Annotated in this window: 52 protein-coding genes (1 of these 52 only partly in view); 30 read left to right on the top strand and 22 right to left on the bottom strand. The window is 74.2% G+C overall.

Features of this window, described 5'->3' with window-relative positions:
* Together PSD17_RS07555 and PSD17_RS07550 are read right to left on the bottom strand one after the other, a co-directional pair.
* Positions 1 to 694 carry the 5' portion of a (2,3-dihydroxybenzoyl)adenylate synthase gene (locus PSD17_RS07555; RefSeq protein WP_339122237.1) on the bottom strand. Its footprint begins 953 nt before the window's first position, so only the first 694 of its 1,647 coding nucleotides appear in the window; its start codon is at positions 692 to 694; the stop codon falls past the left edge of the window.
* Positions 691 to 2,226, bottom strand: coding sequence for an FAD-dependent monooxygenase (locus PSD17_RS07550; protein WP_339122236.1), 1,536 nt, complete (start codon positions 2,224 to 2,226; stop codon positions 691 to 693). The genes PSD17_RS07555 and PSD17_RS07550 overlap by 4 nt, the downstream gene beginning before the upstream one ends.
* Positions 2,227 to 2,394: 168 nt before the next feature.
* Here PSD17_RS07550 and PSD17_RS07545 point away from each other — a divergent pair, with 168 nt between their 5' ends.
* The 3 genes from PSD17_RS07545 (at position 2,395) to PSD17_RS07535 (ending at position 8,029) form a co-directional block, all read left to right on the top strand.
* Positions 2,395 to 4,515, top strand: coding sequence for a hydantoinase/oxoprolinase family protein (locus PSD17_RS07545; RefSeq protein ID WP_339122235.1), 2,121 nt, complete (start codon positions 2,395 to 2,397; stop codon positions 4,513 to 4,515).
* A gap of 1 nt (position 4,516) precedes the next feature.
* A complete protein-coding gene (locus PSD17_RS07540) occupies positions 4,517 to 6,832 on the top strand; it encodes a hydantoinase B/oxoprolinase family protein (RefSeq protein WP_013678321.1) in 2,316 nt (771 codons plus the stop codon).
* A gap of 168 nt (positions 6,833 to 7,000) precedes the next feature.
* A complete protein-coding gene (locus PSD17_RS07535; protein WP_339122234.1) occupies positions 7,001 to 8,029 on the top strand; it encodes an SLAC1 family transporter in 1,029 nt (342 codons plus the stop codon).
* 32 nt (positions 8,030 to 8,061) lie between these two features.
* Here the strand turns inward: PSD17_RS07535 and PSD17_RS07530 are convergent, their stop codons facing one another.
* Both PSD17_RS07530 and PSD17_RS07525 read right to left on the bottom strand, forming a co-directional pair.
* Positions 8,062 to 8,700, bottom strand: a complete 639-nt coding sequence (locus PSD17_RS07530) for a TetR/AcrR family transcriptional regulator (protein WP_013678319.1) — start codon at positions 8,698 to 8,700, stop codon at positions 8,062 to 8,064.
* On the bottom strand, positions 8,697 to 9,596 hold the full coding sequence (locus PSD17_RS07525; protein WP_013678318.1) for a crotonase/enoyl-CoA hydratase family protein: 900 nt from the start codon (positions 9,594 to 9,596) through the stop codon (positions 8,697 to 8,699). The genes PSD17_RS07530 and PSD17_RS07525 overlap by 4 nt, the downstream gene beginning before the upstream one ends.
* A 141-nt stretch (positions 9,597 to 9,737) precedes the next feature.
* Here PSD17_RS07525 and PSD17_RS07520 point away from each other — a divergent pair, with 141 nt between their 5' ends.
* Positions 9,738 to 10,607: an LLM class F420-dependent oxidoreductase gene (locus PSD17_RS07520; protein WP_013678317.1), complete on the top strand. Its 870-nt coding sequence runs from the start codon at positions 9,738 to 9,740 to the stop codon at positions 10,605 to 10,607.
* Positions 10,608 to 11,176: 569 nt separating this feature from the next.
* Positions 11,177 to 12,472 carry an SDR family oxidoreductase gene (locus tag PSD17_RS07515; protein WP_339122233.1) on the top strand — a complete coding sequence of 432 codons (1,296 nt, stop codon included), beginning with the start codon at positions 11,177 to 11,179 and terminating at the stop codon, positions 12,470 to 12,472.
* 25 nt (positions 12,473 to 12,497) lie between these two features.
* On the opposite strand, the gene PSD17_RS07510 is transcribed toward PSD17_RS07515, so the two are convergent.
* Positions 12,498 to 14,648, bottom strand: coding sequence for a DEAD/DEAH box helicase (locus tag PSD17_RS07510; RefSeq protein ID WP_013678315.1), 2,151 nt, complete (start codon positions 14,646 to 14,648; stop codon positions 12,498 to 12,500).
* A 570-nt stretch (positions 14,649 to 15,218) separates the two neighbouring features.
* Positions 15,219 to 16,601 carry a sensor histidine kinase gene (locus tag PSD17_RS07505; protein WP_339122232.1) on the bottom strand — a complete coding sequence of 461 codons (1,383 nt, stop codon included), beginning with the start codon at positions 16,599 to 16,601 and terminating at the stop codon, positions 15,219 to 15,221.
* A 191-nt stretch (positions 16,602 to 16,792) separates the two neighbouring features.
* On the opposite strand from PSD17_RS07505, the gene PSD17_RS07500 reads away from it, so the two are divergent.
* Together PSD17_RS07500 and PSD17_RS07495 are read left to right on the top strand one after the other, a co-directional pair.
* Positions 16,793 to 17,899, top strand: coding sequence for a malate/lactate/ureidoglycolate dehydrogenase (locus PSD17_RS07500; protein WP_202946327.1), 1,107 nt, complete (start codon positions 16,793 to 16,795; stop codon positions 17,897 to 17,899).
* Between the two features lie 55 nt (positions 17,900 to 17,954).
* On the top strand, positions 17,955 to 18,854 hold the full coding sequence (locus PSD17_RS07495; RefSeq protein WP_339122231.1) for a LysR family transcriptional regulator: 900 nt from the start codon (positions 17,955 to 17,957) through the stop codon (positions 18,852 to 18,854).
* Positions 18,855 to 18,885: 31 nt separating this feature from the next.
* On the opposite strand, the gene PSD17_RS07490 is transcribed toward PSD17_RS07495, so the two are convergent.
* Positions 18,886 to 19,620 (bottom strand): SDR family oxidoreductase, encoded by a 735-nt coding sequence (locus PSD17_RS07490; protein ID WP_339122230.1) that lies wholly within the window; start codon positions 19,618 to 19,620, stop codon positions 18,886 to 18,888.
* A 71-nt stretch (positions 19,621 to 19,691) separates the two neighbouring features.
* Complete coding sequence (locus tag PSD17_RS07485; RefSeq protein WP_339122229.1) at positions 19,692 to 22,427, bottom strand: BTAD domain-containing putative transcriptional regulator; 2,736 nt, start codon at positions 22,425 to 22,427, stop codon at positions 19,692 to 19,694.
* Between the two features lie 75 nt (positions 22,428 to 22,502).
* Here PSD17_RS07485 and PSD17_RS07480 point away from each other — a divergent pair, with 75 nt between their 5' ends.
* The 3 genes from PSD17_RS07480 (at position 22,503) to PSD17_RS07470 (ending at position 24,704) form a co-directional block, all read left to right on the top strand.
* Positions 22,503 to 22,841, top strand: a complete 339-nt coding sequence (locus PSD17_RS07480; protein ID WP_041760173.1) for a hypothetical protein — start codon at positions 22,503 to 22,505, stop codon at positions 22,839 to 22,841.
* A complete protein-coding gene (locus PSD17_RS07475) occupies positions 22,838 to 23,524 on the top strand; it encodes a DUF4386 family protein (RefSeq protein ID WP_013678309.1) in 687 nt (228 codons plus the stop codon). Before PSD17_RS07480 ends, PSD17_RS07475 begins: the two co-directional genes overlap by 4 nt.
* Before the next feature lie 88 nt (positions 23,525 to 23,612).
* Positions 23,613 to 24,704 (top strand): lysylphosphatidylglycerol synthase transmembrane domain-containing protein, encoded by a 1,092-nt coding sequence (locus PSD17_RS07470; protein ID WP_339122228.1) that lies wholly within the window; start codon positions 23,613 to 23,615, stop codon positions 24,702 to 24,704.
* Between the two features lie 53 nt (positions 24,705 to 24,757).
* Here PSD17_RS07470 and msrA read toward each other — a convergent pair whose 3' ends face one another.
* The 5 genes from msrA to PSD17_RS07445 all read right to left on the bottom strand — a co-directional run bounded on the left by msrA (position 24,758) and on the right by PSD17_RS07445 (position 28,787).
* A complete protein-coding gene (gene msrA, locus PSD17_RS07465) occupies positions 24,758 to 25,276 on the bottom strand; it encodes a peptide-methionine (S)-S-oxide reductase MsrA (protein WP_013678307.1) in 519 nt (172 codons plus the stop codon).
* A 170-nt stretch (positions 25,277 to 25,446) separates the two neighbouring features.
* Complete coding sequence (locus PSD17_RS07460) at positions 25,447 to 25,875, bottom strand: VOC family protein (protein WP_013678306.1); 429 nt, start codon at positions 25,873 to 25,875, stop codon at positions 25,447 to 25,449.
* A 10-nt stretch (positions 25,876 to 25,885) separates the two neighbouring features.
* On the bottom strand, positions 25,886 to 26,350 hold the full coding sequence (locus tag PSD17_RS07455; protein ID WP_339122227.1) for a helix-turn-helix transcriptional regulator: 465 nt from the start codon (positions 26,348 to 26,350) through the stop codon (positions 25,886 to 25,888).
* An 11-nt stretch (positions 26,351 to 26,361) separates the two neighbouring features.
* The gene (locus PSD17_RS07450) at positions 26,362 to 26,799 is read right to left on the bottom strand and encodes a Rieske (2Fe-2S) protein (RefSeq protein ID WP_013678304.1); all 438 of its coding nucleotides are present in this window, start codon (positions 26,797 to 26,799) and stop codon (positions 26,362 to 26,364) included.
* On the bottom strand, positions 26,796 to 28,787 hold the full coding sequence (locus PSD17_RS07445; protein ID WP_339122226.1) for an amidohydrolase family protein: 1,992 nt from the start codon (positions 28,785 to 28,787) through the stop codon (positions 26,796 to 26,798). Before PSD17_RS07445 ends, PSD17_RS07450 begins: the two co-directional genes overlap by 4 nt.
* Positions 28,788 to 28,997: 210 nt before the next feature.
* Here PSD17_RS07445 and PSD17_RS07440 point away from each other — a divergent pair, with 210 nt between their 5' ends.
* The 6 genes from PSD17_RS07440 to PSD17_RS07415 all read left to right on the top strand — a co-directional run bounded on the left by PSD17_RS07440 (position 28,998) and on the right by PSD17_RS07415 (position 33,648).
* Positions 28,998 to 29,291, top strand: coding sequence for a hypothetical protein (locus PSD17_RS07440; protein WP_049803552.1), 294 nt, complete (start codon positions 28,998 to 29,000; stop codon positions 29,289 to 29,291).
* A gap of 67 nt (positions 29,292 to 29,358) precedes the next feature.
* Positions 29,359 to 30,426, top strand: a complete 1,068-nt coding sequence (locus PSD17_RS07435; RefSeq protein ID WP_339122225.1) for an alpha/beta fold hydrolase — start codon at positions 29,359 to 29,361, stop codon at positions 30,424 to 30,426.
* A 118-nt stretch (positions 30,427 to 30,544) separates the two neighbouring features.
* The gene (locus tag PSD17_RS07430) at positions 30,545 to 31,024 is read left to right on the top strand and encodes an OsmC family protein (protein ID WP_339122224.1); all 480 of its coding nucleotides are present in this window, start codon (positions 30,545 to 30,547) and stop codon (positions 31,022 to 31,024) included.
* A gap of 168 nt (positions 31,025 to 31,192) precedes the next feature.
* Positions 31,193 to 32,071, top strand: a complete 879-nt coding sequence (locus tag PSD17_RS07425) for a hypothetical protein (protein WP_339122223.1) — start codon at positions 31,193 to 31,195, stop codon at positions 32,069 to 32,071.
* A 45-nt stretch (positions 32,072 to 32,116) separates the two neighbouring features.
* Entirely contained in the window at positions 32,117 to 33,160 is a 1,044-nt protein-coding gene (locus PSD17_RS07420; RefSeq protein ID WP_013678298.1) for an isopenicillin N synthase family dioxygenase, read from the top strand.
* Between the two features lie 71 nt (positions 33,161 to 33,231).
* Positions 33,232 to 33,648 carry a hypothetical protein gene (locus PSD17_RS07415; RefSeq protein ID WP_339122222.1) on the top strand — a complete coding sequence of 139 codons (417 nt, stop codon included), beginning with the start codon at positions 33,232 to 33,234 and terminating at the stop codon, positions 33,646 to 33,648.
* A gap of 286 nt (positions 33,649 to 33,934) precedes the next feature.
* Here the strand turns inward: PSD17_RS07415 and PSD17_RS07410 are convergent, their stop codons facing one another.
* Positions 33,935 to 34,375 (bottom strand): SgcJ/EcaC family oxidoreductase, encoded by a 441-nt coding sequence (locus PSD17_RS07410; RefSeq protein WP_013678296.1) that lies wholly within the window; start codon positions 34,373 to 34,375, stop codon positions 33,935 to 33,937.
* Positions 34,376 to 34,515: 140 nt separating this feature from the next.
* Positions 34,516 to 35,106 (bottom strand): PadR family transcriptional regulator, encoded by a 591-nt coding sequence (locus PSD17_RS07405; protein ID WP_013678295.1) that lies wholly within the window; start codon positions 35,104 to 35,106, stop codon positions 34,516 to 34,518.
* A gap of 160 nt (positions 35,107 to 35,266) precedes the next feature.
* Between PSD17_RS07405 and PSD17_RS07400 the strand changes: the two genes are divergently transcribed.
* Positions 35,267 to 36,193: an SCO6745 family protein gene (locus tag PSD17_RS07400; protein WP_103383923.1), complete on the top strand. Its 927-nt coding sequence runs from the start codon at positions 35,267 to 35,269 to the stop codon at positions 36,191 to 36,193.
* A gap of 12 nt (positions 36,194 to 36,205) precedes the next feature.
* Here PSD17_RS07400 and PSD17_RS07395 read toward each other — a convergent pair whose 3' ends face one another.
* The 4 genes from PSD17_RS07395 to PSD17_RS07380 all read right to left on the bottom strand — a co-directional run bounded on the left by PSD17_RS07395 (position 36,206) and on the right by PSD17_RS07380 (position 39,376).
* A complete protein-coding gene (locus tag PSD17_RS07395) occupies positions 36,206 to 36,703 on the bottom strand; it encodes an SRPBCC family protein (protein WP_013678293.1) in 498 nt (165 codons plus the stop codon).
* Complete coding sequence (locus PSD17_RS07390; RefSeq protein ID WP_013678292.1) at positions 36,621 to 37,037, bottom strand: ArsR/SmtB family transcription factor; 417 nt, start codon at positions 37,035 to 37,037, stop codon at positions 36,621 to 36,623. Before PSD17_RS07390 ends, PSD17_RS07395 begins: the two co-directional genes overlap by 83 nt.
* Before the next feature lie 30 nt (positions 37,038 to 37,067).
* Positions 37,068 to 39,017 (bottom strand): serine hydrolase, encoded by a 1,950-nt coding sequence (locus PSD17_RS07385; protein WP_339122221.1) that lies wholly within the window; start codon positions 39,015 to 39,017, stop codon positions 37,068 to 37,070.
* 110 nt (positions 39,018 to 39,127) lie between these two features.
* Positions 39,128 to 39,376, bottom strand: a complete 249-nt coding sequence (locus PSD17_RS07380; protein WP_339122220.1) for an ester cyclase — start codon at positions 39,374 to 39,376, stop codon at positions 39,128 to 39,130.
* A 60-nt stretch (positions 39,377 to 39,436) separates the two neighbouring features.
* On the opposite strand from PSD17_RS07380, the gene PSD17_RS07375 reads away from it, so the two are divergent.
* Complete coding sequence (locus tag PSD17_RS07375) at positions 39,437 to 41,248, top strand: NAD(P)/FAD-dependent oxidoreductase (protein ID WP_339122219.1); 1,812 nt, start codon at positions 39,437 to 39,439, stop codon at positions 41,246 to 41,248.
* Between the two features lie 30 nt (positions 41,249 to 41,278).
* Complete coding sequence (locus PSD17_RS07370) at positions 41,279 to 41,635, top strand: DNA polymerase ligase N-terminal domain-containing protein (RefSeq protein WP_339122218.1); 357 nt, start codon at positions 41,279 to 41,281, stop codon at positions 41,633 to 41,635.
* Here PSD17_RS07370 and PSD17_RS07365 read toward each other — a convergent pair.
* On the bottom strand, positions 41,625 to 42,362 hold the full coding sequence (locus tag PSD17_RS07365; protein ID WP_013678288.1) for a mycothiol-dependent nitroreductase Rv2466c family protein: 738 nt from the start codon (positions 42,360 to 42,362) through the stop codon (positions 41,625 to 41,627). The genes PSD17_RS07370 and PSD17_RS07365 overlap by 11 nt on opposite strands.
* Before the next feature lie 304 nt (positions 42,363 to 42,666).
* Here PSD17_RS07365 and PSD17_RS07360 point away from each other — a divergent pair, with 304 nt between their 5' ends.
* Entirely contained in the window at positions 42,667 to 43,410 is a 744-nt protein-coding gene (locus PSD17_RS07360; protein ID WP_013678287.1) for a dienelactone hydrolase family protein, read from the top strand.
* Positions 43,411 to 43,438: 28 nt separating this feature from the next.
* On the opposite strand, the gene PSD17_RS07355 is transcribed toward PSD17_RS07360, so the two are convergent.
* Complete coding sequence (locus PSD17_RS07355) at positions 43,439 to 43,945, bottom strand: quercetin 2,3-dioxygenase (RefSeq protein WP_013678286.1); 507 nt, start codon at positions 43,943 to 43,945, stop codon at positions 43,439 to 43,441.
* Positions 43,946 to 44,083: 138 nt separating this feature from the next.
* On the opposite strand from PSD17_RS07355, the gene PSD17_RS07350 reads away from it, so the two are divergent.
* Positions 44,084 to 46,882 (top strand): ATP-binding protein, encoded by a 2,799-nt coding sequence (locus PSD17_RS07350; protein ID WP_013678285.1) that lies wholly within the window; start codon positions 44,084 to 44,086, stop codon positions 46,880 to 46,882.
* 6 nt (positions 46,883 to 46,888) lie between these two features.
* Here PSD17_RS07350 and PSD17_RS07345 read toward each other — a convergent pair whose 3' ends face one another.
* Positions 46,889 to 47,590 (bottom strand): SDR family oxidoreductase, encoded by a 702-nt coding sequence (locus tag PSD17_RS07345; protein WP_013678284.1) that lies wholly within the window; start codon positions 47,588 to 47,590, stop codon positions 46,889 to 46,891.
* A gap of 83 nt (positions 47,591 to 47,673) precedes the next feature.
* Between PSD17_RS07345 and PSD17_RS07340 the strand changes: the two genes are divergently transcribed.
* The 9 genes from PSD17_RS07340 (at position 47,674) to PSD17_RS07300 (ending at position 55,754) form a co-directional block, all read left to right on the top strand.
* Positions 47,674 to 48,132, top strand: coding sequence for a winged helix-turn-helix transcriptional regulator (locus PSD17_RS07340; RefSeq protein ID WP_013678283.1), 459 nt, complete (start codon positions 47,674 to 47,676; stop codon positions 48,130 to 48,132).
* A 55-nt stretch (positions 48,133 to 48,187) separates the two neighbouring features.
* Positions 48,188 to 49,291, top strand: coding sequence for a PIN domain-containing protein (locus tag PSD17_RS07335; RefSeq protein WP_339122217.1), 1,104 nt, complete (start codon positions 48,188 to 48,190; stop codon positions 49,289 to 49,291).
* Positions 49,288 to 50,013, top strand: coding sequence for a PIG-L deacetylase family protein (locus PSD17_RS07330; RefSeq protein ID WP_013678281.1), 726 nt, complete (start codon positions 49,288 to 49,290; stop codon positions 50,011 to 50,013). The genes PSD17_RS07335 and PSD17_RS07330 overlap by 4 nt, the downstream gene beginning before the upstream one ends.
* 648 nt (positions 50,014 to 50,661) lie before the next feature.
* Entirely contained in the window at positions 50,662 to 51,912 is a 1,251-nt protein-coding gene (locus tag PSD17_RS07325) for an acyl-CoA dehydrogenase family protein (protein ID WP_339122216.1), read from the top strand.
* The gene (locus PSD17_RS07320) at positions 51,909 to 52,451 is read left to right on the top strand and encodes an adenylyltransferase/cytidyltransferase family protein (RefSeq protein WP_013678279.1); all 543 of its coding nucleotides are present in this window, start codon (positions 51,909 to 51,911) and stop codon (positions 52,449 to 52,451) included. The genes PSD17_RS07325 and PSD17_RS07320 overlap by 4 nt, the downstream gene beginning before the upstream one ends.
* 47 nt (positions 52,452 to 52,498) lie before the next feature.
* Positions 52,499 to 53,806 carry an alkaline phosphatase family protein gene (locus PSD17_RS07315; RefSeq protein ID WP_339122215.1) on the top strand — a complete coding sequence of 436 codons (1,308 nt, stop codon included), beginning with the start codon at positions 52,499 to 52,501 and terminating at the stop codon, positions 53,804 to 53,806.
* Between the two features lie 61 nt (positions 53,807 to 53,867).
* Positions 53,868 to 54,620 carry a dienelactone hydrolase family protein gene (locus PSD17_RS07310; RefSeq protein WP_103384140.1) on the top strand — a complete coding sequence of 251 codons (753 nt, stop codon included), beginning with the start codon at positions 53,868 to 53,870 and terminating at the stop codon, positions 54,618 to 54,620.
* Between the two features lie 5 nt (positions 54,621 to 54,625).
* The gene (locus PSD17_RS07305; protein ID WP_103384141.1) at positions 54,626 to 54,883 is read left to right on the top strand and encodes a DUF6295 family protein; all 258 of its coding nucleotides are present in this window, start codon (positions 54,626 to 54,628) and stop codon (positions 54,881 to 54,883) included.
* A gap of 85 nt (positions 54,884 to 54,968) precedes the next feature.
* Positions 54,969 to 55,754 (top strand): phosphosulfolactate synthase, encoded by a 786-nt coding sequence (locus PSD17_RS07300; protein ID WP_013678275.1) that lies wholly within the window; start codon positions 54,969 to 54,971, stop codon positions 55,752 to 55,754.
* The last annotated feature ends 61 nt before the right edge of the window (positions 55,755 to 55,815 follow it).

The following is a 55,815-nucleotide window of genomic DNA, read 5'->3' as shown; positions in this document are numbered from 1 at the left end:
TCCGTTCGGTCCAGCCCCACGAGCGCGCGTACTCGACGGCGTTGTACCAGTACTCGGCGTGCAGCCGCGGGATGACCTTCGGGACGCCGGTGGTGCCGCCGGAGAGCTGGTGGACCGCGACGGCGTCCGGGTCGATGCCGGCCTGGATCGTCTCGACGAGCGCGCGGGCCCCACGCGGGTCGATCCCGGCGCCGAGGGAGTCGAGCCCGACGCCGCGGGGGTCGTCCCCGATCACCAGGACGTGGCGCAGGGTCGGGTGGTCGCGCTGCTGCTCCCGGGCGAACCCGACCAGGTCGAACCCGCGGAGGCCGGCCTCCACGAGGTGCGCCACCGCGCCGACCCGGCGGCTGATCCCGCCGATCTCGTGGCCGCGGTGCGCGGCGAGCGTCGCGACGGGTACCAGCCCCGCCTTGAGCACGGCGTACCAGGCGACGACGCTCTCGATCCGGTTGGTCACCTGGAAGAGCACGGGGTCACCGGGCCGGAGCCCGAGCCCGGCCAGGCCCGCGGCGACGAGGTCGGTGCGCTCGTCGAGCTCGCGGAAGGTGAGTCTCGCGGCCGTGGTGACGACCGCGTCGCGGTCCGGGTGGAGCAGTGCGATCCGGTGGAACTCGGTCGCGATCGTCGCGGTGCCCCACAGGCCGGCGTCACGGTAGCGCCGCACGTCGGACGGGGGGTGCGGAACGAGTGTCACGGGGTCTCCTCGATGAGCGCCACCAGGTCGGTGCGGCCGCTGACGAGCCCGACGGCCAGATCGTCGCGCAACGCGGCCGGTCCCTCCACCGCAGTCAGCGTGCCGGTCTCGAGCCGGACCCGTTCGGCCAGGTCCAGACGGGTGAGCAGGGCCGGGCGGGTCGCGGGCCCGGCGAGCAGGACGCCGTCGGTCGCGCGGGCCCGCGCGACGACGGCGTCGCCGTCGGGGGACCAGGGGTCGTCGAGGTCGGAGTCGATCCGGGCGAGCGTCGGGACGGTGGTCCGGTCCGCGAACCGCCTGCCGCCGTGGGTGAGCGGGCGCCCGAGGACCCAGCCGGTGAGATCGCCGCCCGCCGGGTCGACGTGGGGCCGACAACCGGCGTACTGCCGCAGGGCGGGCCCGACCACGTCGGGGCTCGACCGGGCGAAACGGTCGAGCGGGACGTTCCCCGCCCGGGACATGTAGGCGACCATCAGCTGCTCGACGGGCAGGTGCATGCGCGCCGGGAACGACTCCCACCACAGCCGGCTGCGCCTGGCCAGCTCCTGCAACCGGGCGACGGCCGGCCGGCGGATCTCCTCGTACCGGGCGAATGCGGTGGCCCGGTCCGGGGCGGTCCGCAGCTGCTCGACCAGCACGATCGCGTCCTCCATGGCCAGCTTGGTGCCGGAGCCGATCGAGAAGTGGGCGGTGTGCGCGGCGTCGCCCAGCAGGACGGTGTTGCCGTCGGACCAACGGGCGGCGTGCACCGTCCGGAACCGCAGCCAACGGGTGCGGTTGCCGATGAGCGGACGCCCGCGCAGCAGCTCGGCGAAGATCGACTCGAGGTACCGCAGCGACGTCTCGTCGGAGGCGTCGGGTGCCGGCGGCACCATCTCGAGCGCCGCCGTCGTGACGTCGAAGCCCGCGCGGCGCCAGGTGTCCTCGTCGGTCTCGACGAGGAACGTCGACCGGTCGGCCGAGTAGGGGTAGGCGTGCGTCACGAACGTGCCGTGCTCGGTCGTCACAGGTGCGAAGACCGCGTCCGGCAGCGCGAAGTCGGTGCCGCACCAGAGGTAGAGGCCCTTGCCGACGTCGATCCGGGCGCCGAAGTCACCGTTCTCGCGGGTCGCGCTGCTGACCCCGTCGGCGGCGACGACGACGTCGGCGTCGAGATCGGCGGCCGCGCACCGGGTGCCGAACCGGAGCTCGACGCCGGCCTTCTCGGCGTGTCGCTGCAGCACCGCGAGCAGCTCGGTGCGCGCGATGCCGATCAGCCGGTCGTTGACCACCCGGGCGACCGCCGGCCCGACCCGCATGGTCATGTTGTGCCGCAGGCCGGCCGCCGCGATCTCGCGCAGCGTGTCGGGGTCGGCCGCCTCGAGCTTGCGCTGCGTCCCGGCGGCGAGGCCGACGCCGAACCCGAAGGTCGTGTCGGGATCGCCCTGCTCGTGGACGACGACCTCGCACGCCGGGTCGGCCAGCTTGAGCAGCCGCGCTGCGTAGAGACCCCCCGGGCCTCCGCCCAGCACCGCGACCCGGCGTAGCTGCATCCCCTTACCTCCGTGGCCTCGCCTCGACGTGGCGGCGCGCTGCCGCTTTGACTTCATCGTCGACTATTCGACGACACGTGCGGGCCGAAAGTCAAGATTGCCCTCAGCATTGATGTCGAATAGTCTACGCCACAGTCAGCAACCCGATCGCGCGAAGGAGCGCCCGAGATGGCCTATGTCATCGGCGTGGACGTGGGCGGCACGTTCACCGACGCCGTGCTCGACGACGACGCAGGGACAGTGATCGCCGCGAAGTCACCGTCGACGCCCCCGGACTACTCCCGGGGGGTGCTGGACGTCCTCGAGCTGCTCGCCGACCAGCTCGGCACGAGCCTGCAGGAGATGCTGGCCGAGACCCACCACATCGCCCACGGCACGACGTCGTCGCTGAACGCCCTGGTCATGCGCAACGTCCCGCCGGCCGGCTTCCTCACGACCAAGGGCCACCGCGACTCGATCTTCATCATGAACGTCGAGGGCCGCTACCTGGGCCGTGCGCCGCACGAGCTGCAGAACGTCCTCGGCCAGGCCAAGGACCACGGCCTGGTGCCCAAACGGCACGCGCTGGAGGTCACCGAACGCATCGACCGCGACGGCAACGTCGTGGTGGCGCTCGACGAGGACGAGGCCCGTGCGGCCATCCGGTCGCTCATCGCCGACGGGGTGGCGGCGATCGCGGTCTCGCTGTTGTGGTCGTTCCGCAACGACGTCCACGAGCAGCGGTTGCGCGAGCTGATCGCCGACGAGGACCCCGACCTGTTCGTCGCGCTGTCCAGCGAGGTCAGCCCGAGGATCCGGGAGTTCGCACGGCACGCGACCACGATCATGAGCACCCAGATCGGCCCGGGCCTGCGCGACTACCTCGGCGCGCTCGAGTCGTCGCTGCGCGGCAACGGGCTCACCGGACCGCTGCTCGTCATGCAGTCCAACGGCGGCGCGGTCGCCGCGGCCGAGGCGCCCGCCTCGGCCATCAGCACGGTCGGCTCGGTACTCACCGGGGGCGTCGTCGGCTCCGCGGTGCTGGGGCGCCAGCTCGGCCATCGCAACATCATCTCCACCGACGTCGGCGGCACCACGTTCCTCGCCGGTCTGATCGTCGACGGCGAGCCGGTGCGCGACACGACCACGGTGATCAACCATCATCCGATCAACGTGCCGACCCTGCGGGTCGACGCGATCGGTTCCGGCGGCGGCGCCATCGCGTGGCTCGACTCCGGGGGCAACCTGCGCATCGGCCCGCGCAGCGCGCAGGCCGTCCCGGGGCCCGCCTGCTACGGGGGCGGCGGCACCGAACCCACCAACACCGACGCCAACCTGGTGCTGGGCATCCTCACCGAGCGAGGCCTCATCGGCGGCCGCAAGCCGCTGTCGCTGGAGCTCGCGCGCCAGGCCATCGACACCCAGATCGCCAAGCCGCTGGGCCTGACGGTCGAGGAGGCAGCGGCCGCGATCTACGCCGTGCAGAACGCCCAGACCGGCGACCTGCTCCGCAAGACCGTCGTCGAGGCGGGGCACGATCCACGCGGCTTCGTGCTCTACGCCTTCGGCGGCGCCGGCCCCGCGCACTGTGCGGGCTATGCCGCTGAGGTCGGGGTCGGCGAGGTCGTCGTCCCGCTCGGCCCTGTTGCCTCCGCGTTCTCGGCGTTCGGCCTGGCGTCGTCGGACATCGTGCTGGCCGCCGAGCTCTCGGACCCGACTGTCGTCCCGTTCGACCCGGCCCGGGCCGAGCACAACTTCGCCGTGCTGGAGCAGCGGGTGCGCGACGGGCTGGAACGCCAGGGCGTGCGTTTCGAGACCGTCGAGCTGCACCGCGAGGTCGACATGCGCTACGCGATGCAGCTGGCCGAGGTGACCACCCCGGTCGCGAACGGCCCGCTGGACATCGCCGCGATCGAGGACGCGGCCACGGCGTTCGAGGCGCGCTACGCCGAGCTGTACGGCAAGGACGCCGGCTTCCGCGAGGCAGGCATCCAGGCCATCACGTTCCGCGTCCGCGGTGTCGGGGTCCTGCCGTTCAGCCCCGAGCTCCCGCTCGTTCCCGGGGCGACCGGCCCGGCCGAGCCCGCGGCCACCCGGCCCGTCTGCCTGGACACGCGCCGGGGCTACGTCGACACGCCGGTCTACGACTACCGCGAGCTGCGAGCCGGCCACGTCCTGACGGGCCCGGCGATCGTCGAGGTGCCGACCACGACCGTCGTCGTCCCCGGCGGGACGACCGGCACCGTCGACGAGCTCGGCAGCCTGACCATCCGCCCTGGCCGCCGCGAGGACCCCGTGGGGAGTGCCTGAGATGACCATGCCGATCCCTGGCTCGGAGGCCTTCTCCAGCCGTCCCGTCGATCCCGGCGAGCTCGCCCGCTCGCTCCCGTCGAGCCTGCCGGTGCACAGCGTCACCCAGGAGCAGATCGACGCGCTCGACCCGCTCACCTACGAGGTCGTTCGGCACCGGCTGTGGTCGGTCACCGACGAGATGGGCGAGGCGCTCAAGCGCATGTCCGGCTCGCCGATCGTCACCGACGCCAACGACTTCGACTTCGCGATCTCCGACGAGCTGGGCCAGGAGGTCCAGGTCGGGCTCTACAACACGATGCTCGTGGGCGCCGTCGACCTCGCGATCTACTGGACGCTGCGCCACCGCGCGACCAACCCGGGCATCGAGGCCGGCGACATGTTCCTCACCAACGACCCCTGGGTCGGCGGTGGCCTGCACCAGAACGACGTCATGGTCTACCAGCCCGTCTTCCACGACGGGAAGCTGTTCGCGTGGACGAGCGCGATCGCCCACCAGCCCGACCTCGGCGGCGTCGGCCTCGGCTCGTTCTCGCCCGCGGCGCAGGACGTGTTCTCCGAGTCGCTGCCCACCCCGCCGGTCAAGGTCGTGCGCGGCGGCCGACTGCAGCGCGACGTCGCCGACCTGTGGGTCCGTCGCTCGCGCGTCCCGATGCTGATCGGGCTCGACCTGCGGGCCAAGATCGGCGCCAACAACGTCGGCGCCGAGCGGCTGCACGCCCTGATCGAGCAGTACGGCCCGGACACGGTCAAGGCCGTCATGAAACGGATGATGTCCGACGCCGAGTCGCGGCTGCGGGCCAAGCTGTCCGCCCTGCCCGACGGGTCCTGGTCGGCCACCGGCTACCAGGACCAGTCCCACGAGGGCGACCGAGGGCTGCACAAGATCACCGTCACGACGACGAAGACCGGCGACCACCTGGAGTTCGACTTCACGGGGACCGATCCGCAGGCCGGCGTCATCAACTGCACCTACGCCGGGATGCGCGGTGGGGTGATGCTGGCGCTGCTGCCCATCCTGGCCAACGACATCCCGTGGTCGGCGGGGGGCCTGATGCGGTGCTTCGACCTCGTGACCGAGGAGGGGACGCTCAACAACGCGACGTTCCCCGCCGCGGTCGGCCGCGGCCCGATCGGGCCCGCGTGGCTGACCGGCAGCCTGGTCGCGGAGTGCCTGTCGCAGATGCTCGACCGCGACCTGGAGCTCGGCCGGAACGTCCAGGCGACCTGCTGCGGCACCTGGGACACCGCCGTCATCGCGGGGCTCGACGAGCGTGGTGAGCAGCCCGCGCCGTTCCTGAACATCCTCATGGAGCCCATGGCCGGGGGCTACGGCGCGCGTCCGCACGCCGACGGCATGGACACCGGCGGCCTCTTCTGCATCCCGCTTGGCCGGGTGCCCGACGTCGAGATGACGGAGTTCCTCTACCCGGTGCTCGCGCTGTGGCGTCGCGAGGTGCCGGACTCCGGCGGGCCCGGGCGGCACCGCGGCGGGCTGGGCGCGTCCGTCGCCTTCACCCCGCACGGCACCAGCATCCCGATGGGCCTGGTTCTCGCGTCGGCGGGCAAGGCCGTCACCCAGAACCAGGGGCTCTCCGGTGGCCACCCGGGCAACACGGGCCTGGACGTGGTCGCGCGCCGGAGCCGGGTCGCCGAGCTGCTGGCGGCCGGGACGATGCCGTCGGAGCTCGCGGAGATCAGCGACACCCTCGAACCGGGGCAGAACTACGCGTCGAGCTACCTCGCTCCCGGGGAGGTCTTCTCGATGACGTGGCAGGGCGGTGGCGGCTACGGCGACCCGCTCGCCCGCGAGCCGCAGGCCGTCGCCCGCGACCTGCGCGAACAGAAGATCACCACGGCTGCCGCGCTCGCGGTGTACGGGGTGGTGGTCGCCGACGGCGAGGTCGACGAGACGGCCACCGCCGCCGAGCGCGCGCGGCTGCGCGACGTCCGGCGTGACCGGTCGCGGGTGACCGGGCGGACCGGCGGCAAGGCCGACCTGGGCTCGGCCAGGCGCGTCGACGACAACCTCGTCGAGGTCGCCGGCGGCAGCGGCACCACCATCGCCTGCGCGCACTGCGCGGAGGTGCTGGGCGACACCGCCGACGGCCCGCTGGCGCTGGCCGTGTACGAGGGCGCGCCGACCGAGGCGGGCCCCCAGATCGTCGCGACGGCGGCGGACTACGTCGACGCCGAGGTGGTCTTCCGCCAGTACTGCTGCCCGTCGTGCTGGACCGCGGTGTCGTCGGCGGTCGTCCCGGCCGACCATCCGGACCACGCGGCGACGATCGGCAGGCTCACCGTCGCCACCGGATGAGGGCACGCCCGGCCAGCGTGCGGGCGCGGCGACGTCGCGCCCGTAGCATCGGGCCCGCGTGGAGGCCCGCGTGGAGGCCCGGTCGAGGGGTGGGCGAGAACATGACGGACCCGTCAGCCGACATCGGGTGGCCGCGGGCCCCGTGGTGGCGTCACGAACACCGGTGACGTGATCCGCCACGGGCCGCCGCCGGACGCGTTCGCGGTGGTGATGGCCAGCGCGATTCTCGCGGTCGCCGCGGCGGAGAGCCACTACCGGCCCCTCGCCCTGGTCCTGTTCGCGGTGGCCGCGGCCGCGCTCGTCGTGCTCGTCGGGTGGCTCGCCGTCGGTGTCCGCGGCCTCCGGCGCAGCGCACGCGAGCTCCGCGCACCGGACGTCGTGCTGCGGGCGTTCACCCTCGTCGCGGCGCTCACGGTGCTCTCGGCGGCGGTGCAGCAGCTCTTCGGCGGTCCCGGCTGGGCGGTGGAGCTGCTCGCGGCGGCGGGGTTCGCCGTGTGGCTGGTCCTGCTGCCCATCGCGGTGCGCGACGTCGGCGCGCGGCGCCCGTCGCAGCTGCGCGACCAGGTGCACGGCGCGTGGCTGCTCGTCTCCGTCGCCACCTCCGGGCTCGCCATCGCGGCCGCCGCCCTCGCGGTGCGGCTGGGCACACCGGTGCTGGTCGCGGCGGCCGCGGCGCTGTGGCTGCTCGCGATCCTGCTCTACCTGGTTCTCGTCGCACTGGTGATCTGGCGGCTCGTGTCCGCGCCCCTCGTCCCCGCCGAGGTCACCCCCGACAGTTGGGTGCTGATGGGCGCGCTCGCGATCAGCGCGTTGACCGGCAACCACGTGCAGGCGGCGCTGGCCGCGCTCGACGTCACGGCGGGCGCGGCGGCCGCGCACGGTCTCACCGTGGCCGCGCAGGTCGCCGCCATGGCCTGGCTGGTGCCGCTGCTGGGGGCCCAGGTGTGGACGGCGGGGAAGATCCCGGGCCTGCTCACCTACCGCGACGCGTGGTGGGCGGCGGTCTTCCCGTTGGGGATGTTCGCCGCCGCCTCCGCCGCGACCGCGCGGACCTGGCCCCTGGAGCCGCTCACAACGGTGGCGCTGGTGGTGTTCTGGGACGCCCTCGCCATCTGGGTCGTGGTGGCCGCCGGGCTCGTCCACCACGGGGTGAGGGCCGTCCGTCGCCGCCGGACGGCGGAGCGCGCCGTCGGATGAGGGCGGCCGTGCCGCCCCTGGCCTTCGAGCGGTCAGTCCCTGGCGAGCCGGGACCGCAGGACGGTCTCCCCGACGGCCTGGACCATCTCCGCGACCGCCGCCTCCGGCGGTGGGGCCGCGCGACCGAGCGCCTCGCCGAGCGCGGAGCGCAGGGCGCCGATGATCACCGCGCCGGCGAGCCCGGCGTCGATCGACCCGGGCAGCTCGCCGGCGCGCTGGGCCCGCCGGATGTTGCGCGCGGCCGCGGCCTCGTGGACCCGCTGCCGTTCGGCGTCCGCGCGGGTCGCGGCCGGCTCGTGCAGCAGCCCGGCCGCGACGGCGCGGCCCAGCGGATGCCGGTACAGGAAGGCGACCTCCCGTTCGATCCGCAGGGCCTCCTGCTCGAGCCAGCCGCGGCCGGGCCCGGCCGGTGTGCTGAACACGGCGGCGTCGTACTCGTCGTAGAACGCGTGGACGACGGCCGCGACCAGCCCGTCCTTCCCGTCGAAGTAGCGGTACAGCACGCTCGCGGAGACCCCGGCGCGCTCGGCGAGCGCCGTGACCTCGAGTGCGCTGCCCTCCGCGAGCATCTCCTGTGCCAGCGCGAGCAGCCGCTGTCGCGTCCGCTCACCCTTGGGGCTGTGCCCGGGAGTGTGCCCGGGGGCCTGCCCGGCCGTCGGCCCCCGGCTCACAGCTCGATGACGTGGTCGGGGTTCGGCCGCCGCTCGGGCGGTGCCTGGCTGTAGTCGGCGAAGTCGCCGTCGCGCCGGGCCACCGCGGCGCGCACGCCGTCGCGCTCGGCCAGGTCGATGAACCGCTTCGCGTCGGGGGTGTTGCGCATCAACCCGTCGAGGATCGGGCCCAGTGTCTGGGTCGATGCCAGGCCCATGTTCTCGTAGGCCTGGTTCACGATCAGCTTCATCGCCGCGAGCTGCGACGACGGGATGCCGGCCAGCCTCGTGGCCGTGGCCCGGACCGTCGTCTCCAGCTCGGCGAACGGCACCGACCGGTTGATCAGCCCCATCGCGACGGCCTCGGGGCCGGTCAGCGCCGCGCCCGTCAGCGCGTACTCCTTGGCCCTGGTCAGCCCCAGCCGGTAGAGCCACATGCCGGACAGGTAGCTGCCCCACATCCGGCTGTACGGGGTGCCGATCACCGCGTCGTCGCTGGCGACGACGATGTCGGCGCACAGCGCGAAGTCGCTGCCCCCGCCGACGCACCAGCCGTGGACCTGCGCGATCACCGGCTTCGGTGCACGCCAGATGCTCATGAACTTCTGCGTCGGCGCGATCGCGGGCGCGGTGGCGAGGACGAAGTCGCGCCCGGGGTCCCAGGCGCCGTCCGTCGACAGCCACTCGTCCCAGTGGTGGAAGCCGTCGCCGAAGTCGTAACCGGCGCAGAAGGACCGGCCGGCGCCGCGGACGACGATGACCTTGACCTCGTCGTCGCGCACCGCGTCGGCGACGGCCGCCTCCACCTCGTCGGGCATCGGCGGGACGATCGTGTTCAGGTGCTCGGGCCGGGCCAGGGTGATCGTCGCGACGTGGTCGGCGACGGCGTAGACGATCGTCTCGTAGGTCCGCTGCATCGTCGGAGCATCGCCGCGTCGAGGGCCGCGGTCAAGAAATGAATTCACTTCTCTTTGCTCCACCACGCAGGATTTCCGGACATCCCGTGCAGGCGGGCCGCCCGGCTCGGTGGGACGCCCCGCGCGGGCTAGCGTGACGCCATGGAGATCGGTCTGCATCTCTCGGATCTCACGTATCCGAACGGTCCCGGCGCGCTCGCCGACGACCTCACCCGCATCGTGACGACGGCCGAGGAGGCCGGCTTCGCGCGGATCAGCATGATGGACCACGTGTGGCAGATCGCCGCGCACGGTCCGCCCGAGCACGACATGCTCGAGGCGTACACGACCCTCGGCTACATCGCGGCCCGCACCAGTCGCGTCGGTCTGGTCAGCTGGGTCACCGCGGTGAGCTACCGGGCTCCGGGCCTGCTCGCCAAGCTGGTCAGCACGCTCGACGTCCTCTCCGGCGGCCGGGCGTGGCTCGGCGTCGGCGCGGGATGGAACGCCGAGGAGGCAGCGGGGCTCGGGCTCGACTTCCCGCCGCTGGCGCAGCGGTTCGAGATGCTCGAGGAGACGCTCCAGATCTGCCGGCAGATGTGGGACCCCGCTGCCGACGGGCCCTACGACGGCACGCACTACCAGCTGAAGCGAACCCTCAACGTGCCCGCTCCGCTGCACCGGCCCCGGGTCCTCATCGGCGGCGGCGGGGAGAAGAAGACGCTGCGGCTGGTCGCGAAGTACGCCGATGCGTGCAACATCATCAACTCGCCCGAGCTGGAGCACAAGCTCGAGGTGCTGCGCGGGCACTGCGAGCGCGAGGGCCGCGACTACGACGAGATCGAGAAGACCGTCCAGGTCGTGCTGGACCTCGGCGACGACGGCGAGAAGACCGACGAGTTCCTCGCGACGCTCGAGCGCCTCGCCGCGCTCGGCGTCGACTCCATCCAGGGGAAGCTGCCGCAGGTCTGGGAGCTCGACCGGGTGCGGCGCTTCGGCCGCGACGTCATCCCGGCCGCCGCCGCGCTCTGACGTGCTGCCGCGGCCGGGAGACCGGCCGCGGTTCACGTCGTCGGCGATGTCGCGGGGTCCGGCGGTACGCCTGCGGTTGCCCGACGCGACCCCGGTGCCGCCCACCGTCGCCGCGACCATCGAGGCGAGGACCAACGGGCTGCCCCGACGCACCCGCGACGCGCTCGCCGCCGGGGCCGTGATCGGGCGCGACGTCCCGCCCGACCTGCTGGCGGACCTCCTCGATCTCCCGGACGAGGCCGTCGCCGACGCGGCCCTCGCCCCGGCCGTGACGGCCGGGTTGCTGCGCGCGGTCCCCGGCGGGTACCGCTTCGCCCACGTCCTGGTCCGCGACGCCGTCGAGGACCGGCTCGCCCCCGACCGGCGGGCACGCCTGCACGATCGCCTCGCCGACGTCCCGGACGGGGTGCTGACCGCCGCGGAACGGGCCGAGCACGCGACGCGGGTCGTCCGCACGCCACGGGAACGGACCCGGGCCGCCCGGCTCGCCGTCGTCGCGGCGCGCGACGCGCGCGTCCGGCTCGCCCACGAGGAGGCCGAGCGCGCGGATCGGCGCGCGCCCGGCACCGATGTACGGCGCGGCCCAACGGTTCTTCGTCCTGCGTCGGTCCGGGCGCGCCTCCGAGGCGTCGGACGATCTGTACGCGGCCGCGGCAGCGTATCCGCGGCTCGTCACGCTGCGGTGCGGCATCGCCCTGCTGCACGCCTCGACGGGGCGCCGCGCCGACGCGGCCGCCGAGCTCGAGGCGCTGACCGCCGACGACTGCGCCGCCATCCCCTTCGACGCGCTGCGAATGTCCGCGCTCACCCAGCTCGCCGAGACCGCAGTGCTCCTCGGCCACCGCCCGGCCGCGGCGGCGCTGCGCCGGGCCCTGACACCCCACAGCGGCACCCTGGTCCTCCAGGGGCTGGTCGTCTGGATGGGCGCGGTGGACCACTACCTCGGAACCGTCGCGGCCGTCCTCGGCGACGAGGCCGACGCGAGGCGCCTGCTCGACCGGGCCGTCCGGCGGCATCAGGAATGGGGCGCGCCGGTCCTGGAGGCCGCCAGCAGGCGCGCCCTGCGCACGGCGACCGCTCCCGCCCTCACCGAGCGGGAGCGCGAGATCCTCGACCTCGTCGCGGGCGGATCGGCCAACAAGGAGATCGCCCGGCGGCTGGGGATCAGCGTGCACACGGTGGAACGGCACGTCGCGAACGGCTACTCCTTCGTCGGCCTGGACGAGGGCCGGTTGAAGGACGCCGTCGCCGAGCTCGGGGCATCACACGGCTGCGCCGTCGCCGACGTGACCGACGAGGCGGCCGTGGTCGAGGCGATCGGCGCGGCCACCGCCACCCTCGGCGGCCCGCTCGACGTGCTGTTCTCCAACGCGGGGATCAGCGGGGCCGTGAGCGGGGTCGTCGACTACCCGTCCGAGATCTTCAGCCGGACCCTCGCCGTGCACGTCACCGGCGCGTTCCACATGATCAAGCACTCGCTCCCGGTGATGAAGGACGGGGGCAGCATCGTCATCACGTCCAGCGTCGTCGGCCTGATGGGCTTCGGCGGGCTCTGCGGGTACATCTCGGCCAAGCACGCGCAGGTCGGGCTGATGCGGGCCGTCGCGACCGAGGTCGCCCCGCGCCGGATCCGGGTCAACACGCTGCACCCCGGGCCGACCTCGACGGCGTTCCAGGACGAGATCGAGATGGCGGCCACCGGGCTGGACCAGGCCGCGGCCGCCGCCGTGTTCGACGATCTCCTCCCGCTCAAGCGCCACGCCGTCCCCGAGGAGATCGCGGCGGCCGTCGTCTACCTGGCGTCGGACGAGAGCAGCTTCGTCACCCGGACCACGCTCGCCGTCGACGGCGGCCTGGCCGGTTGACCCGCGACCCGCCGGGCGGCCCGGTTCAGTCGTCGAGCGGGTCCCGCGACAACGCGGCGGTCAGCAACGCCACGAGCGCCGCGTGCTGGACGTCGGTCGAGGAGGAGGCCTCCGCCGGCGCCGCGCCGTCGAGGGCCTGGGCGGCGAGGTTCCCCTTGTCGTCGATGAGCTCGGCGATCCGGGCGTCGATCGTCTGCGCCGCAATGATCCGCCACGCCGTCACGGGCTCGGTCTGACCGATGCGGTGGCAGCGGTCGATCGCCTGCGTCTGCTCGGCCGCGGTCCAGGACAGCTCCGCGAGCACGATGTCCGACGCCACCTGCAGGTTCAGGCCCACACCGGCGGCGGTCAGCGAGCAGACCGCGATCGCGACGTCCGGGTCCTCGACGAACGCGTCGACGTTCTGCTGCCGGGCGGTGCGGGACTGCTCGCCGCGGATCGAGGAGAAGCGCACACCCTGCCGGGTGAACAGGTCCTCGGCCGCGTCCATGACGTCGACGTGCTTGGCGAAGAAGACGACCTTGCCGGCACTCCGCGCCAGCTGGGCCGCGTAGTCGGCGGCGAGCTCGGCCTTGGCCTGGCCGATGAGCCGCATCATCGTGAAGACGTTGTCGCCCGACGACGCGGACGTCGCGTCCTTCTGCTCCCAGCTCGCGACCTGGTGCACGAGCTCGTGGTCGATGCCGTCGACGGCGTCGACCTCCGGGCCGTCGCGCCGGGCGGCCAGCGCGCTCTCGTACCGCGCCACCATGCGCCGGGCCAGATCGCGCTCGGCCGCGCGGATGGAGCGGCCCGCGGGCCCGTCGAGCTCGACGGGAAGGTCCGCGATCCGGCGGGCCGGGATGTCGGCGGCCACGTCGACCTTGCGTCGGCGCACGATCCCCATGTCGACGACGCACTGCCGCGCCGCCGGGTAGAAGCCCGGGTCGGCGGGGGTCAGGCCGGTGTCGTCGAGCGCGGCCATCAGCGCGGGAAGCGGCTTCTTCTCGTCGATCCAGCCGAGGAACTGCCAGATGGCGAGGAAGTCCTCGATGTCGTTGATCAGCGGGGTGCCGGTCAACGCCATCAGCAGCGGCTGCGGGGTGCGCGCCCGGATCCGCTCGGACAGGCTCAGGACGTGCTGGGACCGTTGCGAGGACTTGTTCTTGATGAAGTGCGCCTCGTCGACGACCATGCCGCGCAGCCCGAAGTCGCCCAGCCAGCCGACGTGGCGGTCGAGCACCTCGTAGTTGACGACGACGATGTCGGCGAACCCGTCGATCGTCTCGCCGTTGCCGTGGATGACGGTGGCCGTGCGCCGCGGCGTCCAGAGCGCGGCCTCACGGGCCCAGTTCGTCTTGACGACGTTGGGCACCACGACGAGCAGCGGGTACGCGTCGGCGGCCTCCGCGGCGAGCAGGGCCTGCGCGGTCTTCCCCAGCCCGGGCTCGTCGGCGAGCAGGAAGGTCCGGTGCCCGGCCGCCGCCGCGGTGACGACCTCGGCCTGGTGCGGCATCAGCTCCAGCCCGGTCGAGGTCGTCCGGTTCAGGGGGTCGGGCAGCGTCATGCATGCCGGCGCGCCGGGCGCGGCCCGCTCGAACGACCGCAGCAGCGGGTCGAGCAGCTCCCACGTGGCCAACCGCGTCGCGCGGGGCGCGGGCGGGCGGGGCGCGGAGAAGTCGGGTGCGAGGAAGGGGTTGGCGAGCTGGCGGGACACCACCGACTGCGGCACGACGCGGTGCGTGTTCTCCACCGCGGCGGGCTCGGGCGCGCGGACCTCCTCGGGGGGCGGCTCGATGCCCGCGCTCGTGAGCAGGTCCCGCTTGAGCAGGCGCGCGTCGTCGGAGACGACGGCGTCCTCGTCGAGCAGCGCCATGAGCGCGGCGTCGCGGACGGCGGTGGTCGCGAGGATCGTCGCGATGCCCTCCAGCCGCTTGAGCTGCTCGGACCGCTTCGCCTCGCTGCTGTCGGCGTCGGACCGGACGCGGGCCCGCTCCTCGCGCAGCAGCAGTGCGACGGCCTGGAACTTCGCGCGCGTCGTCGAGGTGATCCGGCCGTTGCGGACGGTCGTCTCCACCTCCCGGGACGCGCGCGCCAGCACCGAGACGACGTCGGTGGGGCCCTGGGGCCGGGTGTGTCGACGGTCGCGCGGGGCACTGCGGCGAGCCCTCGTCTGGGGCCGGCCTCGTCGGGCCACTAACTCCTCCTCCGGATGTCCGGCACGGTGGCGCTGCGTCAGCGTCGTGCCGCGATCTGTCGCGCCGGCTCTCGTTCCGATACGCGCGACCGTGGGGCCCACGGACCAGCGGGATCCGGTGCCGCGGAACGTCCGCGGCCGAACACGCGGCCACCTGACGGCCGGGGTTCTTCGCGCCACCGCGAGCGGCCGGCCACATCGGACCAGAGCAACGCACAGGCGGCGGGATCGCTTCCCATCATAGCGTGTGTCCGCCGAGAGCGGGACCGCGACGCCGTCCGGGTCCCGTGACGGACGCCTCGTCCGCAGGTCGGACCGGCGCGTCGGACCGTCGAGCGTGCGCCGACGTGCAGGGTGTCGTGCAGGTACCCGCGCAGGACCCGGGGTCGGCGGAGTCGGCCACGAGCCCGAGGCAGCCGTCGGGACGGACCAGCGCCAGGCTCTCCGGGCCCAGCCCGTCGCGCTCTCCGGGCCCAGCCCGTCGCGCCGGCCGAGCGCTCCCGCCGCGTCGACGACGCACCGTCGGTCGGCGGCATGGCGATGTCGCGCAGCCGACGGGCCGGTCGGCGGTCAGCGGATCGGCAGCCGGACCTCGAGCGCGGTCCGGCCGGGCGCGGAGTCGATCGTGATCGTCCCGCCGTGACGCTCCACGACGATCCGCCGCGCGATGTCCAGGCCCAGACCCGTCCCCTTGCCGACGTCCTTGGTCGAGAAGAACACGTCGAACGCCCGGGCGGCGACCTCCGGCGTCATCCCCGGGCCGGTGTCGGCGATCGTCACGACCACGGCGCCGCCGTCGGCCCGCGTCGACACCCGGAGGGTGCCGGTACCGGCCATGGCGTCGGCGGCGTTCGTGACCAGGTTGGTCCAGACCTGGTTGAGCTCGCTGGCGTAGGCGTCGATCGTGGGCAGGTCCGGCGCGTAGTCGCGGACGATCGCCACCCCGTCGGCGAGCCGGTGGCGCAGCATCGTCAGCGTGCTGTCGAGCCCCTCGGTGACGTCGACCCGCTGCCGCGCCGCGCGGTCCATCTGCGAGTACGACTTCACCGCGGTGACCAGCTCCGAGATCCGCCCGGTCGCCTCCTTGAGCTCGGCCAGCAGGGTGTCGGCCGCGGCGGTGCTCGTCACCCATCCGAGGGCGGGGCCGAGCGCGGGCCCGTCGAGCAGCGCGCCGACGCGCTCGCACCAGCCGACGTCGGCCCCGGCCGCGGCGAGCCCGGGCGCGATCTCCCAGCCCCGGTCGACGCCGTGGTCGTCGAGCCAGCCCTCCAGGTCACCCTCCAGGTCGGCGAGCGCGAGCGGGCTCGTGACGTCGGGGCGGGTCCGCAGCTCGGCGCGCAGCTCGTCGAGCGCCGTGACCTGCGCCGCCGAGATGCCCGACGCGACCAGCCCGGCGAGCGACGACGTCAGCGCGTGGCAGGTCTCCTGCAGCGCGTCGGAGGTCCGCGCGGCTGCCGCTGCCGGGTTGTTGATCTCGTGGGCGAGCCCCGCGGCCAGGGTGCCGAGCGTGACGAGCGACTGCCGCTGTCGCGCGGTCGACTCGATCGAGCGTGCCGTGTGGTAGAGCCCGCCGATCAGGTGGCTGCCGAAGGGGAACCACTTGCGCGCCAATGCCGCGAGCGCGTCCGACGGCAACCGCAGCACGCGTCCGGCGACGGTGCCCCGGGCCGTCGCGAGGTAGACGCCGCGCTCGTCCCATGCCCGGAAGCCACCGGCCCAGCGCCCCGGGACGTCCATCCGCCCGACGACCGTCTCCTCGCGCCCGACGTGCCGGCTCAGCTCGACCGCGCCGTCGATGACCGCCCACCAGAAGTCCGCGGGGTCGCCCTCGTGGAACAGCTCGGCGCCGGGCTCGATCGCGACCACGGTGCTCGCCTCCGCGAGCTGGCCCAGCTGCTCCTCGGTGAGCCCGCCGAACAGCGGCACGGCGCGGAGCTCGTCGACACTGGTCACTCGGCGTTCTCCCATCGGGGGGCCACTCGGGTGGTGTCGTCGATCTTCCGGGTGCGAACCCGTCCTGTCGACCAGCTGATCGGTAGTCCGTCGACGATGCCGGGCGCGACTGCCGAGAATGACGACTGCCGGGAATGACGACTGCGCTGAGGATCAGGAAACCGCGCGGGCCGCGCGGCAAGCTCGTCGTCGTGGCTGTCGACGATGCGGTGACCGACCAGCGGGTGCGGCGGGTCGCCGCGGACGACCTGGAGGCGCTGCTGCGCCGGATCTTCGCGGCGGCGGGCTGTGCCGACGACGAGGCCGCCCGGGTCGCGCGCGACCTCGTCGACGCCAACCTGACCGGGCACGACAGCCACGGCGTCGTCCGGGTGCCGGCCTACGTCGACTGGCTCGGGTCGGGGCTGGTGCGCGCGGGCCAGGACGTCGAGGTCGTCACCGACGGCGGGGCGTTCGCCGTGCTCGACGCGCACCGCGGCCTCGGCCAGACCGCGGCCGCGCACGCGACCGACCTCGGCATCGCCCGGGCCCGGGAGCACGGGACCTCGATCGTCGCGCTGCGCAACGCGGGCCACGTCGGGCGGGTGGGCCGCTACGCGGAGACGGCCGTCGCGGCGGGTCTGATCGCGATCCACTTCGTGAACGTCGCGGGGTCGACGCTCGTGGCGCCCTTCGGCAGCGCCGAGCGCAGGTTCTCGACGGCGCCGTTCGCGATCGGGCTGCCGCTGCCGGGGCGGCCGCTCGTGCTCGATTTCGCGACGTCGCTGGTCGCGGAGGGCAAGGTGCAGGTCGCGTCGTTCGGTGGGAAGCCGCTGCCTTCCGACGCCCTGATCGGCGACGACGGCGTCCGCTCCGGTGACCCCCACGTCCTCTACGGCGACTACGGGCCGCTCGAGCGCAGGTCGGCGAGCCGCGGGACGGGCGCGATCCGCGCCTTCGGCGAGCACAAGGGCTCCGGCCTGGCGCTGATGTGCGAGCTGCTCGGCGGCGCGCTGACCGGCGGCGGGTGTGCGGGCCCGGTCACCGAGGAGGGTCGCGGCATCACCAACGGCATGCTCTCGATCCACCTCTCGCCCGCGCACTTCGGGACGCAGGCGGAGTTCGAGCGCGCGGGCCACGACTACCTCGACTGGGTCCTGTCGGCACGGCCCGTCGACCCCGCGAGTCCGGTGCTGGCCCCCGGCGACGCCGAGGCCCGGACCCGGGCGGCTCGTCTGGCCGACGGTGTCCCGCTGCCGACGGACGTGTGGGAGGCGTTGCGCCGCACCGCCGACGGGCTGGGTCTCGCCCTCGGGTGAGCGGTTCTGGGACGATCGGGGGCAGGCAGCGTGCAGCCAGCCGATCGGAGGTCCGATGCCGCGCGATCTCGACCTCCGCAAGCTGCGCTACTTCCTCGCGCTGGCCGAGGAGCTCAACTACGGCCGGGCCGCGCAGCACCTGCACATCGCCCAGCCCGTGCTCAGCCGGCAGATCCGGGCGCTCGAGGCGGAGCTGGGCGCGTCGCTGTTCGTGCGCGACCGCCGTGGCGTCGAGCTGACGCCGGCGGGGGAGGCCCTGCGCGCCGAGGCCCCCGCGCTCCTGGCCGCCGCCGACGCCGCGCGCCGCCGGGTCGCGAGGGCCGCCCGCGGCACCGACACGTTCACCATCGGTTTCATGCCGGGCCTCATCGTCACCGCGGCCGCGGTCGCGCTGGAGACACGTCGGCCCGGGCTGCGGGTCCAGGTCGTCCGCACCGGATGGGACGACCAGGTCCAGGTGCTGCACGACGGCCGGGCCGACGTCTCCTACGTGCGGCTGCCCGTCGACGAGCGCGGCCTGCGGGTGATCGGGATCGCCGAGGAGCCGCGGGTCGCGGTCGTCGCCGCGGCGCACCGGCTCGCGGGCAAGGACGAGATGACGCTCACCGATCTCGCCGACGAGCACCTCCTGCAGAACCCGGACGCCGTCCCCGAGTGGCGCGAGGTCGCGACGGAGATGCGCGAGCGGGTGCCGCGTCCTCCCGGGGAGGACCGCTACGGCGTCGAGGAGAAGCTCGAGCACGTCGCCCGCGGCCGCGGGGTCGCGGTGCTGCCGGCGTCGGTCGCCGCCTTCTACACCCGGCCCGACATCGCCGTCGCGACGATCACCGACATCGGTCCGAGCCGGGTCGCCCTCGCCTGGCAGGCGCAGCGCCGCAGCCCGTTGATCAGGGACTTCGTCGATGTCGTCGCCGGGCTCGACAGTCCCTGCACGGTCCTGGCGCCGCCCGGCTGACCCGGCCGGCGTCCCCCGACGAACGCCTGCGTCAGGCGAGCAGAGCGCCCCCGTCGACGGCGGTCACGGTGCCGGTCGCGAACCGTTGCGTCATGCAGTACATGTACGCCAGCGCCGCGTCCTCCACCTCGCCGACCCGGCCCAGCGGCACCGACCCGGCCTCGGCCGCGTAGAGCGCGTCGCGGTCCGCGGGGGGCAGTACGTCCCACATCGGGCTGCGCAGGAGGCCGGGTGAGACCGCGTTGACCCGGATGCGGGGCGCGAGCTCGACGGCGAGCGCCCGGGTCAGCGCGTCCACGGCGCCGACGATCGAGGCCGCGACCGCCCATCCGGGAGCGGGTCGCGCGGCGGCGGAGCCCGTCGTCAGGGTGATGGAGCCACCGTCGCGCACGTGCGGCACGGCGGCGTGCACCGCGGCGAGCGCGCCGAAGTAGCGGAGCTCGAAGAACGCGCGCGCCCCGTCGAGGTCGAGGTCCTCGACCGACATGAGCGACAGCGGCTCGCCCGCCGTGAAGACGACGTGGTCGACGGTGCCGAGCTCGTCGAACACGGCCGCCACCGCGGCGGGGTCGGTCAGGTTCGCGGCGACGCCGCGCGCCGACGCGGGGAGCTCCGCGAGTGCCTTGTCCACACTGGACCGGCGGCTGGAGACGACGGTGACCTGCGCGCCCGCGTCGGCCGCCAGCCGGGCCGTCGCCAGGCCGACGCCCGACGTCCCGCCGAGCAGCACGATCCCGGTCCCTGCGAGTGAGTTGCTGATGTCCATGTGGCCACGGTGCGCCCGCGGGGACGGCCGGGTCCAAGACCTGTCCGGGCGTCTGTGATGCCCGGTGGGTATCAGCGCTCGTCGGGCAGCTGCGCGGCCGCGGGGTGCGGCGCGTCACGGGTGAGCGTCGCCAGCACGCGGGCGGCGTCGTCGGCCCCTTCGCCGCCGCCCGCCTCGGCGTAGAACGCCTGCACCGGCGCCAGCAGGGCCCGGGCCCCGTCGCGGTCGCCGGCCGCCGCCAGCGCCTCGGCGAGCGCGGTGCGCGCGACCGCGAGCAGCCGCAGGTCACCGGCCTGGTCGGCCTCGGCGACCGCGTGGCGGAGGGTGTCGGCCGCGGCGGGGTCCCCGCCGTCGAGCCGGGCGCGTCCGAGGTGGACCCGGTGCAGCGCCGCGGCACCCGACGCGCCGAGTCGGGCGGCGGACTCGGCGGCGCGCTTGTGGTGCCCGGCGGCGTCGGCGAAGCGGTGCTCGGCGTGCGCGATGCGGCCGAGCGCGGCCTCGGCGTGGGCGAGGCCCCAGGCGTCGCCGAGTGGCCCGACGATGCCGATCGCCTCCTCGCACGCCGTGCGGGCCGCCGCGACGTCCCCGAGCGCGACGTGCGAGAACGCCGCGAGCAGCGCCGCGGCGCCCTCCTCCCAGGCGAGCCCCCGGTCCGCGGCGGCGGACCGGCTGCGCCGCAACGCCTGCAGCGACGCGACGGGGTCGTTCTCCTGGAACAGCACGAATCCCGCGACCCGATCGGCGTCGACGGTGCCCGGCCCTGCGGCGTCGAGCGCGGTCCGGGCGGCGCGCAGGTCCCCCGACATCGCCTCGTGCCAGGCCTCCAGCAGCAGCGCGCGGTCCCGCAGGCCCGCGGGCGCGTCGGGGGCCGCGAGCCGGGCCGCGCGCAGCCGGGCGGCGGCCGCGGTGTCGTCCAGCAGCACCCAGGCCCAGCCGAGGTCGGCGACGATCCCCAGGCCGGTGACCGGGTCGTGGGTGCGGGCGTGCAAGAGCGCGGCGTCGACCGTCGCCCGCTCGGTGGCGACGGCGCCCACGCAGCCGGCCTGCCCCGGGCCGCGGACGCGGGCGTCGACGTCCGCGGCGAACCCGGCGACCCAGGTCGTCATCGCGGCCGCCGCGGTGCGGTCCTGCCCGGCGTCCGCGGCGCGGGCCGTCGCGAAGAGGCGCACGCTGTCGAGCAGCCGGTAGCGGCTGGCGCCGGTGCGGTCGGTGCCGACAGTCGCGAGCGACCGCTCGACGAGCCGGTCGACGACGTCCAGCGTCGCGGCCGCCGGCACGCCGAGCGCCGCCAGCACGTGCGCGGCGGCGTCGGGGCCCGCGCCGTCGGGGAACCGGGCGAGCGCCCACAGGCCGCGCTGGTCGTCGGGGAAGAGCAGGTCGTAGGACCAGGCCAGCGCCGCGTCCAGCGAGCGGCCGCGGGCGGCGGGATCGGTGAGCAGCGCGAACCGGTCGTCGAGCCGGGCGACGATCTCGGGGACGGTCAGCACCCGGGTGCGGGCGGCGGCGAGCTCCAGCGCGAGGGGCAACCGGTCCAGGGCCCGGCACAGCGCGTCGACGGGTGCGGGATCGTCGCCGGGCCGGGCGGCCCGGGCCCGGAACAGCGCGACGGCGTCGGGCTCCGGCAGCGGTTCGACTGGCCGGACGTGCTCGCCGTCGAGCCCGAGCCGGCGCCGGCTCGTGGCCAGCACCCGGATCCGGGGCGCGGCGGCGAGCAGGTCCGCGACGAGCGCCGCGACGTCGTCGACCAGGTGCTCGCAGGTGTCGAGCAGCAGGAGGTGCCCGGCGCCGCGCACGCCCGCGGCCGGGTCGGCCGCGTCGACACCGGGAACGACGTCGGCCAGCGCGGCGGCGACTCCGTCGGCCGTCCGCACCCCGTCGAGGCGGACGAGCCACGCCCCGCCCGCGACCCGGGCCGCCTCGACCGCGAGCCTCGTCTTGCCGACGCCCGCCGGCCCGACGAGTGTCACCAACCGCTGCCCGGCCAGGTCGGCGGCGAGGCCCGCGAGGTCGTCGGCCCGCCCGACCAGTGGTGACATCAGCGCCGGGAGGTTGCCCCGGGGCCGCGGCACCGGGTCGAGCGACGGGTCGTGGGCGAGCACGTCCCGCGCGACGGCCGCCAGCTCCGGGCCCGGGTCGACGCCCAGCTCGTCGGCGAGCCGCCGGGTGACGCGGCGGTGCGCGGCGAGGGCGTCGGACTGCCGGCCGGCCCGGTAGAGCGCCCTCACGAGCAGCGTCCACAGCCGCTCGCGCAACGGGTTCGCCGCGATCAGCGTCTCCAGCTCGCCGACGAGCTCGCCCGCCTCACCCTGGGCGAGCCGAGCCGCGAGCCCGTCCTCGGCCAGCCGGGTCCGGGTCTCCTCCAGGCGTGCGCGGTGCGGCGCCGCCCACTCCCCGGCGCCGGGGAGCACCTCCGGCCCGAACAGCGCGAGCCCGGCCGCGCAGGCGCGCGCGGCCCCGGCGGCATCGCCGGCGGCCAGCAGTGCCGACCCGGTCGCGGCGAGCCGTTCGGCCACCACGGCGTCGACCGCATCCGGCTCGACGACGAGGGTGTAGCCGGCGGTGTCGCCGACGAGCAGCGCCGGGTCGCCGAGCGCGCGGCGCAGCTGGGAGGCCTTCACCTGCAGCGTGTTCGGCCGGGCGGCCGGATCGTGCGGCCACAGCTCGGCCACCAGCCGCTCGGTGCGCACCGGCGCGCCGGCGTCGAGCGCCAGCCGCACCAGCAGGGCCGACGTCAGACCGCCGGGGACGGGCAGCACCTCGCCGTCGCGGCGGACCTCGACGCGACCCAGCACCGCGACGGTGAGCACGCCGGGAGCGTAGGAGGCCGCCGCCGTCAGCGGAACCGTCAGCGGATCGTCAGCGGCCCGCGGGAGCGTTCCGCCATGACCGCAGCCGACCGCACCGACGCACTGGTCCGCGGGCTCGTCGCGGGCGACGACCGGGCGATCGGCGAGCTCCGGGCCCTGTCCGCGACCAGCGAGGACGTGACCGTCCTCGTCGCGACGGCGCTCGTCGGTCCCGGGTGGCCCGCGCTGCTCGACCGGGCCGCCGCGGCCGCCGCCGACCTGCGCGGCCGCCAGCTCGTCGCGATCGCCCGTGCGCACCTCACGGGCGACGACGACCGCGCCCGCCTGCTCGCCCGGGACCACCTGGCCGAGCACCCCGAGACCCTGCTGGTCGCCCACATCGCGGCCGGCGCCACCACCAGGAGGACACCGTGAACCCGACCGATCTCACCGCTGCGGGCCCGGCCCGTGCGACGACGGCCGTCTGCCGCGGCACCGCCGTCACGATGATCGCGGCCGCGGTGATCGCCGACGTCGCCTTCACCGGACTGGGCGCCGTCTTCGACTATCCGGACGTCCTCGAGCACCCGGCGGCCGAGGCCCTCGCCGCGTTCCGCGCCGCGCAGGGCGCCGTGAGCGCGTGGTTCCTGGCGCTCGCGCTCGGCGCGGCGCTGCTGGCGCCGGTCGCGATCGGCGTCGGCAGGCTCTCGGCGGCCCGGGCCATGCGGTGGGCCGTCCCGGTCGGGATCGCCGCGGCGGTCGTGCAGGTCGTGGGCCTGCTGCGGTGGCCGCTGCTCGTGCCGGGCTGGGCGGCCTCCGGCGACGTCGACGCGTTCGCGACGGCCAACCGCGTGCTCGGCACGGTCGTCGGCGAGACCGGCGGCTACCTGCTCACGGCGCTGTGGACCGGGCTGGTGCTCGTCGCGCTCGGGACGCGCTTCGCGGGTCGCTGGTTCGTCGCGCTCGGCGCGGCCTCGGCGGTGCTGGTGTTCGTCGGGGTGTTCTCGCCGGTCGGGCTGCCGCTCGTCGATCTCGCCAACTTCGCCGGCTACGTGCTGTGGAGCCTGTGGCTGGTGGCGTTCGCGATCGTCCTGCTCGTCCGCGCCCGGCGTTCCTGAGCGCCCGGTACCGCCGGGAGGCTTGCAGAAGCGCGCTCGCGGGACGACCGTGGAAGTCCGAGACCCGACGGCGACCGTGAGGACAGACATGACCGCAGGTACTGGACTGCGGTCCGCGCTGGGCCCGGTCCGGGCGCACGCGAAGTCGATCGCGCACTGGGCGCTGGTCCTCGCGGCACTGGGCTGGCTCGCGTGGCAGGCGCCCGACCTGCTGCGTTCGGCCGACGAGGCCGGCACCGCGCTCGCCGACCTCAGCTGGACCTGGACCGGGATCTGCGCGTTGCTGGCCCTGGTCGCGCTCGCGACGTACGGGGAGCTGCACCGGCGGTTGCTGGTCGTCGCGGGAGCCCCCATCGGGATCGGCACGATGCAGGCGATCACGTTCGCGGAGAACGCGATCTCCAACACGGTGCCGGTCGTCGGCGGCGCGGGGTCGATGGCCTACTCGATCACCCGGCTGCGCCGCCGCGGCGTCGACGCCACCCTCGCGTCGTGGTCGGTGGTGCTCCCCGGCGCGTTGTCGACGATCGTGCTGATCGGCCTCGCGATGGTCGTCGCGGGCGCGGCCGGCTGGCTGCCGGTGTGGCTCGCGGTCGTGCTGGGGCTCGTCGTCGCGGGCGGGTCGGCGCTGCTGTGGGTCGTCGTCACCCGGCCGGTGGTGCTGCGCCGGGCGCTCACCGGGTTGCTGCACGTCGGACGGCGGCTGCCGTGGCTGTGCCACCACTGCCGCGGCGCGTGGGCGCTCGACCCGGGTGCGGTCGCCGACCGGATCACCGCACGGATCGGCATCCTGCGTCCGACGCCGCTGCAGTGGGTCGTGCTGATCGGGCTCGCGACGCTGAGCTGGGGCCTCGACTACCTGGCGCTCACCGCGGCGGCCATGGCCGTCGGCGTCCCGGTCGCGTGGTCGGGGTTGGCGCTGGGGTTCCTCGCGGTGCAGGCGAGCATCGCGCTGCAGATCCTCCCCGGCGGCGCCGGGCTCGCCGAGGCCGGGCTGCTGGGCACGCTCCTCGCCGCGGGCGTCGGGGCGGGCCCCGCGGCGGCGACCGTCCTGGTGTACCGGCTGATCACGTGGCTCGGGCTGTCGGTCGTGGGGTGGGTGGTCTACGCGGTGCAGATCCACGCCGGACCGCCGCACCGCCACCGGCACACCGCCGAGCTGGCGCCCCACCCGGCCTGACGCACGCCGCGGCCGCCCTGCACGTGGCAGGACGGCCGCGTCGGGTCGACGGGTCAGGCGGTCGCGCTGGCGTCGCGCTTGGGCAGCACCCAGCCCGGCCGCGGGAAGTGGCAGGTGTAGCCGTTGGGGTAGCGCTCCAGGTAGTCCTGGTGCTCGGGCTCGGCCTCCCAGAACGGGCCCGCCGGCTCCACCTCGGTCACGACCTTGCCGGGCCACAGCCCCGACGCCTCGACGTCGGCGATGGTGTCCAGGGCGATGTCGCGCTGCTCGTCGTTCATGTAGTAGATCGCCGACCGGTAGGACGTGCCGATGTCGTTGCCCTGCCGGTTCTTCGTGGTCGGGTCGTGGATCTGGAAGAAGAACTCGAGGATCTCGCGGTAGCTCGTGTCGGCCGGGTCGTAGACGATTTCGATGGCCTCGGCGTGCGTGCCGTGGTTGCGGTAGGTGGCGTTGGGGACGTCGCCACCGGTGTAGCCGACGCGCGTCGTGACGACGCCGGGTCGGCGGCGGATCAGGTCCTGCATTCCCCAGAAGCACCCTCCGGCGAGGATCGCCTTCTCGGTCTGGCTCATGTCCGGGTTCCTTCCGTCGTGGGCCTACCACCACGTCCAACGCTCGGAAGGGGATCACCCATCCCGCAGCAGCGCTCCCGAGGGCGGTGGCGGCGGTCTCCCCAGCATCCTCCCCGACGGCCGCCGACGACAGTGGTCCCGGACACCTCCCGGCAGATCGGCCCCGACGATCAGTCGAAGTCGGCGGGGGTGAACGCGCGCGGCTCGACGAGGACCATCCAGTTCCCGGAGTTGTCACGGGCCACCGCCTCGACGCCGTACGGGCGCTCCTCGGGCGGGTTGACGAACTGCACGCCCTTGGACACCAGGTCCTCGTAGGTCTTGCGGCAGTCGTCGACGTTCATGCCCAGCCCGTTCATGCCGCCGCCGTCGAGCGAGCGGTTGATCGCGTCGACCATCTCGGGCGAGAACGGCGGCCCGGGGACCGTCAGGTGCACCTGCAGCTCGGGCTGGTTGGGGTGCTTGACCGTGCACCACCGATAGCCGTCGCCGATGGTGATGTCGGTGTGCTCCTCGAAGCCGAGCACGTCGATGTAGAAGGCCTTGGACTCGTCGACGTCCTTGACGAAGACGCTGGTGATGGAGATGTTCGTGATCATGCGGTCAAGGCTAGGAGCCCGACGGGTCGGCGGGCTTCTCCTGGATTGCGGAGCCTGCCGACCTCCGCTCCGCGAGCCCCCACATGAACACCCAGCAGCCCGGGACGTGCGGCGCGCCCGTCTCCGCCCAGCGCCGCTGGAACTCCTTCGGCGTCTCGCCGACGATCTCGCGGAACCGGCTGCTGAACGACCCCAGGCTCGAGAAGCCCACCGCATGGCACACCTCGGTGACGGTGAGGTTGGTGGCGCGCAACAGGTCCTGGGCCCGCTCGACGCGTCGCTGCGACAGGTGGGCCGCGGGGGACAGGCCGTAGGCCGCGGTGAACAGCCGCTGGAAGTGGTACTTGCTGATGCCCGCCACGGCCGCGACGGCCTCGAGATCCAGCGATTCGGTGTAGTGCCGGTCGATGTGGTCGCGCGCCCGGCGCAGGTGCACCAGGACGTCCCCCGGTACCCGGACCTGCGGTGCTCCCACGCCACCGGAGTCTAGGACGGCAGGCGGCCGCCGAGGTCGACGACGACGTACTCGTCCTCGACCGCCACCGGGAACGTCTCGGCCGTATAGGGGCCGGGGACGCGGACGTCGGCGCCGCCGCGCTCGACGACCACCGGGTAGGACCGCACGCGCACGCGGTCGGGATCGCACCACGAGCGTCCCGTCGCGAGGTCGAACTCCCACTGGTGCCACGGGCAGCGCAGGATGCCGCCCTCCTCGGTGAACGCGTACTCGCCCGGGCGCGTCGAGGACACCGGCCGGGTCAGGATGCCCTCGCACAGCGGGCCCGCCTGGTGCGGGCAGCGGTTGCGGACGGCGAAGAACTCGCCGTCGACGTTGAAGACGCCGATCTCCCGGCCGTCGAGGGTGACCAGCACCCTGGACCCGGGCGGGACGTCGCCGACCCTGGCGACGACGTGCCGGGTCATCGCGGCAGCCGGTACAGCTCGCGGGCGTTCCCGGTCATGATCTTCGCGCGCAGCGCCGCGTCCAGCGGCACGGTGCGCAGGACCTGGTCGGGCGCGTCGAAGTCCCAGTGCGGGTAGTCGCTGGAGTACATGACGCGGTCGCGCAGGCAGGGCAGGTCGTCGAACACCCGGGCGAGGCTGCGCGGGTCGGGCGGTTCCTCGACCGGCTGAGTCGTGAACCAGACGTGGTCGGCGACGTACTCCGACGGCCGCCTGGTCAGGTGCGGCACCTCGTCGTGCATCCGTTCGAACGCCGCGTCGAGCCGCCACACCAGCGCCGGTGCCCAGGCGACCCCGCCCTCGATGATCACGATCCGCAGGTCCGGCAGCCGCTCGAGGACGCCCGAGCACACGAGGCTCACCAGCTGGTGCTGGAAGGTCTGGGCGTTGCCCGCGTGGTCCTCCAGGTAGTACGACGCCCAGCCCGCCGCGGTGCTCGGGTGTCCGCCGACGCCGCCGAAATGGATGCCGACGGGCAGGTCGTGCGCCGCCGCCGCCTCGTAGATCGGCCAGTAGCGCCGGTTCCCCAACGGGGCCGACGTCTTGATCTGCAGGTACACCTGCACGAACCGCGGGTCGCCCGCGACCCGCTCGATCTCGGCGACGGCGTACTCGGTGTCCTCGACGGGGACGACGATCGAGCTGCGCAGCCGCGGGTCCGGGTCGAGCCACTCGCGCACGACCCAGTCGTTGGTGGCGCGGGCGAGCGCGGCGGCGTACCCGGGGTTGCGCATCCCGGCCTGGTCGGGCCGCACGATCGGGCCGAGGACCGCGTACTCGATGGCCCAACGGTCGAGCAGCTGCTCGCGCAGGAACGGCAGGCTCGACCCGGGCGCCGAGCCGTCGGGCGGCCAGGCGTCGGTGCGTGCCGCGCCGAGCGCCATCCGCGGGTAGAGCGAGGCGTGGAAGGGGTTGCCGCCGTAGCGGTCGTGGCGCTCCCGCCACTCCTCGGGCAGGTTCTCCCGCAGCGCGGCCGGTGACGGCATGGCGATGTGGACGTCGCAGTCGATCCACGTGGTGCGCGCCGGGGCCGCGGGCCGCTCCTCCAGCGCCGTCACCGCGCACCCGCCGGTGACCCGAGCCCGTAGAGCTCTCGCGCGGTGCCGGACAGCATCGCCGTCGCCTCCTCGTCGGTGAAGTGGGCCGGGACCGCTGCCCGCGGATCCGCGACGACGTCGTGCGGGTAGCCCGAGCCGTAGAGCAGCAGTTCGGCGCCCCACATGTCGTCGAGGACGTGGCGCAGGCCCGCGGCCGGCGCGTCGGCCGGGCCGGTGGTGAACGACCAGGCTCATGAGCTGCGACTGCGCGACGGCGGCCATCCCGACGAACTCCTCGACCAGGTACGTCGGCCAGCCCACGCCGGTCGGCGCGTTGCCGGTGAGGCCGCCGTACCCGAGACCGACGACGAGCCCGCGCTCGGCCGCCGCCGCGTGCAGCGGGTGGTACTCGCGGCGGCCGTAGGGCATCGCCGAGCGGATCGGCAGGAACACCTGGACGAACCCGGGATGGTCGCCGACGCGCTCGATCTCGGCCACCGCCGCCCCGGGGGTGTGGCTCGGCACGACCATCGACGCGCGCAGCCGCGGCTCGGGCTCCAGCCACTCGGCGACGAGCCAGTCGTTGACCGCCGCCGCCACCGCGGCCGCGCCGTCGGGGTTGCGGATGGACTCGATCGCGTAGGCGCACTGCAGGACCGCCGACTCGATCCCGGGCAGGTCGAGGACCTGTTCACGCAGGAGGGCGAGGTCGCTGCCCGGCGGGCCGGAGGCGGGGATCCGCGCGTCGGGGTGCCGCGACATCGGCATCCCCGGCGGCCACGCCGACTCCGGTGCGCCGCGGAACGCGGTCGTCGCGACCTGCTCGCGCCAGAACGCCGGGAGGTACGGCAGCAGCGCGGTCACCGACGGGACGACGGCGTGGACGTTCGCGTCCACGATCGGTGTGGGCACGGGCGTCACCTTCCGCCGGGCGGTGCGGTCCCGGGCGCCGCACCCCCGGCGCCCTCGTCGCGTCCTCCCAGCATCCGTCGCGTCGACGCCGGACGCGAGCCCCGTGGCGCACCGATCCGTGACGATCCGCGAAGGCGCCGGCCGGCATATGCCGCGTGGCGGGACTTCTCGGGCTGGATCCACCCGGCCGCGGCGCGGCACACTCCGGGGATGGGTGAACGCGACGGGTCGCTGCTCTCGATCGGCAGCACGGGCTCGATCCTGTCCATCGGCAGCAGCGGGTCGATCCTGTCGATCGGTTCGACGGGCTCGATCCTGTCCATCGGCTCGGCCGGCTCGTTCCTCTCGGTCATGTCGGTGGCGTCGTTCCTCAGCGTCGCGTCGATCCTCAGCGGGATGTCGGACCGCTCGCTGCTGTCGTGGCGGGCGCGCCGCGCCGTGCTGTCCCCGCGGCGCGAGGGACGTGCGCGCCCGACGCTGCTGCGTCGCGCGGACACCGCCTGACCGCGGGGTCCGTCGTGCGCCCGCGGAGACTCGTCCGAATCATCCGGATCCGGGTAGCTTTCCACCGATGAGCGTCGCGCCGGCCCCGCAGCAGGTGCGCTTCTGCCGTTCCCGCGACGGCGTGAAGATCGCCCACGCCCGCTACGGCGAGGGGCCGCCGCTGGTCATCAACACGTGCTGGCTCTCGCACCTGCAGTACGACTGGCAGAGCCCGGTGTGGCGGCACCTCGTCGAAGGACTCGGCCGGTCCACGACCACCCTGCGCTACGACGAGCGCGGGTTCGGCCTGTCGGACTGGGACGTCGACGACTTCTCGTTCGAGGCCCGCATCGCCGACCTGGAGGCGGTCGTCGACGACGCCGGGTTCGACCGGTTCACGTTGCTGGGCATGGCCCAGGGCGGTCCGGTCGCCATCGCCTACGTCGCGCGCCATCCCGAGCGCGTCGACCGGCTGATCCTGTCCAGCTGCAGCCCCGCGACGATCGTCGACGAGCAGGACGCCGAGATGGAGGAGGCGTTCCTGCACCTGATCCGCGTCGGCTGGGCCCGCCCGGAGAGCGAGTTCCGGCGGGTGTTCACCAGCCTGATGATCCCCGGCGCGACGCCCGACCAGATGGCCTGGCTCGACGACCTGCAGAAGATGGCGACCTCCGCCGAGAACTGCGTCGCCGCGCGCCGCGCCCGCTACGACGTCGACGTCCGTCCCCTGCTGCCCGGCCTGGACCTGCCGACGCTGGTGATCCAGTCCCGCGGCGACCGGCTCACCGACTTCGCCGACGCCCGCGAGCTGGCCGCGAGCATCCCGGGCGCCCGGCTCGTCGCGCTGGAGAGCGAGAACCACATCCTGCTCGCCGACGAACCCGCGTGGCCGATCTTCCTGCGCGAGGTGACGGACTTCGTCGCGCCCGCCCCCGCGCGTCCCGACGTGGCGGAGGCCGTCCGGACGCTCACGGCGCGCGAGCGCGACGTCCTGCGGCTCGCGGCTGCCGGGAACGACAACGACGCCATCGCCGCCGCGCTGAGCCTCAGCCCGCGGACGGTGGAGCGGCACCTGCAGAACGTCTACCTGAAGCTCGGTGTCTCGGGTCGCTCCGCGCGCGCCGCCGCGGTCGCCGCGCTGCTCGCCGCGCGCTGACCTACGCGTACGCGACCCCGGCCGGCCACCGGATTGCGTGCTGACGCGCATCCGCCCCGCCCGCCGCGCCCCTAGCGTCGGACGCGTTCACACCGCATCTCACCAGGGGGTATCCCGAATGTCGGTCCTCACCGAGTCCGTCGAGAAGTTCACCGCCGACCCCGGCACCGGCCGCATCACGCCCGCCGTCACCGCGACCGCCGCCAACGGACACACCCGGCTGTCCACCGGCCCCTTCAACTTCGAGTGCGACCTGCCGCCCGCGGTCGGCGGCGGGGGCACGGCGCCGAGCCCGACGGCCTACCTGCTCGGCGCGCTGGCCGGTTGCGCGGTCACGTTCATCTCCTCGACGCTCGCGCCCCAGTTCGGCGTCGAGATCGACGAGCTGTCGGCCACCGCGCGCTGCGAGAGCAGCCTCGCCGCGCTGCTGGGCGTCGACGGCACCGATCCCGAGCTGACCGGCATCTCGATCGAGATCACCGTCTCCTCGCAGAGTCCCGTCGACCGTGTCGACGCCATGCGCCGGGCCTGGACCGAGCGCTGCCCGGTCTACCTCTCGCTGGTCCGCCCGATGGCGGTGGACGTGCGCTTCGCGTGACCCGTGAGCGGCGATGGTCGTCCGGGCGACCATCGCCACTCACGAGGAGCGTGGGGTCGGAGTGGGGCTGTCCCCCCGACGGCGGGGGCCTGCCCGATCGATCCGGCGCCGCGACCGGACCACCGTGGGCGTGAGAGACGACCACTGCGACGAAACGGACGGTGCCCGATGCCGCACGCCGAACCGGAGACCGACCCCGGGAACGACCCGGCCGAGCTCCACGACCTCGTGGGAAGGCTCGGGACCGGCGGTCTACCGGCCGAGCTGCTCGCCCGGCTCGCCGTCGAACGGGACGACACCCGCGACCCGTTCCTCGCCGACTACCTCGACGGGGTCCTCGCCGCGTCCGACACGCACCTCGGGCTGCCGCTGCTGGAGCGGGTCCGGACCGCGGCCGCGCTCTCCGCGGAGCGGCTGGCCACCCTGCTGGTCGCCGACGTCGTCGCCCACGAACGCGCCGCCGAGGGCGGTGACCCGGCGCTGCGCCGGCGCCGGGTCCGGCACGCGCTGCGGTTCGTGGCCGTCGCGACCGGAACCCGGCTCGCCGACGTGGACCTGCCCGCGTTCCCGGACGGCCCCGCCGCGCCGTGGTTCGCCCGGACCGTCCATCCGGTCACGGCGGGCCACGACGGGTACGCGCTCGTCCGCGTCCTGCAGGCCCGGGAGATGCTCTTCACCGTCCTCGCCGACGACGTGCGCGCGGCGACGCTGGCCGTCGGCGACGGGCGCCCGGCCGAGGCCGCCGAGCTGGTCGCGCACGCCACGACGACGTTCGGCCGTGCCACCATGCTGTCCCGCGTCGTGGCGATTCCGCTGGCCGGCGACGTCCGATCGGCGCGGTACGAGCGGTTCGCCGCGGCGTGCGGCCCGCTGGGGACGCGGCTGCGCGAGGCCCGGCCGGACACGCTGGCCGGTGCCGTCGCCGCCGAGCCGGACTCCGACCTCGTCCCGGCGCTCGACCGCCTCGACGCGGCGCGCAGGCGATGGGCGGGCAGGCTCGCCGCCGACGCCGCGCGCGACCCGCTCCGCCTCGACCGGGCGGCCTGAGCCCGCCCCTGGCCGGGGCCCCGGGGCCGACCTAGTGTCGACGACATGGACATCCCGGTGCTGGCCTTCGACCGGGCGCGCCGCGCCGACGGTTCCTTCGACCCGGAGTTCCTCGACGCCCTCCGTGCGGCACTGCACGAGGTCGGGTTCCTGCAGCTCACCGACTACGGCGCCGCTCCGGGCCAGGTCGAGGAGTTCGCCGCCGTCGTGCAGCGGTTCTTCCAGCTCCCGCCCGAGCAGCGCCTCGCGCTCGACAACCGGCGGTCCCCGCACTTCCGCGGCTACACCCGGCTCGGCCACGAGATCACCGCCGGCCGTCCCGACGCCCGTGAGCAGCTCGACTACGGCCCCGAGCTGCCCGCCCGGCCGCGCACCGAATGGGACGCGCCGTACCGGTTGCTCGAGGGCCCGAACCAGTGGCCCGACGAGGCACTGCCGCAGCTGCGGACCGTCGTGCTGGCCTGGGCCGACCTGCTCTGCCGCGTCGCGACCGACCTGACCCGGGCCGTCGCGGCGTCGCTCGGGCTGCCCGAGGACCAGTTCGACGACGCCTTCGCCGACACCCCGCACTGGTTCGGCAAGCTCATCCGCTATGTCGGCTCGGAGTCCGACGGTCCCGATGCCCAGGGCGTCGGCCCGCATGCCGACTGGGGCTTCCTCACCCTGCTGCTGCAGGACGGGACCGGTGGCCTGCAGGCCCGCCCGCCGCGGGCGACCGAATGGGTCGACGTCCCGCCGCTCGACGGCGCGCTCGTCGTCAACGTGGGCGAGATGCTCGAGGTGGCGACCCACGGCTACCTGGTGTCGACGGTCCACCGCGTCCTGCCGTGCGCTCCCGGGACGACGCGGCAGTCGGCCGGGTTCTTCTGGTCCCCGCGGCTCGACGCGACGCTGCACGCCGTCCCGTTGACACCCGAGCTCGCGGCGCACGCGCCGGGTGTCACCGAGACCGCGCACAACGCGCTGCTCCCGCGCTTCGGCGACAACGCCCTGAAGGGCTGGTTCCGGTCGCACCCCGAGGTCGCCGAGCGGCACCATCCCGAGCTGGCGGCCGACCTGGCCGTCGCCGCCGGCGGCGGCGCCACCTAGGGACGGACTGCCGCCGCCGACCGGGTGCGTTCGGTGCCGTTTCTGCCGGATGTCCGCATCGTGCGAGCACGATGACCCGCCGGGAGGCGGCGATGGGGGCTCTCGCGCGCGGGGACGACGGGGACTGGCCGGACCTGGTCGCCGACCTGCTCCGTGCGCCGACCACCCGGCTGCCGACCGAGCGGATCGGATGGCTGCTCGTCGAGATGCTCGCCGCCGCGGGCTGCTCGTACTGGGGGCACGACCTCGACGGCGAGAGCGTCGACGAGGGCCGGCCGCCGGAGTACTTCGCGCCCTACCGCGCCGAGATGCTGCACCACGCGACGAACGTGGCGCCGACGCGGCATCCCCTCCTGCGGTACTGCGCCGCGACGGGGGACATCCGCGCGATGCAGGTCTGCGAGTCCCCGCCGCCGTCGCCGACGAGGCCGTCATGGCGGAGTTCCGCGAGCGTGGACGTGCCTGGGGCGGGGTCCGGGCGCAGATGACGTTGCCGCTGACCATGGGCCCCGGCGGCGGGCGGACGTTCGCGGCGCAGCGTGCAGCGGCTGCTCGCCGGGGTGGACCGTGCGGCGCGCCGAGACGATCGGGCTGCCGCGGGCGCCCCTGGCCCGCGGAGTACGTAGTTCCCGTCATGGGCGCGGGCGGCCGCCGGTGGTCGAAACCCCGGTCCATCCCCACGGATCGGAGAGCGACGACGCTTGCCACCACGGACGTCATGACCCGCCTGGCGACGACGTCGACCCGACGTGGCACGGCGCCGCCGTCAGCGGATCACTGCGTCCGACGGGTGTTCTGGAACGCGGCGATGCGCCAGACGTCGTCGTCGTGGACGAACACGAACGACACGGTCGACGCGCGATCGGTCGCCCCGCTCTGCTGCCCGTCCAGGGTCACACCCCCCGCTTCGACGACGACGTGCGCGACGTCGGGCCGCAGCCTGCGGACGGTGAGGTCCTCGGTCCGGGGCGGGTCCATGCGGGAGCCCGCGAGCGGTCCCTTCCACAGCATGGCGTGGGCGTCGGCGATCGCGGCGCGACCGCGCAGGACGATGCCGTTGAACACGACGTAGGTCGCGTCCTCGGTGAACTCGGCACCGTAGGCGGCGGCGTCGGCGGCCCTCCAGGCGGCGGCGAGCCGGGTGAGGACGGCGACGATCTCGGCGTCGGTGCCGGACGCGTCGATCTCGACGGGAGTTCGTGGTGCTGCGGACATCGGTGATCCTTTCGGGAGCCGAAGGAGAACCACCGCGGCGCTGGGGGATGCCCCCTAGGCTTGCCGGTGCTGTTCCGGGGCCGCGGTGTACTGCGGTTCCACCCGGGTGGCGGGCGTTGCCGCGCCCGCCACCCGGTGCGTCAGGGGCGGCTCGGCATGTCGCCCACCTCCGTGGGATCGAGCGCGCCGGAGGCCAGATCGGCGACGAGACCCGTGACGAACTCGTGCTCGGCGGTGACGCGGGCCAGTGTGAACTCCGCCTCGACCAGCAGGATGCGCGGCAGGACGCCGCGCGTCGCGTCGAGGGACTGCGCCACCGTCCTGCGGCTCGCGTCGAGCGCTCCGAGGCGTTCGTGCAGCGCGTCGACGGCTTCGGGTACCGGCAGGCACCCGATGAACGACAGGGCTGCGACGAAGAGGGCGGCGTCGTTGTCCGGTACCGCGAGCAGCCGACGGATGCGCGCGGCGAGCGAGGCACGGCCGTCGTCGGTGAGGTCGTAGACCGTGCGTTCGGGGCGCCCCCCCTCGCGGACGGTCTCGACGACGCGGATGTGCCCGTCGCGCAGCAGCCGTTCGACGGCGTGGTACATGCTGCGCGGAAGCCCGGTGACGAAGTCCTTGTGGTAGTCGATCATCATCCGGTGCATCTCGTAGGTGTGCCGTGGCCCGAGGGTGAGCAGGCCGAGCACGGTGAGTGCCGGCAGATCCCGGTCCGAGCGACCCAGCTCCACGACGTCACCCCCTGATGCAGATTGCAGTATGGCAACTTGCCATAAGGGGTGGCAAGCCTGTGGGCCTGCGCCGGGACGGACGCGCCGGACCGGGACGCGGTGGCGAGGTCGCGGCCGGTGCACGACGATCGAGGGCGACCCGCACGGAGAGGTGCCCTCGGTGGACTACGCGACCATGCGCGACCTGTTCTTCGCCGCCCCCGACCGCGAGCGCCCCGCGGCCCGCGCCACAGCCGCCGCCGGCCCGGCCCGGGCACTGCGTGACGCGTTCGAACCCCTTGCGACGCAGGCGATCTGGTCGGCGGAGAGTGCGGAGGGCTATGCCGCGCACGGTCTCGACGACTTCTTCGTCGCCTACGTCCGGCAGCGCACCGCGCCGCTCGGGGAGCCCGCGCCGCTCGTCGCGGTGACCGCGATGGGCGTCTTCGCCTACGACCTGATCGCCCCGCAGTACCTGGCCGGCCTCGCGGCCATCAGCCGTGCCGACGTCGTGCGCGTGCGCACGACCGCACCAGGCGCGACCCTGCGCCGCGTCCTCGCGGACGAGGACGACCTCGACGCGCGGGCCGGCGCCGTCCTCGACGCGCTCCGCCGAGGTCTGGACGCCGCCGACGCCACCTCGCGGCCACTGTTCGCCGGCCTGCGCGCCGAGCCCTGGCCCGACGACGTCCTCGCGAAGCTGGTGCACGCCTGCAACCAGCTGCGCGAGCACCGTGGCGACTCCCATCTCGCGGTCTGCGCCGTCGCAGGGCTCGATCCCGTCGAGATGAACGTCCTCACCGAGCTGTACTGCGGCTACCCGCTGCTGGAGTACACCGCGACCCGCGGCTGGAGCGCCGAGAAGATGGACGCGGCCGTCGGCAGGCTGCGCGCCCGCGGCCTCGTCGACGACGCCGGCGGTCTCACCGTCGCGGGGTCGGACTACCGGCACGGTCTCGAGGAGCAGACCGACGCGATGCAGCAGTCGGTCGTCGACGCGATCGGCGACGACCTGCCGATGGTCACCGCGGAACTCCACCGCTGGTCGGACGCGCTCGTCGCGGGCGGCGCCGCGCCCGTCGACCCCGCCAAGCGACTCGCCGGGTAGCCCCCGAACCGTTCAGGCGAGGGAGACCGCGACCTGCTCGAGGCGGTCCATGGCCTCCTGCATGCCGTCCTCCATCCCCGAGCCGATGTGCGCGTCGCGGTGCTCGGGCACGGTGTGCTCGACGAGCATCGTCAGCGTCGTCCGGCCGTCGGCCTCGGTGAACGTGACGGTGTCGAGTGCCTCGCCGTCGGGCATCCCCTCGAACACCTCGGTCATGACGAGCTTCTCGTTCGTCTCGATCTCGCGGTACTCGCCGTGGAACCCGACCTCGAAGCCGCCGTCGGCGATCATCACGTAGCGCCACGTCCCGCCGACCCGCAGGTCGACCTCGGCGAGGGTCACCTCGCCGCGCTCGCCGCACCACCACCGCTTGATCAGCTCCGGCGTGGTGTAGGCCTTCCACACGAGGTGCCGCGGCGCGGCGAACTCACGGGTGATCACGATGTTCCGGTCGCCCTGCAGGGTCACGGTCGCGCTGTGCCGGCTCGTCGCCGTCGCGTTGTTCGTCATCTTTCTCCGCCTCCATCAGTTCCTCGAGTACGACGTCCATCCGGTCGAACCGCTCCGACCAGAGCTGCTCGAAGCCGCGCACCCAGTCGTGGATCGGCTTGAGCGGCACGGCGTCGAGCCGGTAGAGCCGGCGTCGCCCGTCGTCACGAACCTCGACGAGGCCGACCTCCCGCAGCACCCGCAGGTGCTTGGACACCAACGGCTGTGCCACGCCCAGCCGCTCGACGATGTCGGTCACCGCGAGCTCGCCGCGCACGAGGAGGTCGAGAATCTCCCGCCGCCTCGGCTCGGCCACCGCGTTGAACGCGTCGCTGGTGGTCGCTGCCCGTGCCATGACCCGATCGTATACCCATATCGGAATACGTCAAGGAGAATCGGGCATCTCGGGAGACAGCGGGCCGAGCAGGAGGCCGCGGGGCCAGACATCGACGCAGTCGCGGATCGTCGACATGAGCGTGGACAGCCCGGCCGCCGTGCCGCGGGACGGGTCGTCGGGGTCGTCGTGCCGGGTGTTCGCGAGGACGGCGCACCAGAAGCCGTCGTCGGTCCGGGTCAGCAGGCTGCTCGTGCCCGGGAGGCTCCCGTTGTGCGACCAGTTGCCCTCCTCGACGGCCCACCCGGCCGCGTAGCCGTGCGACCCCGCGAGGCCCGAGGGCATCGTCATCCACGTGATCGACTCCTGGTCGAGCACCTGCGGGTACATCGACCGGCTGTCGACGCGGACCCCGAACCGCACCAGGTCGACGACGTTTCCGCGCCAGCCCCCGTGCGCGTCCATCCGGCTCACCTGCATGCCGTACGGATCGTCGCCGTCCTGGTCGAAGTAGACGACCTCGTCGCGGGCCCGCTGCCCGAGGGTGTTCCCCGCGATCCGCAGGCCGGTCACGCCGCACTCCGCGAGCAGGCCGTCGCGGACGTGCTGCTGGTACGACGTGCCGGTCACCCGCTCGATCACCCGGCCCAGTACGCAGTAACCGAAGTTCGAGTAGGCGTACGCCGCGCCGGGGGCGTGGTCGAGCCGCCGGTTCTCCAGCACCCAGGCGACGAGCTTCGTCGCGTCCAGGTCCGGCTGCCGGAACATCGGGTCCTGGTCGTCGTTGGCCCAGCCTCCGGCGAGATGGCGCAGCAGGTGCGCGACGGTGATGTCGCGGACCCGCGCGTCGGAGGCGGACGTGGCGAGATCGGCGAGCACCCCGCCGGTCGCGAACGGCTTGTCCTGCAACGTCAACTCGCCCCGGTCGACCAGCCTCATCACCGCCGTCGCCGTGATCGGCTTGGACACGCTCGCGATCCGGAACGACGTGGACCCCGTGACCGGGGCGCCCGTGCTGACGTCGGCGTCGCCGTGACCGTGGGTGTGGCAGAGCAGGCCGTGCCGCGCGACGGCCAGCGACACGGCCGGCACGTCGTAGTCCCTGGCGAACTCCGCGACCAGGCCCGGGACGACGGTGCCGGGGTCGCGCCGCACCAGGACGGGGCTGAACCGCGGGCTCGCCGCGGCGTCCCGGTAGGCCGCGTAGCCGCCGAACGTCGAGAGGCGCAGCGCCTGGTCGGCGTCGGCGGCGAGCTCGGCGCCGAACCCGCCCGTGTCGAGCGAGCGCCGCGCGACGAACGTGCGGTCCGCGTCGCGCTCCCACCGCGTCAGGAACCGGCGGGTCGAGCCGTCGGCGTGGTTGTACGCGGTGGCCTGGACCGGTGCCCAGCCCTCGGCCGTCAACCGCTCGAACGTTGCCTGGGACGCGCTGCCGCCCTCCGGACCGGTCACCTGCCACTCGTGCCCGTCGGGAGCGTCCATCCAGATCGAGGACACGTAGGACGTCCAGGTGTCGGACTCGGCGTCGTAGCGCGTGTAGGCGGCGAGGTCGACGATCCGCCCGCCGCCCGCCCGCACCGTCGCGACGTGCGCGGCGAGGTCGGCCACCGGCACGCCGCGCTTCCAGTGGTGGCCGCGGTGAGCCGCCTTCTCCCAGATCGCCGCGACCCACAGCTCGGTGCCGACGTTGTAGGGCCGCACGACGACGGGTCTGAAGCCTGCGGCCAGGTCGGTCTCGTACACACGCGGGTAGTCGGCCCAGGGGATCGTCCAGCGCGTCGACCGCGGCCGCGGCGAGGTCAGCCGTTCCCAGCGGGCCGCGTAGCGGGTGGCGCTGCCCGCCGCCGCGACGGCCAGGTCGACGAGCATCCAGTTCGAGCCGCGCATCCGGTCGAAGGCGGCGTTCCACTCGGACTCGGAGAGGTCGTACTGGACGAGGCCCTTCCCGCCGACCATCGCGACGGCGGGCGTGCTGGCGGGCGGGTAGCCGAACTCGGGCATCCGGGCTCCTGTCCTCACGGCGCGGACGGACCAGCATGCTCACCCGCACGGCGCCGGGCAACGGTGCCGGGACGACACTCCGCGGGACAGGCGGTACCGGCCGGCGACCCTCAGACGGGCGCGGGCACGGCGCCGACCTGGACGAGGACGCCCAGCATGTCGGCCGCCGACCATCGTTCGACGCAGCGCCCGTCGCGGAATCGCAGGACCGTGATCCCGGGCAGGGCGATCTCGACGCCGGTCGGGGACACTCCGAGGAGCGGCCCGTCGTGCGGGCCGGTGCGGGTGAACCGGCAGACGAGCCACGTCGGTCGACCGCCGGCGACGACGGATCCTGCCCGTCCGGCGAGGTGTCGCACCCGGCCGCGCACTGTTTGAATGGCCCGGACGACGACGTCTCTTGGCAGGGAGGCCAACGAGTGACCCAGTCCGTCGAGCTGTCAGCCAGCCCCGCCGCCACTGCGACAGACCAGTGGCTCACCGCGTTCCAGAAGGCCCTCACCGCGCGCGACGTCGACGCCGCCGCCGCACTCTTCGCCGACGAGAGCTTCTGGCGCGACATCGTCTCCTTCACGTGGAACATCACCACCGTGGAAGGACCCGCCGGCGTCGCGGACATGTTGCGCGCCACGCTCGACGACGTCGAGCCCGCCGGCTTCCGCGCCACCGAGGAGCCCGCCGAGGCCGACGGCGTGATCACCGCGTGGATCGCGTTCGAGACGAAGGTCGGCAGGGGCAGCGGCCTGTTGCGGCTCATCGAGGGCAAGGCGTTCACGCTGCTCACGACGCTCGACGAGCTCAAGGGTCACGAGGAGCCCGCCGGCGTGCGGCGGTCGAACGGCGTGCAGCACGGCGCCTTCCGCGACCGCGTCACCTGGGCCGAGAGCCGGGAGCAGGAGGCCACCGAGCTGGGCTACACGGTGCAGCCCGAGGTCGTGATCGTCGGCGGCGGGCAGGGCGGTATCGCGCTCGGCGCGCGGCTGCGCCAGCTCGGCGTCCCGACGATCATCATCGAGCGCAACGAGCGGCCCGGCGACTCCTGGCGCAAGCGCTACAAGTCCCTCGCCCTGCACGACCCGGTCTGGTACGACCACCTGCCCTACATCCCGTTCCCCGACAACTGGCCGGTGTTCTCGCCGAAGGACAAGATCGGCGACTGGCTGGAGATGTACACGCGGGTCATGGAGCTCAACTACTGGGGTTCCACCACCGCGAAGAGCGCCACCTACGACGAGGCCACGAAGACCTGGACCGTCGTCGTCGACCGGGCGGGCGAGGAGGTCACGCTCCAGCCGAAGCAGCTCGTGCTGGCCCTCGGTGCGTCCGGCCTGCCGGTCGTCCCGGACATCCCGGGCGCCGACCGGTTCCGCGGCGAGCAGCACCACTCCTCGGCGCACCCCGGCCCCGACCGGTACAAGGGCAAGCGGGCGGTCGTCATCGGGTCGAACAACTCGGCCCACGACATCGCCGCGGCGCTGTGGGAGGCCGGGGCCGACGTGACGATGGTGCAGCGCAGCTCGACCCACATCGTGCGGTCGGACTCGCTGATGGACCTGGGCGTCGGCGACCTCTACTCCGAGCGTGCCCTCGCCGCGGGCGTCACGACGTTCAAGGCCGACACGATCTTCGCCTCGCTGCCGTTCCGCATCCTGCACACGTTCCAGATCCCCGTGTACGCCGCGATCAAGGAGCGCGACCAGGAGTTCTACGACCGGCTCGAGCAGGCCGGCTTCGACCTCGACTGGGGCGACGACGACTCCGGCCTGTTCCTCAAGTACCTGCGCCGCGGATCGGGCTACTACATCGACGTCGGCGCCTGCGAGCTCGTCGCCAACGGCGACATCAAGCTCGCCAAGGGGCAGGTCACCGAGCTGACCGAGGACGAGGTCGTGCTCGCCGACGGCACCCGGCTGCCCGCCGACCTCGTCGTCTACGCGACGGGCTACGGCTCGATGAACCAGCTCGCCGCCGGCATCATCGGGCAGGAGACGGCCGACAAGGTCGGCAAGGTGTGGGGGCTCGGGTCGGGGACGACCAAGGACCCCGGCCCCTGGGAGGGCGAGCTGCGCAACATGTGGAAGCCGACGGCCCAGGAGGGGCTGTGGTTCCACGGCGGCAACCTCGCGTTGTCCCGCTACTACTCCCTCTACCTGGCGCTGCAGCTCAAGGCGCGCAAGGAGGGCATCCCGACGCCCGTTTACGGCCAGGCCGAGGTGCACCACACCGAGTGAGCCGCTCATGAGGTGGGGGTAGGCCCGCGTATGGATCGACCGGCCTTCGTGCTGCACGAGCACCGACGGCCGCAGCACCACTTCGACCTCCGGCTGGAGGAGAACGGGGTGCTGCGGTCGTGGGCCGTCCCGCGTGGGATGCCCGTCGGCCCGTCGGACAACCGACTCGCGGTACCCGTCCCCGACCACGCGATGGACCACCTCGACTACTCCGACGCCGACAAGGACGTCGCCGACACCGGCTGGTGGGAGGAGCACGACCGCAACGAGCGGCGCATCGTCTTCACCCTGCACGGCCGCGGCGAACCGCGCCGCTACGTGCTCGTCCACACCGGCCGCGACTGGCTCCTGCGCCTGACGAAGGAGCAGCCCGGCGCTACTTCTTGAGCCGGCGGCTCCCGCCGTGCCAGTCCTCGGTCTTGCCGGTCTCGGCCTCGGTGATCCCGAACGACCGCAGCTGCGGACGCTCGCGGAGGCTGCGCTTGAGCTCGGCGAAGCCGGGGAAGCGCGCCAGCCCGACGACGTGGTCCCACAGCACCGCGGCGCCCTCCTCGTCGGGCAGCCGGCTGATCACCGGTCCGAAGAAGGCGACCCCCTCCGGCGGTTCGAAGTGCAGGATCGGCGTGCCGACGTCCTTGCCCGTCAACGACAGTGCCTCGTCGGTCTCGGCCTGCAGCTCCATGTCCCAGGAGGTGTCGTCGAGCGCCTCCGCCAGTGTCGTCGGCAGCCCGGCCTCGGCGAGCGCGGCCGACGCCACCTCGGGGGTGCCCTGCCAGCCCGGCTCCCGGCCCGCGTCGGGCGCGGTGTCGAAGATGCGCGCACCGTAGGCGGCATAGAGCCGGCCGACGGCGTCGCGTCCGTGCGCGGCCCGGGCCGCGGCGGCGACCCGCAGCAGCCGCAGACCTGCGGTGTGCTGGGCGTCGTACCCCTCGGGGAAGTGCTTGTCGTAGTCGATGTGCGAGTTGACCAGGCGCAGCGCGATGAACCGCCAGTCGACGGTGTAGTCGCGCTGTGCCTGCACGATGCGAACCCATTTGCTCGTCATCCACGCAAAGGGGCAGATCGGGTCGAAGTAGAAGTTGATGTCGGCCTTGCCGGCAGCGTCCACACCCACGCTGTCGAGCCTAGATCCGTTCGGCCGCGCGCGTCCGCCCGGAGGCGACGACCGGCCGCAACCTGGCTGTCGTGTCGGGCCGGTCGGGCAGCGGTGAGGTTGCGCTCGGTCCGACGGGCGCAACCTGGTGGTCGTGCCGGGGCCGCTCGGGTAGCGGCCGGGTCGTGAGCGTGTTTCCTGGCCCGGCGCCCGGTTCCGTCCGTGGCGCCCGCCCCTTTCTTGCCGCGACGCACTGGGGCCACGGGCGGGGGCTGGAGTAGAACTGGCCCTGTCGACGCCGACTTCGATGACTGGGGGACACCACATGCCGCGCCTGGACGTCACGATCCCGACCGCCGACGGCGAGGCCGCCGCGACCCTGCACCTGCCCGAGGGCGACGGGCCCTGGCCGGGGGTGGTCATGTTCCCCGACGCGGGCGGCGCGCGGCCGACGTTCTCCGGGATGGGCGACCGGCTGGCGTCGCTGGGCTACGCGACGCTGGTACCGGACGTCTACTACCGCAACGCCGGGTACGCGCCCTTCGACCTCGCGACGGTCTTCGGCGACGCCGAGGAGCGTGCGCGCCTGTTCGAGCTCATGGGCACCCTGGACAACGAGCGGATCGTCGCCGACGCGAGCGCCTACCTCGACTTCCTGCTGGCCCGGCCCGAGGTGACGGGCGACGGTGCGGGCACCACCGGCTACTGCATGGGCGGCCGGATCTCGATGCTCGTCGCGGGCAGCCTGCCCGAGAAGGTCGCGGCCGCGGCGTCGTTCCACGGCGGCAGGCTCGCGCCGGCCGACGACCCGACGAGCCCGCACCTGCTCGCGGGCAACGTCCGCGCGAAGGTCTACGTCGCCGGTGCGCAGGACGACGCGTCGTTCCCGCAGGAGCAGTTCGACCGGCTCGACGCCGCTCTCACCGAGGCGGGCGTCGAGCACACGATCGAGACCTACCCGGCCGGGCACGGGTTCGCGGTGCCGGACAACGCGACCTACGACAAGGACGCCGAGGAGCGGCACTGGGCCGCCCTCGACGCCCTCTACAGCTCCGCACTCAGCCGCTGACCCGCTGACCGTCGCCGCGGACCGACGGTCAGCCGCCGGTCCGCGGCGACGGGGGCGGGCCCACCATCTCGACGCCGTACTCCGCCATCGCCGCGACGAGCGCCTCGACGTCCGGTGGGCCCTGCGGCGGGGGTGGGAGCGTGAGCGCGCCGGCGGGCTCGCCCGTCGCGAAGAAGAACCTGTCCATGCCGCCGTCGGTGGAGAACGCGAGGAACTTCGCGGTCTCCGACTCGACGCAGAACGTGTGCGGCACGTCGCGCGGCGCCCAGGCGAAGTCGCCGGGCCGCGCGACGATCACGTCGTCGCCGACGTAGAGGGTGAGCTCGCCGTCGAGGACGTAGAACGCCTCGTCCTCGCGGGTGTGCTTGTGGACGGGCGGCGCGTAGCCGCGCGCGCCGTAGGCCTCCTGCGCCCAGAGCCGGCCCCCGGTGTTCGCGCTCGTGGCCTTGAAGGTGAGCAGCGCGCCCAGGTGCCACAGCGCGGGCCCCTCGCCCTCGGCGAGGTGGTAGGGACGGGTGGTGGTCGGCGAGCTCATCGCGGTCTCCTCGGGTCGCTCCTGCTGACGTGGGAGAAGCCTGTCCCGCCCGCGGCCCCGGGCCATCGGGACGGACACGTACTTTGCGTCCGTACGGGTACGTATCCCCGCGGCCAGGGCCGTTCTACGCTCCGTGTCATGGCGGCCGTGCGGTGTCCCACGATCGTGGGCCGCCGGGCGGAGCTGACCGCGCTGCGCTCGTCGCTCGCGGCCGCGCGGCTGGCACGCGGGTCGACGGTCGTGCTGAGCGGCAGGCCCGGGATCGGCAAGTCCCGGTTGGCGCGCGAGGCCGCGGCGGCTGCCCGCGCGTGGCAGGTGCCGGTGCTCGTCGGCCGCGCGGTCGAGGCGGGCGCGGGCACCGCGTTCCGGCCGCTGGCCGAGGCCCTGCTCGGCGGGCTGCGCCGTCGTCCGGAGCCGGACGACCCCGCGCTGGCCCCGTTCCGTCCCGCACTCGGCAGGTTGGTCCCGCAGTGGCGGGAGGCCGAGCGCGCCGACGACTCGCTCGTCGTCCTGGGGGAGGCGGTGCTGCGGCTGCTCGCGGCGCTCGCCGCCGACACCGGGCTGTTGCTCGTCATCGAGGACCTGCACTGGTCGGACGCGGAGACCCTCGCGGTGCTCGAGTACGTCGCCGACAACCTGGCGGGGGAGCGCGTGCTGCTCGTCGTGACGACCCGCGACGACCCCGGCCCGGCGTCCGCGCTGGTCAGGTCGCTCGCAGCACGAGGCGCGGCCACCGTGCACCGGCTGGGCCCGCTCGACGCCGACGAGGTCGCGGAGATGGCCCGGGCCTGCCGGGCCGACGTCGGCGCCGATCTCGCCGCCGTCCTCGACGGTCGCGCCGGGGGCGTCCCGCTGTTCGTCGAGGAGCTGCTCGCCGCGGAGGACCCCGGCTCGCACGTCCCCGACGGCCTCGCCGACCTGCTCGCGGGCCGCGTCGCGACGCTCCCCGCGCCGGCCCGCCGGTGCCTCGACGCGGCCGCGGTGCTGGGCGAGCGGTTCGACTGGCGGCTGCTGCCGGCGGTCACCGCCCTCCCGGACGCCGACGTCGCGGACGCCCTGCGCGCCGCGGTGGGGGCCGGGATCGTCGAGACCACCCGCGACGACGGGTTCCGGTTCCACCATGCCCTCGGCCGCGACGCCGTGCTCGCCGCGATGCTGCCGCCCGACCGGGCCGAGCTGGCACGGCGGGCGTTGACGGCGGTCGAGGCCGCGCACCCGGGGCTGGAAGGGACGTGGTGCGACGTCGCGGCCGACCTGGCGTTGCGCGGTGGCGACACGGCCCGGGCCGCGGCCGTGCTGGTCGAGGCGGGGCGCCGCAACCTTGCCCGCGGCGCGCTGGGGTCGGCCGAGTCGGTGCTCGGACGCGCGCGCGAGCTCGCCGGGGAGGACAGCACCGAGATCGACGAGCTGTTGTCCCGCACGCTCGTGCTCGCCGGCAAGACCGCGGCGGCGGTCGTCGTGACGACCCGGATGATCGACCGCCTGCGCGCCGACGGGGCCGCCGCGGCGCGGGTCGCGACGGCGGAGCTGCGGCTGGCCGAGGCCCACACGACGGCGGGCGACTGGGCCGCCGCCGAGCAGCACCTCGACCGGGCCCGGCGGCTCACGTCCGACCCGGAGCTGCGGTTGCAGATCGCGGCGACCGGCGCCCGGGTCGCGCTCGACGACTCGCGGTTCGACGACGCCCGACGGCTCGCCCACGAGGCCCTCGACGGTGCGGACGCGGCCCCGGACGTGCGGTGCGCGGCGCTGACGGTGCTGGGCCGGATCGCCCGTCGGGACGACCCGGCCGCGGCCGAGGAGCTGTTCACCCGGGCCCGGCGCACGGCCGAGGCGGCGGGGCTACCGGTGGCAGCTGCGCGCGCGGCCGAGGAGCTCGCGATCGGGGACGTCCAGGAGAGCCTGCGCGTCGACCGGCTCTCCGAGGCACGGGCGCGCGCCGCCGCGCTGGGCGACGTCGGCGTCGTCGCGGTGCTCGACCTGCAGGCGGCGGCGATCCACAACTCGCGGTGGGAGGCCGAGGCCGCCGTCGCGGCGGCGGAGCGCTGCATCGCGGCGTCGCGCCGGTTCCGGCTGGCGACCCTGCCGAAGGGGCTCGTGCTCGGCGCGGTCGCCCACGACTACCTCGCCGACCGCGCGACGTCCGACGCCTGGCTCGACGAGGCGCTCGCACTCGCGCCCGACGACACCCACCTGCGCGGCGAGGTGTCGGGCGCCCGCGCCTACCGCGCCATCGCGGCCGCCGACGACACCCGGGCCCTCGCGCTGCTCGACGAGGCGATGGCCTCGTTCGCGGCCCGGCCGAACGAGGTCACCGGGTCGCCGGTCGTCGGCTGCTGGCTGCTGGTGCGCACCGCGCTCGACCCGGCCCGACCCCCGGGGCCGCCCGACCCGATCACGAACCGCTGGAACCGGGGGCTGGCGCGGTTCGCCGACGCCGTCGTCCTGGGCCGGGCGGGGAACGCGCGCGCCGCCGTCGCGGCCTTCGACGACGCGGACGCGATCCTGCGCGAACCGGTGCCCGTGGGCTGGTTCCGCCTGCAGGCCAGACGGATCGTCGCCGGTGCGGCACTGGCCGACGGCTGGGGCGACCCGGCGGTGTGGGCCGCTCAGGACCTGCCGGTGCTGGAGGCCCGTGGGCTGGACCGGTCGGCGGCGGCCCTGCGCGGCATCATGCGCCGCGCCGGGGTGGCGGTACCGCGGCGCGGCCGCGGCGACGCCGAGGTGCCGCAGCCGCTGCGCGCGCTGGGCGTCACGAGCCGCGAGACCGACGTCCTGCTGCTCGTCGCCGAGGGCTGCGGCAACCGTGAGATCGCGGAACGGCTCTTCCTGTCGCCGAGGACCGTGGAGAAGCACGTGGAACGGCTGCTCGCCAAGACCGGGTCGCAGCGGCGGGCCGAGCTCGTCGCCGCCGCGACCCGGCTGCTGGGACCCTGACCCGGGTCAGCCCGCGAGCTGCGGGTAGAGCGCGGCCACACCACCGGCCAGGCCGGCGCGCACCCGGTTGCTGAGCTCGTCGGCGAGCACCTCGTACTCGCCGGCGGCCACGGCGTCCAGCGCCTGCTTGGCCACGATCACCGGGTCGCTCTTGGGGCCGTCGACGTGGGCGGCCATGTCGGTGTCCATGTAGCCGACGTGCAGCGCCGTCGTCACGATGCCCTTGGGGGCCAGCTCGAGGCGCACCGCGTCGGTCAGTGCCCAGGCCGCGGCCTTGGCCGCGGTGTAGGCGGCGGACGGGACCGGGTGGACCCACGACAGCACCGACAGGACATCGAGGATGCCGCCGCCGCCGTTCGCCTCGATGACCGGGGCGAAGGCGCGGACCATGCCGAGCGTGCCGAAGTAGTGGGTCTCCATCTCCAGCCGGATGTCGGCGAGGTCGCCGTCGAGCAGGCCCGCGCCCGTCGAGCTGCCTGCGTTGTTGACCAGCAGGGTGACGTCACCCGCCGCGGCGACGGCGGCCGCGACGGCGTCCGGGTCGGTGATGTCGAGCGCCAGCGGGACGGCGCCCGGCAGGTCGACCGCCCCGGGGTTGCGGGCGGCCGCGTACACCTTCGCGCCGCGTTCCAGCAGGTCGGCGGCGAGGTGTCGGCCCAGGCCCCGGTTGGCCCCCGTGACCAGCGCGACCGCGTTCCGGATCTCCATCGGTGTCTCCCGGCAGTTGAGTAGGTAATTCCAAGCTAGCAGTCTGAATAGCAAATGCCAACTCAGGTGCGTAGACTCGTGGCATGGCCGTGACGCAGCAGACGTGCTCGATCGCGCGCTCGCTCGAGGTCCTGGGGGAGCGCTGGACGTTCCTGATCCTGCGGGAGGCGCTCTCGGGGACCACCCGGTTCGCCGACTTCCGCGCGGTGCTCGGGATCGCGCCGGACGTGCTCAGCAACCGGCTCGCCACGCTCGTCGACGCGGGTGTGCTGGAGAAGCAGCCCTACCGCGAGCCCGGGGCACGCGTCCGCGACAGCTACCACCTCACGCCGGCGGGCGCGGAGCTGCAGGTGGTGCTCGGTGCGCTGCAGCAGTGGGGCGACGAGCACCGCCCCTATCCGCCCGGCCCGACCATCCTGCGCCGCACCGCCGACGGCCGGCCCGTGCACGTCGGATTCGTCGACGACGAGGGCCGCGAGGTGCCGCCCGCCGAGGTGCGGTTCGTCCGGACCGCGACGTACCCGACCGGGGACGGCCGGTAGCCCGCCGACGGCCCCCCAATAGGCTGCGCGGCACCAGCACCACAGGGGGCCGACGATGATCAGCGACGACGAACGCATCGCCCTGTTCCTCGACTACGAGAACCTCGCGATCGGCGCCCGGGAGGGACTCGGGGTCAGTCCCTTCGACTTCGGGCCGATCGCCGACGCGCTGGCCGAACGCGGCGGGGTCGTCGCCCGCCGGGCCTACGCCGACTGGTCGTACTTCGACGACGACCGGCGGTTGCTTGCCCGGGCGCAGGTCGAGCTGATCGAGATCCCGCAGCGGCTCGGAGGATCCCGCAAGAACGCCGCCGACATCAAGCTCGCCGTCGACGCCATCGAGCTGGCCTACGAGCGCGGTTTCGTCACCACGTTCGCCATCGGCACCGGCGACTCGGACTTCACCCCACTGGTGCACAAGCTGCGCGAGATGGACAAGCGGGTGATCGGGATCGGCGTCCAGTCGTCGACGTCGGCGCTGCTCCCGCCCGCCTGCGACGAGTTCCTGTTCTACGACCGCCTCCCCGGCGTCGACGCGCGCCCCCCGGTCCGCCGCCCCCGTCGACCGGCCGACCGGCACGAGCCCGCCCCGACGACGCCCGCGCCCGACCCGGTCGTCGTCGTGACCGAGCCGGACCCGCCGGACCCGGCCCCCGACGAGCCCGTGGGCAGCACCGCCGACGGCGACGTCGGCAGGCTGGTCGCGAGCACGCTCGCCGGTCTGCAGCGCCACACCGACGGCCCGGTGCTCGCCTCGCGCCTCAAGCGCGCGATCCTGCGCAAGGACCCGACGTTCGACGAGGGCGACCACGGGTTCCGGGGCTTCGGCGAGCTGCTGCGCCACCTGCAGGGCGAGCGGGTGGTCGAGCTGCGCGAGGGCAGCGCGCAGGGCGACCCCGAGGTGACCTTCCCGGAGGACGGCTCCGCCGACGACGATGCGTTCGCCCTGCTCGTCGACGTCGTGCGCGAGCTCGCAGGCCCGGGCGGGGTGCAGCTGAGCGGGCTGAAGGATCAGATGCGCAAGCGGGTGCCGGACTTCAGCGAGAAGCGCCACGGCTTCAACAGCTTCCTGTCGTTCGCCAAGGCGGCCAGGGCCCGCGGGCTCGTCGCGATGGAATGGGACGACGACCTCGCCGACCACCGGCTGCGTGTCGCATGACCGCGCCGTCGCTGGAGCCGATGCCCGGGGACTGGACCCGCGGGCTGGCCGTCGTCGCCCATCCCGACGACCTGGAGTACGGCGCGTCGTCGGCGATCGCCCGGTGGACCGACGAGGGCCGCGACGTCGCCTACCTGCTCGCCTGCCGTGGCGAGGCGGGGATCGACACCCTGCCGCCGGCCGAGTGCGGGCCGCTGCGCGAGGCGGAGCAGCGGGCCGCGGCGGCCGAGGTCGGCGTCTCCGTCGTGGAGTTCCTCGACGGCCACCCCGACGGCCTCATCGAGTACGGCATCCCGCTGCGCCGCGACATCGCGGCCGCGATCCGCCGGCACCGCCCGGAGCTCGTCGTCACGGGGAACTTCCACGAGACGTGGTTCGGCGGGGGCGGTCGCAACATGGCCGACCACATCGCGGTCGGCCGCGCCTGCGTCGACGCGGTGCGCGACGCCGCCAACCGCTGGCTCTTCCCGGAGCTGGGCGAGCCCTGGAGCGGGGTGCGCTGGGTGGCGGTCGCCGGGTCGCCCCTGAGCGGCCACGGCGTGGCCGTCGACGACCATCTCGACCGCGGGATCGCCTCGCTGACCGCGCACCGCGCGTACCTGGCGGCGCTCGACGGCGAGATGGCCGACCCGGGCTCGTTCCTGCGCGGGCACGCGGCCGCCGCCGCCGAGCACCTGCCCGGCGCCCGGTTCGCGACGACGTTCGAGCTCATCGCGGTGTGACCCGGACCCGGACCGTGGCCGGTGTGCCCACGGTCCGGGCGTCTCGGAGGGCGGTCAGGCCGCCAGCGTGCCGTGCGGGTCGATGACGTACTTGCGCGCCGCGCCCTTGTCGAACTCCTGGTAGCCGCGGGGCGCGCGAGCGAGATCACGGTGGCGTTCACCGCCTTCGCGATCTGCACACGGTCGTGCAGGATCGCCTTCATCAGGCCGAGGTTGTAGCGCATGACGGGGCACTGGCCGGTGGTGAACGACAGCGACTTCGCCCAGCCCGTGCGCAGCGACAGCGGGAGCGACCCGACCTCGGCCGCCTCGTCGATGCCGCCGGGATCGCCGGTCACGTAGAGACCCGGGATGCCGAGCGCACCACCGGCCGCGGTGATCTCCATGAGCGAGTTCAGCACCGTCGCCGGGGCTTCGGAGGCCGAGCCCGCGCCGTGGCCGCGATGTCGTGGACCTCGACCTTGCCCGGTCCCACGTACGCGACGGCCTGTTGCCCGACATGTGTGCTCCTTGCGTCGTCCGTTCCGTTCCGGTCCGTTCCCGGCGTACACCGCGATCACCGCGACGAAAACCGTTGGGCGCCCGCGTCCCTCGCCCGGTGGAGGCGAACACCACCCCGCCTTGCCGCGCCCGTCCGGTCGGTCGACGATGCGAGGCGTGCCGACGAACGCCATCCGCGACATCTCCCCGTCCGACCGCGTCCTCGACTACACCTCGCGGTTCCGGACGTTCCTCGACGCCGAGGTCGCGCCGCTGGAGCAGGAGCTGCACTCGGCGGACGCCGGAACGCCGTGGAACCCGAGGCGCGACGACAAGGGCCGCATGCACCCGCTGGTCTGGGAGGCCCGCCGCGAGGTGCAGCGCCGCTCGGCGAAGGCCGGGCTCTACAACCCGCACATCCCCGCCGAGCTGGGCGGGGGCGGGTTCGGCCGCGTCGAGATGCAGCACGTCGAGGAGTACGTCTACCACGCGTCCGGGCTGGGGCTCGGGCTCGCCGCGCTCGCCTGGACCGAGGGCGCGAACCCCGCCCTCACCCACGTGTCCGACGTCGCCCGCGGCCGCTACCTCGACCCGCTCATGGCGGGCGAGGTGACGACCGCGTTCGCCAACACCGAGCGCGAGGTCGGCACCGACGTCCTCGCCATGGGCACCAGGGCCCGCCGCGACGGCTCCGACTGGATCCTCGACGGCACCAAGGCCTGGATCACCAACGCCCATTTCGCGGACTTCGTGCAGGTCGTGGCGGTCACCGAGGCGGGAGCGGGCACCCGGTCGCTGTCGATGTTCCTCGTCGACGCGGACGCCCCGGGCTTCCACCGCGGCCGCGACATCCCGACGATGCTCAACGACGGCCTCACCGGCGAGCTGCACCTCGACGGCGTCCGGGTCCCCGCGGAGAACGTCGTCGGCGAGGTCGGCGACGGTTTCGCCCTCGCGATGACCTGGATCAACTGGCGACGCATGTGCCGCGGCGGCATGTGCGCGGGCTGGGGGACCTGGCTGCTGGAGCGGGCGACCGAACGGGCCCGCACGCGTGAGTCCGGCGGGCGTCCCATCGGCGAGCTGCAGGCGGTCCAGCACCTGCTCGCCGACATGGACGCCGACGTGTTCGCCGCGCGGTCGGCCTCGCTCGTCGGGCAGGTGGAGCTCGACGAGCTCGGCCCCTTCGACATCCCCGCGCACCGCGACGTCCCGCGGCTGGTCAGCCTCATCAAGGTCGTCAACGACGAGGCGTTCTTCCGCGTCGCCGACCGGGCCGTGCAGGTACACGGCGGCACCGGCCTGTTGCTCGGGTCGGCCGAGGAGAAGCTCTTCCGTGTCGCGCGCAACCTGCGGATCCCGGCCGGCACCGTGGAGATCCAACGCAACGCGATCGCCCGCGGGCTGCTGCGCCCGTGAGACCGCTCGGCTGTGTCACCGGCCGGTTCCAGCCCGTCCACGACCAGCACCTCGAGCTGTTCGAGCTGGTCGCGGCGGAGTGCGAGCATCTCGTCGTCGCGGTCACGAACCCCGACAGCGGTGCCCGCCGGGCCGAGCCGACGTCGGAGCACCGGCACCGGCCCGAGGCCAACCCCTTCAGCTACTTCGAGCGGGTCCGGCTGCTCACGGTCGCCCTCGACGCCGCCGGGCTCGGTGACCGGACGACGATCGTGCCCTTCGACCTCACCCGCCCCGAGGTGTGGACGCAGTACGTCCCGCGGCACGGCCACCAGTACGTCCGGGTCTTCTCGGAGTGGGAGCGGGACAAGGCCGGCCGGCTCGCGGCCGCGGGATACGAGGTGACGGTGCTCGACGGCGACGCTGCGACGAAGCGGCACGCCGCCGACGTCCGCGCCCTGCTGGCCTCCGGCGGGGACTGGGCCGGGCTGGTCCCGCCGGCGACGGTGCCGCTCCTGCGGGCCCTGGACCGGCTGCGGCCGGCGGGCGGGCCGCGATGAGGCCACCGGGGTACGGGGAGGGACAACCCAGGCTCGACGACGACCGCATGCCGGTCGTGCTCGTCGTCCTGGACGGGCTGGGCGATCGGCCGGTCCCCGAGCTCGGTGGCCGCACCCCGGCCGAGGCCGCGCACACCCCGGTGCTCGACGAGCTGGCCCGGCGTGGCGCGTCCGGCTGGCACCTCCCGTTCGGCTGGGGGCTCGCGCCGGCGTCGGAGCTGGCGCACTGGGCGATGTTCGGGTTCGTCGACGTGCCGTTCCCGGGGCGCGCGGTGGTCGAGGCCCTGGGTGCGGGGATCGACGTCCCCTACGGGGTGGCGGCCACCCACGCGGCGCTGCGCACGTCGCGCGCCGACCGCGGGCTCGTGTGGCTGACGGGCCGGACCGCCCGCGCGGACGGCGACGACGCCGCGGCCCTGCTCGCCGGGCTCGGGCCGGTGCTCGCCCGGCACGGCGCCACGCTGCAGCCGCTCGGCGGCCGCGGGGAGGCGTTGCTGCTGCTCGACGGGCACGTCGACGGCGCCGTCACCGACTCCGACGCGTTCTTCGAGGACCGCCATCCGTGGCTGCGCCCGCTCCCGACGCGACCGTCGGCCGGGCCCGCGGCCGAGGCGCTCACGTCGCTGCTCCTCGACGCCAGGGACGTCCTGCAGGCCCATCCGGTGAACGCGGCGCGGCGCGAGCGCGGCCTGCCCCCGCTCGACGTCCTGACGACGAAGTGGTCCGGTTCCCGTGACCCCATCCCGTCGTTCACCACGGCCGCGGGGGTCGCGGGAGGCATGGTCACCAGCACCCGGCTCTACCGCGGGCTGGCGGCGCTGCTCGGGATGACCGGCCTGCACATCCCGCCGGTGCCCGACGTCGGCGCCGACCTCGCGGCGCGGCTGCACGCGGCGGGCGACCTGGTCGCGGGCGGCGCGCGCTTCGTCCACGTGCACACCAAGGCGACCGACGAGGCAGGCCACACCAAGCAGCCGCTCGCCAAGCGCGACGTGATCGAGGCCGCGGACACGGGGCTCGCGGCGCTGCACGAGCTGGCGGACCGCGCGGTCGTCTGCGTCACCGGCGACCATGCCACCCCGTCGACGGGCGGCGTCCTGCACACCGCCGACCCGACCCCGCTGCTCGTCGCGGGCCCGACCGTGCGCCCCGACGCCGTCACCGCGTTCGGCGAGAGCCACGCCCACGCCGGCTGGTACGGCGCGGTACGGGCGGCCGAGCTGCTGCCGCTCCTGTTCGGACACGCCAATCGGCCGGTGTTCCTGGGCCATCGCGCGACGCCGGGCCCCACCGTCGCGCTGCCCGACCACCCCGAGCCGATGCCCGGGCGCGACCGCGGGGCGCCGCGGGGGTAAGCATGAGAGGTCAAGGGGCGCAGGCAAATCCGCCCGAACGTGACAACGAGGGAGGAAGCCCGTGGCCTACGACGCGGTGATCGCCGAGACGATCGGCATCCAGGGCGCGAACGGCGACGTGATCGAGGCCTACAGCGCCCGCCCGTTCGACGGCGCCGCCCGCGGCGGCGTGGTGGTCATCCACCACATGCCCGGCTACGACCGCGAGTCCAAGGAGACGGTCCGGCGCTTCGCCGTCGAGGGCTACAACGCCGTCTGCCCCAACCTGTACCACCGCGAGGCGCCCGGCGCGGCACCGGACGACGCCGCCGCCACGGCCCGCGCGAACGGCGGGGTCCCCGACGACCGGCTGGTGGGCGACGTCGCCGGCGCGGCCGGCTGGCTGCGCAGCCTGCCCAACTCGAACGGCAGGGTCGGCACGATCGGCTTCTGCTCGGGCGGGCGGCAGGCCTTCCTGACGGCGCTGGAGCTCGACATCCAGGGCGCCGTCGACTGCTACGGCGCGTTCGTCGTCGGCGAGCCGCCCGAGGGGTTCCCGCTGCGGGTCCGGCCGCTGGGCGACCGGGTCGGCGAGCTGCGGGCGCCGGTGCTCGGCATGTTCGGCAACGACGACGCGCACCCGTCGCCCGCGGAGGTCGACGAGCTGGAGAAGCTCCTGCAGGAGGCGGGCAAGGAGTACGAGTTCCACCGCTACGACGACACCGGCCACTCCTTCTTCTCGGTCGACCGGCCGGCGTACCGGCCGATGTCGGCCGTGGACGGCTGGCAGAAGATCTTCGCGTTCTTCGCCGCGAAGCTCGGCGGGGAGGCCTGAGACCCGTGTGCACCTACAGCACCGAGAAGCTCGACGTCGAACGCAGCAGCGGCAAGGGCGCCGAGGGCTGGTTCCCACTGCGGACGGCGACGGTCTACTACGACCACCCCGTCCACGCCCCTGACGACCACACCGTGAACATCGACTTCCTGAACCCGGAGCGCGGGCCGGGCGCCAGGGTGGCCGTCGAGCTGAGCCTCGACTCGGCGAAGGCGCTGATCGAGGCCCTGCAGGTGACCGTCGAACGGGCCGCGCACCACTGACGGGGTCCGGCCGGATGTTACGTGAGAGGGTCGACACGGTTTCCGATAGTGGATGGGATTCACTATCGGAGCTTAGAGTCGAGGGGTGACACTTCCCGCGTTCCTCGGGCTCCCGCCGCGCTCGGTCAAGCCGCGCTCGGTCGGGGTCACCCACGTCATCGACCAGGGGGCCGGCACGGCGGCCACGGCCGACCTGCTGGCGTCGGCGGCAGGGCACATCGACATCTGGAAGGTCGGCTGGGGCACGGCGTACGTCGACTCCGCGCTCGGCCCCAAGCTGGCGCTGCTCGACGCGCACGACGTCGCCGCCTGCCTCGGCGGAACGATGCTCGAGATCGCCTGGGCCCAGGGCGCAGCCGAGGCCTGCCTGGAGTGGGCGGGCGAGGTCGGCTTCCGCTACATCGAGGTCTCCCGCGGCACCGTCGCGATGTCGCTGCCGGAGAAGCGGGCGCTGATCCGGCGCGCGGCACGCGACTTCACCGTGCTCGCCGAGGTCGGCGCCAAGTCGCCCGGTGAGCGCAACGCGGCCCGGCACTGGCCGTCGGAGTGCCTGTCCGACCTCGACGCCGGGGCCCGGCTCGTCGTCACCGAGGGCAGGCAGAGCGGTACCGTCGGGACGTTCGACGAGTCGGGCCGCGTCCGGCCCGACGTCGTCGAGGCCGTCGTCGCCGCGACCGGGGTGGAGCGGGTGATCTTCGAGGCGCCGCGGGCCGCCCAGCAGGCGTGGTTCGTCCGGCGCTTCGGCCCGGACGTCAACCTGGGCAACGTCGCGCTCGCCGACGTGCTCTCGGTCGAGACGCTGCGGCTGGGACTGCGGTCCGACACTGCCGCCGTCACCCGTCGCGAGCACCTGGAGGCCGAGCTCGCCTGAGAGAGTGTTGTAGAACCTCGGTGGTCAGTCTTTGAGGTCTTCTGCTAGTCGGCGGGCGGCT

Origin of the sequence: Pseudonocardia sp. D17 (assembly GCF_036984265.1) — a bacterium.
GTDB lineage: Bacteria > Actinomycetota > Actinomycetes > Mycobacteriales > Pseudonocardiaceae > Pseudonocardia > Pseudonocardia benzenivorans.
The sequence above is the reverse complement of the archived record's forward strand: the minus strand, read 5'-3'. Positions and strand labels throughout refer to the sequence as shown.

What these genes read in the sequence shown, in the direction of transcription:
- PSD17_RS07550 (WP_339122236.1), bottom strand. Translation starts at nt 2,226, where the DNA reads ATGCAGCTACGCCGGGTCGCGGTGCTGGGCGGAGGCCCGGGGGGTCTC.
- PSD17_RS07545 (WP_339122235.1), top strand. Translation starts at nt 2,395, where the DNA reads ATGGCCTATGTCATCGGCGTGGACGTGGGCGGCACGTTCACCGACGCC.
- PSD17_RS07540 (WP_013678321.1), top strand. Translation starts at nt 4,517, where the DNA reads ATGACCATGCCGATCCCTGGCTCGGAGGCCTTCTCCAGCCGTCCCGTC.
- PSD17_RS07525 (WP_013678318.1), bottom strand. Translation starts at nt 9,596, where the DNA reads ATGCAGCGGACCTACGAGACGATCGTCTACGCCGTCGCCGACCACGTC.
- PSD17_RS07520 (WP_013678317.1), top strand. Translation starts at nt 9,738, where the DNA reads ATGGAGATCGGTCTGCATCTCTCGGATCTCACGTATCCGAACGGTCCC.
- PSD17_RS07515 (WP_339122233.1), top strand. Translation starts at nt 11,177, where the DNA reads ATGTACGGCGCGGCCCAACGGTTCTTCGTCCTGCGTCGGTCCGGGCGC.
- PSD17_RS07495 (WP_339122231.1), top strand. Translation starts at nt 17,955, where the DNA reads ATGCCGCGCGATCTCGACCTCCGCAAGCTGCGCTACTTCCTCGCGCTG.
- PSD17_RS07490 (WP_339122230.1), bottom strand. Translation starts at nt 19,620, where the DNA reads ATGGACATCAGCAACTCACTCGCAGGGACCGGGATCGTGCTGCTCGGC.
- PSD17_RS07480 (WP_041760173.1), top strand. Translation starts at nt 22,503, where the DNA reads ATGACCGCAGCCGACCGCACCGACGCACTGGTCCGCGGGCTCGTCGCG.
- PSD17_RS07470 (WP_339122228.1), top strand. Translation starts at nt 23,613, where the DNA reads ATGACCGCAGGTACTGGACTGCGGTCCGCGCTGGGCCCGGTCCGGGCG.
- msrA (WP_013678307.1), bottom strand. Translation starts at nt 25,276, where the DNA reads ATGAGCCAGACCGAGAAGGCGATCCTCGCCGGAGGGTGCTTCTGGGGA.
- PSD17_RS07460 (WP_013678306.1), bottom strand. Translation starts at nt 25,875, where the DNA reads ATGATCACGAACATCTCCATCACCAGCGTCTTCGTCAAGGACGTCGAC.
- PSD17_RS07450 (WP_013678304.1), bottom strand. Translation starts at nt 26,799, where the DNA reads ATGACCCGGCACGTCGTCGCCAGGGTCGGCGACGTCCCGCCCGGGTCC.
- PSD17_RS07440 (WP_049803552.1), top strand. Translation starts at nt 28,998, where the DNA reads ATGGGTGAACGCGACGGGTCGCTGCTCTCGATCGGCAGCACGGGCTCG.
- PSD17_RS07435 (WP_339122225.1), top strand. Translation starts at nt 29,359, where the DNA reads ATGAGCGTCGCGCCGGCCCCGCAGCAGGTGCGCTTCTGCCGTTCCCGC.
- PSD17_RS07430 (WP_339122224.1), top strand. Translation starts at nt 30,545, where the DNA reads ATGTCGGTCCTCACCGAGTCCGTCGAGAAGTTCACCGCCGACCCCGGC.
- PSD17_RS07425 (WP_339122223.1), top strand. Translation starts at nt 31,193, where the DNA reads ATGCCGCACGCCGAACCGGAGACCGACCCCGGGAACGACCCGGCCGAG.
- PSD17_RS07420 (WP_013678298.1), top strand. Translation starts at nt 32,117, where the DNA reads ATGGACATCCCGGTGCTGGCCTTCGACCGGGCGCGCCGCGCCGACGGT.
- PSD17_RS07415 (WP_339122222.1), top strand. Translation starts at nt 33,232, where the DNA reads ATGACCCGCCGGGAGGCGGCGATGGGGGCTCTCGCGCGCGGGGACGAC.
- PSD17_RS07410 (WP_013678296.1), bottom strand. Translation starts at nt 34,375, where the DNA reads ATGTCCGCAGCACCACGAACTCCCGTCGAGATCGACGCGTCCGGCACC.
- PSD17_RS07395 (WP_013678293.1), bottom strand. Translation starts at nt 36,703, where the DNA reads ATGACGAACAACGCGACGGCGACGAGCCGGCACAGCGCGACCGTGACC.
- PSD17_RS07390 (WP_013678292.1), bottom strand. Translation starts at nt 37,037, where the DNA reads ATGGCACGGGCAGCGACCACCAGCGACGCGTTCAACGCGGTGGCCGAG.
- PSD17_RS07385 (WP_339122221.1), bottom strand. Translation starts at nt 39,017, where the DNA reads ATGCCCGAGTTCGGCTACCCGCCCGCCAGCACGCCCGCCGTCGCGATG.
- PSD17_RS07370 (WP_339122218.1), top strand. Translation starts at nt 41,279, where the DNA reads ATGGATCGACCGGCCTTCGTGCTGCACGAGCACCGACGGCCGCAGCAC.
- PSD17_RS07360 (WP_013678287.1), top strand. Translation starts at nt 42,667, where the DNA reads ATGCCGCGCCTGGACGTCACGATCCCGACCGCCGACGGCGAGGCCGCC.
- PSD17_RS07355 (WP_013678286.1), bottom strand. Translation starts at nt 43,945, where the DNA reads ATGAGCTCGCCGACCACCACCCGTCCCTACCACCTCGCCGAGGGCGAG.
- PSD17_RS07350 (WP_013678285.1), top strand. Translation starts at nt 44,084, where the DNA reads ATGGCGGCCGTGCGGTGTCCCACGATCGTGGGCCGCCGGGCGGAGCTG.
- PSD17_RS07345 (WP_013678284.1), bottom strand. Translation starts at nt 47,590, where the DNA reads ATGGAGATCCGGAACGCGGTCGCGCTGGTCACGGGGGCCAACCGGGGC.
- PSD17_RS07340 (WP_013678283.1), top strand. Translation starts at nt 47,674, where the DNA reads ATGGCCGTGACGCAGCAGACGTGCTCGATCGCGCGCTCGCTCGAGGTC.
- PSD17_RS07335 (WP_339122217.1), top strand. Translation starts at nt 48,188, where the DNA reads ATGATCAGCGACGACGAACGCATCGCCCTGTTCCTCGACTACGAGAAC.
- PSD17_RS07330 (WP_013678281.1), top strand. Translation starts at nt 49,288, where the DNA reads ATGACCGCGCCGTCGCTGGAGCCGATGCCCGGGGACTGGACCCGCGGG.
- PSD17_RS07325 (WP_339122216.1), top strand. Translation starts at nt 50,662, where the DNA reads ATGCGAGGCGTGCCGACGAACGCCATCCGCGACATCTCCCCGTCCGAC.
- PSD17_RS07315 (WP_339122215.1), top strand. Translation starts at nt 52,499, where the DNA reads ATGCCGGTCGTGCTCGTCGTCCTGGACGGGCTGGGCGATCGGCCGGTC.